General features: G+C 72.3%; 44 protein-coding genes and 1 other RNA gene (1 of these 45 running past the window's edge). 13 read left to right on the plus strand and 32 right to left on the minus strand.

Annotated features, from left to right (window positions below; genetic code table 11):
- Nucleotides 1-409: 409 nt before the first annotated feature.
- The 5 genes from ACGF3I_RS29695 to ACGF3I_RS29715 all read right to left on the minus strand — a co-directional run bounded on the left by ACGF3I_RS29695 (nucleotide 410) and on the right by ACGF3I_RS29715 (nucleotide 4645).
- Entirely contained in the window at nucleotides 410-1246 is an 837-nt protein-coding gene (locus ACGF3I_RS29695) for a carbohydrate ABC transporter permease (RefSeq protein ID WP_393137347.1), read from the minus strand.
- Complete coding sequence (locus ACGF3I_RS29700) at nucleotides 1243-2193, minus strand: carbohydrate ABC transporter permease (RefSeq protein ID WP_393137349.1); 951 nt, start codon at nucleotides 2191-2193, stop codon at nucleotides 1243-1245. The genes ACGF3I_RS29695 and ACGF3I_RS29700 overlap by 4 nt, the downstream gene beginning before the upstream one ends.
- 5 nt (nucleotides 2194-2198) lie before the next feature.
- Nucleotides 2199-3497, minus strand: a complete 1299-nt coding sequence (locus ACGF3I_RS29705; protein ID WP_393137351.1) for an extracellular solute-binding protein — start codon at nucleotides 3495-3497, stop codon at nucleotides 2199-2201.
- A 213-nt stretch (nucleotides 3498-3710) separates the two neighbouring features.
- Complete coding sequence (locus ACGF3I_RS29710) at nucleotides 3711-3998, minus strand: DUF3039 domain-containing protein (protein ID WP_078966510.1); 288 nt, start codon at nucleotides 3996-3998, stop codon at nucleotides 3711-3713.
- Between the two features lie 86 nt (nucleotides 3999-4084).
- Entirely contained in the window at nucleotides 4085-4645 is a 561-nt protein-coding gene (locus ACGF3I_RS29715) for a YqgE/AlgH family protein (protein WP_393137354.1), read from the minus strand.
- 318 nt (nucleotides 4646-4963) lie between these two features.
- On the opposite strand from ACGF3I_RS29715, the gene murA reads away from it, so the two are divergent.
- Nucleotides 4964-6304 carry a UDP-N-acetylglucosamine 1-carboxyvinyltransferase gene (gene murA / locus ACGF3I_RS29720; RefSeq protein ID WP_393137356.1) on the plus strand — a complete coding sequence of 447 codons (1341 nt, stop codon included), beginning with the start codon at nucleotides 4964-4966 and terminating at the stop codon, nucleotides 6302-6304.
- A 649-nt stretch (nucleotides 6305-6953) separates the two neighbouring features.
- On the opposite strand, the gene ACGF3I_RS29725 is transcribed toward murA, so the two are convergent.
- The 13 genes from ACGF3I_RS29725 to ACGF3I_RS29785 all read right to left on the minus strand — a co-directional run bounded on the left by ACGF3I_RS29725 (nucleotide 6954) and on the right by ACGF3I_RS29785 (nucleotide 22887).
- Nucleotides 6954-7235 (minus strand): HU family DNA-binding protein, encoded by a 282-nt coding sequence (locus tag ACGF3I_RS29725; protein WP_003968811.1) that lies wholly within the window; start codon nucleotides 7233-7235, stop codon nucleotides 6954-6956.
- Between the two features lie 376 nt (nucleotides 7236-7611).
- Complete coding sequence (locus ACGF3I_RS29730) at nucleotides 7612-9045, minus strand: NAD-dependent malic enzyme (protein ID WP_393137357.1); 1434 nt, start codon at nucleotides 9043-9045, stop codon at nucleotides 7612-7614.
- Between the two features lie 444 nt (nucleotides 9046-9489).
- On the minus strand, nucleotides 9490-11883 hold the full coding sequence (locus ACGF3I_RS29735; RefSeq protein WP_393137359.1) for a HelD family protein: 2394 nt from the start codon (nucleotides 11881-11883) through the stop codon (nucleotides 9490-9492).
- A 117-nt stretch (nucleotides 11884-12000) separates the two neighbouring features.
- Nucleotides 12001-12762 (minus strand): anti-sigma factor family protein, encoded by a 762-nt coding sequence (locus ACGF3I_RS29740; protein ID WP_393137361.1) that lies wholly within the window; start codon nucleotides 12760-12762, stop codon nucleotides 12001-12003.
- Nucleotides 12759-13346 carry a sigma-70 family RNA polymerase sigma factor gene (locus ACGF3I_RS29745; protein WP_100578615.1) on the minus strand — a complete coding sequence of 196 codons (588 nt, stop codon included), beginning with the start codon at nucleotides 13344-13346 and terminating at the stop codon, nucleotides 12759-12761. The genes ACGF3I_RS29740 and ACGF3I_RS29745 overlap by 4 nt, the downstream gene beginning before the upstream one ends.
- Nucleotides 13347-13446: 100 nt before the next feature.
- Nucleotides 13447-14040, minus strand: a complete 594-nt coding sequence (locus ACGF3I_RS29750) for a CGNR zinc finger domain-containing protein (RefSeq protein WP_393137363.1) — start codon at nucleotides 14038-14040, stop codon at nucleotides 13447-13449.
- Between the two features lie 78 nt (nucleotides 14041-14118).
- Complete coding sequence (locus ACGF3I_RS29755) at nucleotides 14119-14640, minus strand: GNAT family N-acetyltransferase (RefSeq protein WP_393137365.1); 522 nt, start codon at nucleotides 14638-14640, stop codon at nucleotides 14119-14121.
- 29 nt (nucleotides 14641-14669) lie between these two features.
- The gene (locus tag ACGF3I_RS29760; protein ID WP_393137367.1) at nucleotides 14670-15824 is read right to left on the minus strand and encodes a uroporphyrinogen-III synthase; all 1155 of its coding nucleotides are present in this window, start codon (nucleotides 15822-15824) and stop codon (nucleotides 14670-14672) included.
- A gap of 103 nt (nucleotides 15825-15927) precedes the next feature.
- On the minus strand, nucleotides 15928-17265 hold the full coding sequence (locus ACGF3I_RS29765; protein WP_393137369.1) for an MFS transporter: 1338 nt from the start codon (nucleotides 17263-17265) through the stop codon (nucleotides 15928-15930).
- 145 nt (nucleotides 17266-17410) lie between these two features.
- On the minus strand, nucleotides 17411-18568 hold the full coding sequence (locus ACGF3I_RS29770; protein ID WP_393137372.1) for an acyltransferase: 1158 nt from the start codon (nucleotides 18566-18568) through the stop codon (nucleotides 17411-17413).
- A complete protein-coding gene (locus tag ACGF3I_RS29775; protein ID WP_393137454.1) occupies nucleotides 18565-20667 on the minus strand; it encodes a bifunctional polysaccharide deacetylase/glycosyltransferase family 2 protein in 2103 nt (700 codons plus the stop codon). The genes ACGF3I_RS29770 and ACGF3I_RS29775 overlap by 4 nt, the downstream gene beginning before the upstream one ends.
- A gap of 208 nt (nucleotides 20668-20875) precedes the next feature.
- Nucleotides 20876-21724: a hypothetical protein gene (locus ACGF3I_RS29780; RefSeq protein WP_393137375.1), complete on the minus strand. Its 849-nt coding sequence runs from the start codon at nucleotides 21722-21724 to the stop codon at nucleotides 20876-20878.
- A gap of 152 nt (nucleotides 21725-21876) precedes the next feature.
- Entirely contained in the window at nucleotides 21877-22887 is a 1011-nt protein-coding gene (locus ACGF3I_RS29785) for a LysR family transcriptional regulator (RefSeq protein WP_393137377.1), read from the minus strand.
- 102 nt (nucleotides 22888-22989) lie between these two features.
- Here ACGF3I_RS29785 and ACGF3I_RS29790 point away from each other — a divergent pair, with 102 nt between their 5' ends.
- Together ACGF3I_RS29790 and ACGF3I_RS29795 are read left to right on the plus strand one after the other, a co-directional pair.
- Nucleotides 22990-24216, plus strand: coding sequence for an MFS transporter (locus tag ACGF3I_RS29790; protein ID WP_393137379.1), 1227 nt, complete (start codon nucleotides 22990-22992; stop codon nucleotides 24214-24216).
- A gap of 27 nt (nucleotides 24217-24243) precedes the next feature.
- Nucleotides 24244-24693 carry a hypothetical protein gene (locus ACGF3I_RS29795; protein WP_393137381.1) on the plus strand — a complete coding sequence of 150 codons (450 nt, stop codon included), beginning with the start codon at nucleotides 24244-24246 and terminating at the stop codon, nucleotides 24691-24693.
- 134 nt (nucleotides 24694-24827) lie between these two features.
- Here ACGF3I_RS29795 and ssrA read toward each other — a convergent pair.
- From ssrA to ftsE, 5 genes are all read right to left on the minus strand, one after another.
- Nucleotides 24828-25197, minus strand: a transfer-messenger RNA (tmRNA) gene (gene ssrA, locus ACGF3I_RS29800).
- 104 nt (nucleotides 25198-25301) lie between these two features.
- Nucleotides 25302-25814 (minus strand): SsrA-binding protein SmpB, encoded by a 513-nt coding sequence (gene smpB, locus ACGF3I_RS29805; RefSeq protein ID WP_393137384.1) that lies wholly within the window; start codon nucleotides 25812-25814, stop codon nucleotides 25302-25304.
- Nucleotides 25815-25848: 34 nt separating this feature from the next.
- On the minus strand, nucleotides 25849-27048 hold the full coding sequence (locus ACGF3I_RS29810) for a S41 family peptidase (protein ID WP_393137386.1): 1200 nt from the start codon (nucleotides 27046-27048) through the stop codon (nucleotides 25849-25851).
- Between the two features lie 81 nt (nucleotides 27049-27129).
- Nucleotides 27130-28047, minus strand: a complete 918-nt coding sequence (ftsX, locus tag ACGF3I_RS29815) for a permease-like cell division protein FtsX (protein ID WP_393137388.1) — start codon at nucleotides 28045-28047, stop codon at nucleotides 27130-27132.
- A gap of 46 nt (nucleotides 28048-28093) precedes the next feature.
- Complete coding sequence (gene ftsE / locus ACGF3I_RS29820; protein ID WP_393137390.1) at nucleotides 28094-28783, minus strand: cell division ATP-binding protein FtsE; 690 nt, start codon at nucleotides 28781-28783, stop codon at nucleotides 28094-28096.
- Between the two features lie 265 nt (nucleotides 28784-29048).
- Here ftsE and ACGF3I_RS29825 point away from each other — a divergent pair, with 265 nt between their 5' ends.
- On the plus strand, nucleotides 29049-29240 hold the full coding sequence (locus ACGF3I_RS29825; protein ID WP_393137392.1) for a hypothetical protein: 192 nt from the start codon (nucleotides 29049-29051) through the stop codon (nucleotides 29238-29240).
- Between the two features lie 79 nt (nucleotides 29241-29319).
- Here ACGF3I_RS29825 and ACGF3I_RS29830 read toward each other — a convergent pair whose 3' ends face one another.
- From ACGF3I_RS29830 to ACGF3I_RS29845, 4 genes are all read right to left on the minus strand, one after another.
- Complete coding sequence (locus ACGF3I_RS29830) at nucleotides 29320-30228, minus strand: hypothetical protein (protein WP_393137394.1); 909 nt, start codon at nucleotides 30226-30228, stop codon at nucleotides 29320-29322.
- 445 nt (nucleotides 30229-30673) lie between these two features.
- Entirely contained in the window at nucleotides 30674-31780 is a 1107-nt protein-coding gene (gene prfB, locus ACGF3I_RS29835) for a peptide chain release factor 2 (protein ID WP_393137396.1), read from the minus strand.
- A 60-nt stretch (nucleotides 31781-31840) separates the two neighbouring features.
- Entirely contained in the window at nucleotides 31841-33085 is a 1245-nt protein-coding gene (locus tag ACGF3I_RS29840) for a serine/threonine-protein kinase (protein ID WP_393137398.1), read from the minus strand.
- A gap of 152 nt (nucleotides 33086-33237) precedes the next feature.
- A complete protein-coding gene (locus ACGF3I_RS29845; RefSeq protein WP_393137400.1) occupies nucleotides 33238-34938 on the minus strand; it encodes a serine/threonine-protein kinase in 1701 nt (566 codons plus the stop codon).
- Between the two features lie 397 nt (nucleotides 34939-35335).
- Between ACGF3I_RS29845 and ACGF3I_RS29850 the strand changes: the two genes are divergently transcribed.
- The 4 genes from ACGF3I_RS29850 (at nucleotide 35336) to ACGF3I_RS29865 (ending at nucleotide 42333) form a co-directional block, all read left to right on the plus strand.
- A complete protein-coding gene (locus tag ACGF3I_RS29850; protein ID WP_393137402.1) occupies nucleotides 35336-38464 on the plus strand; it encodes an FtsK/SpoIIIE domain-containing protein in 3129 nt (1042 codons plus the stop codon).
- Nucleotides 38465-38697: 233 nt separating this feature from the next.
- A complete protein-coding gene (locus tag ACGF3I_RS29855) occupies nucleotides 38698-40095 on the plus strand; it encodes an ABC transporter substrate-binding protein (protein WP_393137404.1) in 1398 nt (465 codons plus the stop codon).
- A 7-nt stretch (nucleotides 40096-40102) separates the two neighbouring features.
- Nucleotides 40103-41455 (plus strand): carbohydrate ABC transporter permease, encoded by a 1353-nt coding sequence (locus ACGF3I_RS29860; protein ID WP_393137406.1) that lies wholly within the window; start codon nucleotides 40103-40105, stop codon nucleotides 41453-41455.
- On the plus strand, nucleotides 41452-42333 hold the full coding sequence (locus ACGF3I_RS29865) for a carbohydrate ABC transporter permease (RefSeq protein WP_393137408.1): 882 nt from the start codon (nucleotides 41452-41454) through the stop codon (nucleotides 42331-42333). The genes ACGF3I_RS29860 and ACGF3I_RS29865 overlap by 4 nt, the downstream gene beginning before the upstream one ends.
- A gap of 679 nt (nucleotides 42334-43012) precedes the next feature.
- Here ACGF3I_RS29865 and ACGF3I_RS29870 read toward each other — a convergent pair.
- A complete protein-coding gene (locus ACGF3I_RS29870) occupies nucleotides 43013-43741 on the minus strand; it encodes a TetR/AcrR family transcriptional regulator (protein ID WP_393137410.1) in 729 nt (242 codons plus the stop codon).
- A 147-nt stretch (nucleotides 43742-43888) separates the two neighbouring features.
- Between ACGF3I_RS29870 and ACGF3I_RS29875 the strand changes: the two genes are divergently transcribed.
- From ACGF3I_RS29875 to ACGF3I_RS29890, 4 genes are all read left to right on the plus strand, one after another.
- Nucleotides 43889-44851: an ABC transporter permease gene (locus tag ACGF3I_RS29875; RefSeq protein WP_393137412.1), complete on the plus strand. Its 963-nt coding sequence runs from the start codon at nucleotides 43889-43891 to the stop codon at nucleotides 44849-44851.
- Nucleotides 44844-45653, plus strand: a complete 810-nt coding sequence (locus ACGF3I_RS29880) for an ABC transporter ATP-binding protein (protein ID WP_393137413.1) — start codon at nucleotides 44844-44846, stop codon at nucleotides 45651-45653. The genes ACGF3I_RS29875 and ACGF3I_RS29880 overlap by 8 nt, the downstream gene beginning before the upstream one ends.
- 330 nt (nucleotides 45654-45983) lie before the next feature.
- A complete protein-coding gene (locus tag ACGF3I_RS29885) occupies nucleotides 45984-47303 on the plus strand; it encodes a glycosyltransferase 87 family protein (protein WP_393137415.1) in 1320 nt (439 codons plus the stop codon).
- A gap of 110 nt (nucleotides 47304-47413) precedes the next feature.
- Nucleotides 47414-49138, plus strand: coding sequence for a protein kinase (locus ACGF3I_RS29890; RefSeq protein ID WP_393137456.1), 1725 nt, complete (start codon nucleotides 47414-47416; stop codon nucleotides 49136-49138).
- Nucleotides 49139-49250: 112 nt separating this feature from the next.
- On the opposite strand, the gene ACGF3I_RS29895 is transcribed toward ACGF3I_RS29890, so the two are convergent.
- From ACGF3I_RS29895 to ACGF3I_RS29905, 3 genes are all read right to left on the minus strand, one after another.
- Nucleotides 49251-54251: an NAD-glutamate dehydrogenase gene (locus ACGF3I_RS29895; protein WP_393137417.1), complete on the minus strand. Its 5001-nt coding sequence runs from the start codon at nucleotides 54249-54251 to the stop codon at nucleotides 49251-49253.
- A gap of 501 nt (nucleotides 54252-54752) precedes the next feature.
- Nucleotides 54753-55448 (minus strand): HAD family hydrolase, encoded by a 696-nt coding sequence (locus ACGF3I_RS29900; RefSeq protein ID WP_393137420.1) that lies wholly within the window; start codon nucleotides 55446-55448, stop codon nucleotides 54753-54755.
- A gap of 80 nt (nucleotides 55449-55528) precedes the next feature.
- A complete protein-coding gene (locus ACGF3I_RS29905) occupies nucleotides 55529-56035 on the minus strand; it encodes a DUF6912 family protein (RefSeq protein WP_393137422.1) in 507 nt (168 codons plus the stop codon).
- Between the two features lie 278 nt (nucleotides 56036-56313).
- Here ACGF3I_RS29905 and ACGF3I_RS29910 point away from each other — a divergent pair, with 278 nt between their 5' ends.
- A complete protein-coding gene (locus ACGF3I_RS29910) occupies nucleotides 56314-56721 on the plus strand; it encodes an Rv3235 family protein (protein WP_393137424.1) in 408 nt (135 codons plus the stop codon).
- Nucleotides 56722-56834: 113 nt separating this feature from the next.
- On the opposite strand, the gene secA is transcribed toward ACGF3I_RS29910, so the two are convergent.
- Nucleotides 56835-57671 carry the 3' portion of a preprotein translocase subunit SecA gene (gene secA, locus ACGF3I_RS29915; RefSeq protein WP_393137426.1) on the minus strand. It continues 2016 nt past the right edge of the window, so the window shows 837 of its 2853 coding nt (coding positions 2017-2853); its start codon lies beyond the right edge, outside the window; its stop codon occupies nucleotides 56835-56837.

Below are 57671 nucleotides of genomic sequence, written 5' to 3' on the forward strand. Positions count from 1 at the left end.
GCGGAGCCCCCGCCGGGGTTCGAGGGGCGGAGCCCCTCAGGGGGTCTGGGGCGCAGCCCCAGGGCTCAGCCGGTACAACCCGCTGCACGGGCGGGCGGGTGGGCAAACCCGCCGGGGTCAGAGGGGCAGAGCCCCTCAGCGGGTCTGGGGCGCAGCCCCAGGGGCCGGGCCCATCCAACCCCCCGCACGGGCGGGTGGGTGGGCAAACCCCCCGGGGGTGCAGGGGGCGGAGCCCCCGCGGGGGTGCGAGGGGCGAAGCCGCCTCAGGGGGTCTGGGGCGCAGCCCCAGGGGCCGGGCCTGTCCAACCCCCTGAACGGGCGGGCGGGTGGGCAAACCCGCCGGGGTCAGACGGGCGGAGCCCCTCGGCGGGTCTGGGGCGGGGCCCCAGGGGGTTGGGGGTGGGCGGGGTCATTTGACGGCGCCGCCCACCCCGGAGACCAACCTCCGCTGCACCAGCACAAACACCACCAGCACCGGCAGAGTCATCACCGTGGAAGCCGCCATGATCCCGCCCCAGTCGTTCTCGTCCGGCTTGAAGAAGACGAGCAGCGCCATCGGCAGCGTGGACTGCGACGTGTCGCTGATGATGAACGACTTCGCGAACAGGAAGTCGTTCCAGGCGGAGATGAAGGAGAACACGCTCGTCGCCACGAGCCCCGGGAACACCAGCGGAAACAGGATCTGCCACAGGAACCGCGTACGGCTCGCCCCGTCGAGCGCCGCGGCCTCCTCAAGGGCGACCGGCACCCCCTTCACGAACCCCCGCAGCATCCAGATCGCGAACGGCAGCGAGAACGCGAGGTGCGGCAGGATCAGCGCGCCCAGCGTGTTGAGCTGGCCGAGGTCGCGCATCAGGAAGAAGAGCGGGATGGTCAGCGCCTCGACCGGCACCATCTGCGCCACCAGGAACATGATCAGCAGCGTGGTGCGGAACCGGAACCGGAAGCGCGTCACCGCGGTGGCCGCGAGGAAGGCGATCAGCGCCGAGAGCAGCACCACCGACCCGGCCACGACCAGACTGTTGAGGAAGTAGCGCCCGAAGTCGTGCTGGGTGAAGACGCGGCGGAAGGAGTCGAGGGAGGGCGACAGGGTCCACGGCCTCGGGTGCGACGACTGCACCTCCCCCGCCGGCTTGAACGCCGAGAGCACCATCCAGTACAGCGGGAAGGCCACCACCAGGGCCACCAGCAGCGCGGCCACCTCGGCGACGAGCCGCCCGGGCCTGCGGATGCGTACGGAACTCACAGCTCCTCCCCCTGTCGGCTCAGCAGCCTCAGATACACCAGCGTCGCCGCGAGCAGGATCAGCAGCATCACCACGCCGATCGCCGCGCCGAGGCTGTACTGCGAGGAGGCGAACGCCTTCTGGTACGCGTACACGTTGAGCACCAGGTTCTGGCCCGCGATGCCGCCCCCGTTCGTCATGACGTAGATCTGGGTGAACACCTTGAAGTCCCAGATGACGGACTGGATCGTGACCACGGTGAGGATCGGCCGCAGCATCGGCACCATGACGGACCGCCAGATCCGCCACTGCGAGGCCCCGTCGAGCGCCGCGGCCTCCAGGACCTCGCCCGGGATGGCCCGGATCCCGGCGTACACGGTGACCATCACGAACGGGAACGAGCACCACACCACTTCGAGCAGCACCAGCAGGAACGCGCTGTAGCGGCCGTACGTCCACGAGTGGTCGCCGAGCCCCAGGACGCGGTTGACCGGTCCGAAGTCGGGGTCGAACAGGAACATCCACACCGTGGAGCCGGTGATCGCGGGCGTCGCCCACGCGCCGAGCGCGGCCAGCATCAGGGCGAGCCGGGGCAGCGCCCGTACGCGGGTGAGGAGCACCGCGAGTGCGCACCCCACCGCGAGGGTGCCGAGCACACAGGCCGCCGCGAAGACGACGGTGGCGAGCAGCACCGACCAGAACTGGCTGTCCGAGAACAGCGCGGTGTAGTTGCCGAACCCCTGGAAGCTGGTCGGCTCACCGCCGCTGACCTGGGCCTGGGTGTACTCGAGGAAGGAGATCAGGCCCAGCTGGTAGATCGGGTAGACGAGCAGCGCGCCCAGGACGGCGAGGGCGGGCGCCAGATAGAGCCAGGGCGTCCAGCCGGCCCGCCGGGGCGAGCGCGGGCGCGGACGTTTCGCACCGGGTGACGCGAGTGGGGCCCTGGGCGCGGTGCGCTCGGCGGTCACGGGGCTCAACCCGCCGCCCCGAACGCCTCGTTCATCTTCTTCGCCGCGTCCGCCGACGCCTTCGCGACGTCCTTCTTGCCGCTGACGATCTCCTGGAACATCGTGGGCAGCACCAGCGAGGAGTCGATCTGGCCCCAACCGGGCGACGCGGGAACGAACTTGGCGCCGGCGGCGAGGGTGCGCACGAACGGCTCGACGAACGGCTGCTTCTTCGCGACCTCGGCCCGTACGTCGGTGTAGGTGGGCAGGAAGCCCATCGCGTCGAACAGTTCGCGCTGGGTCGCCTTGGAGGCGAGCTGCTCCATCAGGCCGACCGCGAGCGTGCGGTGCGAACTGCTCTTCAGCACACCGACGTTGTTGCCACCGGCGAAGGCCGGGGCGATCGAACCCGGGGTGGGGCCGGGCAGCGGCACCACCGCGTACTTGCCCTTGACGGTGCCGGCCTCGACGGCGGCGTGGTTGAAGTCGCCGCCGATCGCCATCGCCGCCTTGCCGTTCGCGAAGGCGGTCACGGTGGCGTTGCCGCCCATCTGGGCGCACTTGGCCGCCGGGCAGTTGTCGTCGCCAAAGAGCGAGGTGTAGGCGGATATGCCCTTGCGCGCGGCCTCGCCGTCGAGGGCGGAGGTGTACTTTCCGCCGTTCTCGGTGGCCAGTTCGCCACCCTGCGCCCACAGGAAGGGCAGCGCGCCGTAGGTGTAGGCGCCGCCCACCGCGAGGCCGTAGAGGTCCGGCCTGCCCTGGTGGACCTTCTTCGCCGTCGCGATGAGCTCGTCCTGGGACTTGGGCACGGCGAGGCCCAGGTCCTTGAGGACGTCGGTGCGGTAGTAGAGGGCGCGTACGCCCACGAACAGCGGAGCGCCGTAGACCTTGCCGCCCACCGTGACCGACTGCCTGGCGGTCGGGTCGGTGTCCTTCGCCTCGTTCCACGCGGCGAACTCGGCGCTCACATCGGCGAGTCCACCGTCCTTCACGTATCCGGCGGTGTCGGTGTTGCCGTACTCGATGACGTCGGGCGCCGAAGCGGGGTCGTTGAAGGCGGCCTTGATCTTCTGGGCGCGGGTCTCGACGGGGATGTACTCGACCTGGACGTCGGCGCCGCTGTGGGCCTGCTTGAAGGCGGCCACGGCCTTGTCGACGACCTGCTGCTTGGGCCCGTTGTTCACCTCCTGGAAGAGCCAGACCCTCAGGGTGCCGCTCTTGTCGTCGCCCTTCGCGCTGTTGTCGGACGTCTGAGGGGCGCAGGCGGAGAGCCCGGCGAGGGCAAGTGCCGCCAGCGGCAAGGCGGTTCGGGCAGAGAGCTTCACTGCGGAGATCCTCCCCATGGCCGTTGCAACATACGCAACGAGCGTTTCGCATACTGCAGAATACGGAGGAGGTTAAGGCGCGGGCCGAGGCTCCGGCAAGAGGTCTGGACAACCCGGCGCGCTCACTTCAGGACGACCTCGCCCACACAAAACGGCCCCCGGGGTGTGCGTGTCGCACACCCCGGGGGCCGTCGCGCGGGCCCTCGCCGGGCCCTACTTCTTGTCCTTGCCGCCCTTGTCCTTGTCGCCGCCGGCGCCCATGGACTCGTAGATCTCCTTGCACATCGGGCAGACCGGGTACTTCTTCGGGTCGCGCCCCGGCACCCATACCTTGCCGCACAGCGCCACGACGGGCGTGCCGTCGAGCGCGCTCGCCATGATCTTGTCCTTCTGGACGTAGTGGGCGAAGCGCTCGTGGTCGCCGTCGCCGTTCGACACCTGGGGTGTCGGCTCGACGAGGGTCCCCGTACCTGCCCCGCGCTCGGGCTCAAGAGTGCTCATAACCACCAAGGGTACTGAAGGCGACGGGATGGAGTGGAGGGGCCGTCACCCAGACCTTCCCCCGGTACCGGAGCCGCCGCCCACCATCAGTTGAGCGACGGGTCGTCCGGATAGGTGGCCACCATCGCCAGATCGCTGCGCTGACGGCGCAGCACCGCCCGCCACAGGCTCTCCGGGTCCGGGGACGAGACGTCGCCCGGCTCCGACTCCACCACGTACCAGGCCCCGTCGGTGAGCTCGTCCTCCAGCTGGCCGGGGCCCCAGCCCGCGTACCCGGCGAAGATCCGCAGCGAGCCGAGGGCCGCCGCGAGCAGCTCCGGGGGCGTCTCCAGGTCGACCAGGCCGATCGCCCCGTACACCCGCCGCCAGCCCAGCGGGCCCTCGTCACCGGGGATCACCGCGACCCCGAGCGCGGAGTCGAGCGAGACCGGGCCGCCCTGGAAGACCACGCCCGGCTCGCCGGCCAGATCCGCCCAGGACTCCAGGATGTCGCCGACACCGACCGGGGTGGGCCGGTTCAGGACCACGCCGAGCGTGCCCTCCTCGTCGTGGTCGAGGAGCAGCACCACCGCGCGGTCGAAGTTCGGATCCGCGAGCGCGGGGGTCGCCACGAGCAGCCGCCCGGTGAGCGAGGACACCTCGGTCATGCGGACATGATCCCCCAGAACGGGGCGGCGCGGGAGACGGAGCGGCACCCGAAGCGGGTCAAGGAGGGGCGGTGGCCGGATGACGGCGGGCGCACGGCGACCCGCGCGCCCGCCCTGCCGTGCGCCCCCGGCGGCCGTCCCGCCGAGCGCTCCCCCGAGCGGCTCCGGGCCCGTGACGCTGCGCAGAACTTCCTGCGCGGAGCGTGCTGTAGCGAATTCATTACCTTCGTGAACCCTCCTCGCCCTTACGGGGCAGGGGTAAAAGCCCCTTACCCTTTATCCCTGCCCCTTGCCCGACCACTCCGGAACGCGAGATTCATGACCGGCACAGACGATGTACTGCTTGTCCACGGCGGAACCCCGCTCGAGGGCGAGATCCGCGTCCGCGGCGCGAAGAACCTCGTGCCGAAGGCGATGGTCGCCGCCCTCCTCGGCAGCGGCCCGAGCAGACTGCGCAACGTGCCCGACATCCGCGACGTACGCGTCGTACGGGGCCTGCTGCAGCTGCACGGCGTCACCGTCCGTCCCGGCGACGAGCCGGGCGAGCTGATCCTCGACCCCTCGCACGTCGAGTCCGCCAACGTGGCCGACATCGACGCGCACGCGGGGTCCTCGCGGATCCCGATCCTGCTCTGCGGCCCGCTCCTGCACCGGCTGGGCCACGCCTTCATCCCGGGCCTCGGCGGCTGCGACATCGGCGGCCGGCCCATCGACTTCCACTTCGAGGTGCTCCGCCAGTTCGGCGCGACCATCGAGAAGCGGGCGGACGGCCAGTACCTGGAGGCCCCGCAGCGGCTTCGCGGTTGCAAGATCCGGCTGCCCTACCCGTCGGTCGGCGCGACCGAGCAGGTGCTGCTCACCGCCGTCCTGGCGGAGGGCGTGACCGAACTCTCCAACGCGGCGGTGGAGCCGGAGATCGAGGACCTCATCTGCGTTCTGCAGAAGATGGGCGCGATCATCGCCATGGACACCGACCGGACCATCCGGGTCACCGGTGTCGACTCCCTCGGCGGCTACACCCACCGCGCCCTGTCGGACCGCCTGGAGGCCGCCTCCTGGGCGTCCGCGGCGCTGGCGACCGAGGGCAACATCTATGTGCGCGGCGCCCAGCAGCGCTCGATGATGACCTTCCTGAACACCTTCCGCAAGGTCGGCGGCGCCTTCGAGATCGACGACGAGGGCATCCGCTTCTGGCACCCCGGCGGCTCGCTCAAGTCCATCGCCCTGGAGACGGACGTGCACCCCGGCTTCCAGACCGACTGGCAGCAGCCGCTGGTGGTCGCGCTCACCCAGGCCACCGGTCTGTCGATCGTCCACGAGACGGTGTACGAGTCGCGGCTCGGCTTCACCTCGGCGCTCAACCAGATGGGTGCTCACATCCAGCTGTACCGCGAGTGCCTGGGCGGTTCTGACTGCCGCTTCGGGCAGCGCAACTTCCTGCACTCCGCGGTCGTGAGCGGGCCCACGAAGCTCCAGGGCGCCGATCTGGTCATCCCCGACCTGCGGGGTGGGTTCTCGTACCTCATCGCCGCGTTGGCCGCGCAGGGGACGTCCCGGGTGCACGGGATCGATCTGATCAACCGGGGGTACGAGAACTTCATGGAGAAGCTGGAGAGTCTCGGCGCGAAGGTCGAGCTTCCCAACGGATCCCTGGTCTAGCCCCGCCCCCCTCACAAAGCCCCCGCCCCGACCCCCGGGCGGGGGCTCCCCCTTTGGGGCTCCGCCCCAGACCCCTTGAGGGGCTCGCCCCTCGCACCCCGGCAGGGGCTCCGCCCCCTGCACCCCTGCTCAGGGGCTGCGCCCCCGAACCCCCCTTCGCGCCTGAACGGCGCTCGTCCTCAAACGCCGGACGGGCTGAGGTGGCCTGGTGCTGCCCAGCACCGAGCAGTTAAGGGGCGCGGGGAACTGCGCGAGGCAGGCCGGGCCACACGTGCGGCCCGCACCGGTCCCGCCAGGGGCGCGGGGAACTGCGCGAGCAGCGACCACGGTCCGCAGACGACCGCGGGGTTGGGGGCGCGGGGAACTGCGCAAACCCCGGGCCAACACCGGCCCTGCCAGGGGCGCGAGGAACTGCGCGAGAAGCGAGCACGGTCCGCACCCGGCCGAGGAGTTAGGGGCGCGGGGAACTGCGCGTACCCCGGGCGGTCCCAGCACCCCCAGGGGCGCGAGGAACTGCGCAACCGGTCGGCGCGGGGACCGGGGCGGGGGACTGCCCCGGAGGGGGTGGGTGTGCGGAAGGGCGGCCACCCCTGGACAGGGTGGCCGCCCTTCGCGTTGGTGCTAAGCGGCCTTGCGGAGCAAGAGGCGCTTACTTGCCCTTGGCGGCTTCCTTGAGCTTCGAGCCCGCGGAGACCTTCACGCTGTAGCCGGCCGGGATGTTGATCGGGTCGCCGGTCTGCGGGTTGCGAGCGGTACGAGCGGCACGGTGGGTGCGCTCGAAGGTCAGGAAGCCGGGGATGGTGACCTTCTCGTCGCCCTTGGCGACGATCTCGCCGACGGTCTCGGCGAGAGCGGCCAGCACGGCGTCGGCGTCCTTGCGGGTCACCTCGGCGCGGTCGGCCAGCGCGGCCACCAGCTCACTGCGGTTCATGTTGTTACTCCCGTGTTCTTCTTGCCTGTGAGGCGTGCCACGCGGCGGAAGCCGCATGTATGGGTACAGCGAAGCCGATGCTGCCAGGGCCCTCGGACAGTCCCCGGACCCGGGTCCGCTTGCACGACCTCGCGTCCTGGGGGTCCCCCCTGGACGAAGTCCTTGGGGAAGCATCCTGCCCCCACCCACGGCGGGAAAGCCAATCCGGCACCCTCCCGGGTCACACCGCGTCACACGAAAAGCGCCACTGCCTCATCAAGGTGACGCTCCGTCGACATGGTGCGGACTCCCGGACCGGGGCCGGTGCGGGATGCGGGCCATGGTCCGCCACCCTAAGGGGGCGCTCAGGGGCCCGCATCCCGCGACGCGCCGGAGGTCAGGCCGACGTGGGCCCTGTCACAGCCGCCCCGGCGGCCTTGGCGGCGTTGCGGACGGCACCCGCGACGGCTCCGGCGACCTTGTCGTTGAAGACCGACGGGATGATGTAGTTCGCGTTGAGCTCGTCCTCGGCGACGACGTCCGCGAGCGCGCCGGCCGCGGCCAGCATCATGTCGGTGTTGACCGTGCGGGACTGGGCGTCCAGGAGGCCGCGGAAGACGCCGGGGAAGACCAGGACGTTGTTGATCTGGTTGGGGAAGTCCGAGCGGCCGGTGGCCACAACTGCCGCGCTCTGGCGGGCGATTGCGGGGTCCACCTCGGGGTCCGGGTTCGCGAGCGCGAACACGATGGCGCCCTCGGCCATCGCGGCCACGTCGTCGCCGTTCAGGACGTTGGGGGCGGAGACGCCGATGAAGACGTCGGCGCCGACGACGGCCTCCTTGAGGGTGCCGGTGAGGCCCTCGGGGTTGGTGTTGTCGGCGATCCAGCGCAGCGCCGAGTCGGGGCTCGCGTCGACCAGGTCCTCGCGCCCCGCGTGCACCACACCGTGGATGTCGGCGACGACCGCGTTCTTGACGCCGGCCGCCAGGAGCAGCTTGAGGATGGCCGTACCGGCCGCGCCCGCACCGGACATGACGACCCGTACGTCCCCGATGCCCTTGCCCACCACGCGCAGCGCGTTGGTCAGCGAGGCGAGCACCACGATGGCGGTGCCGTGCTGGTCGTCGTGGAAGACCGGGATGTCCAGGGCCTCGCGCAGCCGGGCCTCGATCTCGAAGCAGCGCGGCGCGGAGATGTCCTCCAGGTTGATGCCCGCGAAGCCGGGGGCGATGGCCTTGACGATCTCGACGATGGCGTCGGTGTCCTGGGTGTCCAGGCAGATGGGCCAGGCATCGATGTCGGCGAAGCGCTTGAAGAGGGCCGCCTTGCCCTCCATGACCGGCATGGCGGCCATCGGGCCGATGTTGCCGAGGCCGAGCACCGCCGAGCCGTCCGTCACGACTGCGACGGTGTTGCGCTTGATGGTCAGGCGCCTGGCGTCCTCGGGGTTCTCGGCGATCGCCATGCACACCCGGGCCACGCCGGGGGTGTAGATCATCGAGAGGTCGTCACGGTTGCGGATGGGGTGCTTGGCCTGCATCTCGATCTTGCCGCCGAGGTGCATCAGGAACGTACGGTCGGAGACCTTGCCGAGGACGACGCCCTCGATGCCGCGCAGCTGCTCGACGATCTCGTCGGCGTGTGCGGTGGAGGTGGCCGCGATGGTGACGTCGATCCGCAGCTTCTCGTGGCCGGAGGCGGTCACGTCGAGGCCGGTCACCGATCCGCCCGAGGACTCCACGGCCGTGGTGAGCTGAGAGACCGCCGTGCCGCTGGCGGGCACCTCAAGGCGGACCGTCATCGAGTACGAGACGCTTGGCGCCGTTGCCATGACCGTGTTCCTCTGCTTTCCCTAGCTTCGTTGCAGGCGCCGCCCCGGCTGTGGCGCGGCGGCGCCATCCGATGGTCGCACCTACTGGCTGGTAGCCGATAATGGGCGAGCCTTTTCGGAAAGTTGTTTCCACCATACGAGAAAGCGGTGGTCCGGCGGAAGACCCAAGGGCGCGCGGGACCGCCGACGGCGCCCACGAACAGCCGACGACGCCCGCCCAGCCGACGACCGCGGTCGACACCAACGACAACAGGCCCACGCCATCCGAAGATGACGTGGGCCTGTCGCTCACGCTATGACACCGGCCCGCCATGCTCGCCTCGCGGCAAGTGGTCGCTCTGAGCGACTAAGGTTGGGCCCGGGGGCTTGGATCGAGCCGGTGCCACAACCAGGCTAACAAACCACTCCGCCAAGTGATCCCCGCATCGCGCGTTGACTTTCCCTTCATTCCCGCAACAGGTCCGGCACCCCGTCCGCGTCGGGCTCGTCCCGTTCCCCCGAGACGACCGTGAGCTGCTGTGTCGCCCGCGTCAGGGCCACGTACAGGACCCGCAGTCCGGCGGGTGACTCGTCCGCGATCTCGGCCGGCGACACGACCACCGTGGCGTCGTACTCCAGCCCCTTGGCCTCCAGGCTGCCCAGCGCCACCACGCGGTCCCCCAGGTCCGCCAGCCAGCGCGCGGCCTGTTCGCGGCGCCGCATGGCGACGACCACGCCGACCGTGCCGTCCACCCGGTCGAGCAGCAGCGCCGCCTCCTCGCGCACCGAACGGGCGAGGTCGCCGTCGCGCACCACCGCGAACCGGGGCGCCACGCCCGTCGAGCGCACGGCGGCCGGCGACTTCATGCCGGGCATCGCCAACGCCAGGATCCTGGCGGCCAGTTCGGCGATCTCGGCCGGGTTGCGGTAGTTGACGGTCAGCTCGAAGCGGCGGCGCGGGCGGCTGCCGAGCGCCTCGTCGCGCGCCTCGGCCGCCTCGTCCGGGTCGGACCAGGAGGACTGCGCCGGGTCGCCCACGACCGTCCAGGTGGCGGTCCGTCCGCGCCGGCCCACCATCCGCCACTGCATGGGCGTGAGGTCCTGGGCCTCGTCGACGATGACGTGGGCGTACTCGGTGCGCTCCTGGGCGAGCCGCTCGGCGCGTTCGCGCTGGGTCTCCTCGCGGTGCGGCATCAGCTCTTCGAGACCGGTCAGCGCGTCCAGCGGGTCGTACTCGCGCTTGCGCTTCGGCCGGGCCGGGGCGCCGAGCAGCGTCTCCAGCTCGTCGAGCAGCGCCACGTCGTGCACCGAGAGGGCGCCGTCGGCGGTGCGCGCGAGCGAGCGGGCCAGACGGCGCACCTCGCCCTGGTTGAGGACCCGGCGGGCCCAGCGCGCCAGGCGCTTCTCGTCGGCCATCGCGGCCAGCACCCCGCGCGGGGTCAGCTCGGGCCACCAGGCGTCGAGGAAGGCGATGAAGGAGTCCTCGGAGGCGATGTCGTCGTCGAAGGACGAGCGCAGTTCGGCCGCGAGCTCGGGGTCGGTGTGCCGCCCGCTCGCGCCCGACTTCGCCCACAGCGCGTCCAGGAGCAGTCTGCGGGCCCGCGGGCGCAGCAGGTTGACCGGCGCGGTGCCGCCGAGCACGGTCTGGCGGATGCGCCGCAGCTCCTCGCCCTCCAGCTCGATCCGGGCGCCGAACGCGACCACGCGCAGCCGCTGCGCGGGATGCGGCGCGGGCGCCTGCTCGCCGAGGGCGAGCTGCTCGCCGCCCCGGCCCCTGGACCGCCGGCCCCGCTCCCCCGGCCCCTCCAGGGCGCCCCTGGCGGCCTTGCGCAGGACGTGGAGCATGCGCGAGGAGCCCTTGATGCGGGCGACCGCGGGATCGTCGTACGCGGTGGCCTCGGCGCCGTCCACCAGGTTGCCGACCGCGCGGATCGCGACCTGCCCCTCCTCGCCGAGCGAGGGCAGCACGCCCTCGGTGTACGCGACCAGCAGCGGGGTCGGCGAGACGATCAGGATGCCGCCCGCGTAGCGGCGCCGGTCCTGGTAGAGGAGGTAGGCGGCGCGGTGCAGGGCGACCGCGGTCTTGCCGGTGCCGGGCCCGCCCTCCACGTACGTCACCGAGGCGGCGGGCGCCCGGATCACCAGGTCCTGCTCGGCCTGGATCGAGGCGACGATGTCCCGCATCGTGTGGCTGCGGGCCTGGCCGAGCGCGGCCATCAGGGCGCCGTCGCCGATCACGGGCAGCTCGGCGCCGTCCAGGGCGGCCTTCAGCTCGGGGCGCATCAGGTCGTCCTCGACGCCCAGCACCTTGCGGCCCTTGGAGCGGATCACCCGGCGGCGCACCACGCGGCCGGGGTCGACCGGGGTCGAGCGGTAGAAGGGCGCCGCGGCCGGCGCCCGCCAGTCGATGACCAGCGGCGCGTAGTCGGAGTCCAGGACGCCGATGCGGCCGATGTGCAGCGTTTCGGCGATGTCCGCCGTGCCGTCGGGCCGCACCGCGTCCTCGGCGGGCTCCACCGAGGTGTAGGCGCCGTCCGGGCCCTTCTTGCCGTCCACGCCCTGGAGCAGGTCGATCCGGCCGAAGAGGAAGTCCTCGAACTCGTTGTTGAGCCGGTTCAGATGGACCCCCGCCCGGAAGACCTGGGCGTCGCGTTCGGCGAGGGCGCCGGGCGTACCGACCTGACCGCGCTGGGCGGCGTCGTTCATCAGGAACTCCGCCTCGTGGATCTTCTCCTCCAGGCGGCGGTACACCTGGTCGAGGTGGAGCTGTTCACCGGCGATTTCGCGTTCCCGGACCGAATCCACAGCGGATTCGGAGGTACCGGCAGCGGAATCGACAGCGGCATCCTGCGCGGCCACCGAGGCCCCCTTCTGACGTGCATTGGGCAGCCGTCAACCGTACGCGAAGGGGGACCCGATGTCAGGCCACGATTCGGCAGCGAACCGCATGTCGGGCCGCATGTGCGGCCGTGCGGCTCAGGCCGGGACGTCCACCAGCGCCCTCCCGTCGAACGTACGGACCTCGAAGTGGTCGATCTGGTCGTGGTTCATCGCGGTGCCGCCGTGCACGTACAGCGGGTAGCGGGCCGACTCGTGCGGGCTGTCCTTGATGCCGTACCCCCAGCCGGGCACCGCCCACGACGTGACCGTCTCCCGCTCGCCGTTCTTGCCGACCGCGATCAGGCTGCACTTGAGCGGGCCCTTGACGTTCTTCAGCTCCAGGACGGTGTGGGTGCCCCAGGCCTTCGGCTCGGTGCCGACCGTCGCGGTGACCTGTGAGGCGGGGTCGGTGGCGGAGACCTTCTGGGTCATGTGGTTGAAGAAGGCGTCCTCGGCCGGGCTGGTGGGGTGCGCCTCGGCGCTCTGATGGGTGCCGGTGCCCGAAGAGGTCGCCACCACGGCGACGGCCGGGCCGCCCACGATCAGCGCCGCCGCGGCCGCGACCAGGTACGTGGTGCGCCGCCTGCGCCGGGCGCGCTGGGCCGCCACCTCGTTGATCAGGGACGTGGACAGATCGGGCGGGGGCGGGCGCAGCGGCTGGGCGGCGGGTCCCGGGAACTCCCTGAGAGCCGCCAGCACCGGCTCCATGCCGGCCAGGGAGTCGAGTTCGGCGGCGCATGCCGCGCAGCCCGCGAGGTGCTCCTCGAAGGCGGTGGCCTCGGCGTCGTCCAGGACGCCCAGCGCGTACGCGCCGACGGCCTCGTGCGGCGAGCCCGGTGCGTGGTCCCCGTGCGTCATGTCGTCACCCCCCGTTCCTCCAGTGCGAGTTTCATGGAGCGCAGGGCGTAGAAGACCCGCGACCGCACGGTCCCGCTGGGCACGCCGAGCACCTGGGCCGCCTCATTGACGGTACGTCCCTTGAAGTACGTCTCGACGAGGGCCTCCCGGTGCGCCGGGGTGAGGTCGTCGAGCGCATCGGAGAGGGTCATCAGCCACAACGCCTTGTCGATCTCGTCCTCCGCGGGCATGACCTCCAGCGGCGACGGATCGACCTCCTGCGGCCGGGCCTGCCGGCTGCGGTGGCCGTCGATGACGATGCGGCGCGCGACCGTCACCAGCCAGGGGCGGACCGAACCGGTGGCCCGGTTGAGCTGACCGGCGTTCTTCCAGGCGCGGATGAGCGTCTCCTGCACGACGTCCTCGGCCCGCTGGCGGTCGCCGGCCACCAGGCGCATGACGTACCCGAGCAGCGGCCCCGCGTGTTCGCGGTACAGCGCGCGCATCAGCTCCTCGTCGGGCACGGAGCGGTGCTTGGCCCCTCGCGGACGGTCATCGGCCACGGCGGCATCCTTGCGCAACCGGCACCTCCAGGTCGAGACCATCCCGGGCGCGGGCGCGCACCGGTCGTCCCTCCATACGGGTGCTTGACGCGATCCATTCAAAAGCGCGGCGACTTTTCTCGGCGGACGGCCGCGGAACGCCTCAGGGCGCGGCGACGCGGCGCCGGTGGCGGGCCACCCGCTCGCGGTTCCCGCACACCTCGCTGGAGCACCAGCGCCGCCGCCGTCCGCGCGAGGTGTCGAGGTAGAGCAGCCGGCAGCTGTCGCCCTCGCACTGGCGCAGCCGGGCCCGGGCCTCGGGGTCGGTGAGCAGGTCGACCGCGTCCCGGGCCACGGCGGCGAGCAGCGCGTCGCACTCGGGGGCCCGGCTCAGGGTGCGCACGAGCCCGCCGTCGGCGCCACGGATCGCGCGGACGCCCGGGGGCGCGGCGGCGGCGAGCGCGTTGATCCGGTCGAGGGCGGCCGGGGCGCCGTCGGCGGGGCCGCCGAGTTCGGCGTACACCAACTGGGCCACACAGGACCGCAGTTCGACGAACCGGGCGGGCCAGTCGCACCAGTCCGCACCGGCCGGACCGGCGCCGGGAGGTTCGGCGCCGAGCGGCTCGGGGCCGCGCGGCAGAAGCCCGGCTCCGCGCAGCCAGCGCACCAACTCCGCGACGCTGCCCAGCTGTTCGTGGCCCTGCGCCCCGGTCGCCACCAGATCCAGACAGATCCGCCCGGAGTCGAACCGCACCATGCGCCTGTCACCGCCTAGGGGTTACCGGTGAGTGCCTCCCCCCAGAGTGCCCGTCCGGGGCCGCCCCCGATAGCCCTCCTACCGGCCGGGCACCCCCGGGGGCGGACCGTCGTGCAGGATCCGCTGGAAGAGCCGGTGGTCGCGCCACGCGCCGTCGATGTGCAGGAAGCGCGGCGCGACGCCGAACTCCTCGAACCCGGCCTTGGTGAGCACCCGTTGGGAGGCGTGGTTGTGCAGCACGGTGCCCGCCTCGATCCGGTGCAGCCCGAGCTCGTCGAGCCCGGTGCGGCAGATCTCCTCGACGCTGCGGGTGGCGAGCCCGCGCCCGGTGTACTCCGCGTCGACCCAGTACCCGAGGTTCGCGCTGCACAGCGGCCCGAGCACGATGCCGGTCAGGACGAACTGCCCGACCACCCGCCCCTCGTCGCAGCACAGCCAGCGCCGGGCGTCCGGGTCCGCGAGCCGCTCCTCCTGACCCGCGACGGTGTAGAAGGACTCGGGCCGCCAGGGCTCCCAGGGCCGCATGTGCTCCCGGTTGCGCACCAGGGCGGCGGCCAGGGCGGGGGCGTCGGACAGCTCGGCGGGGCGCAGGGTCGTCATGGACGTACGGTAGCGATGGGGCGGGCGGCTCAGTCGTCCGCGTACTTCGCGTCCACGGCCGGGTCGAGGGCGAGGCGGTAGCCGCGTTTGACCACGGTCTGGATGACGCGGGGTTCGCCGACGGCCGTGCGCAGCCGGGCCATCGCGGTCTCCACGGCGTGTTCGTCGCTGCCCGAGCCCGGGAGCGCGCGCAGCAGTTCGGCGCGGGGCACCACCCAGCCGGGCTGGCGGGCCAGTGCGCGCAGGAGGGCCATGCCCGCGGGGGGTACGGACTTCAGCTCGCCGTCCACGAGGACGGCCTGGCCGCGGATCTCCACCTGGCGCCCGGCGAGCGGCAACACCCGCGCGCGGGACGGGAGTTCGGTGCACAGGAGCTGCACGAGCGGGCCGAGCCGGAAGCGTTCGGGCGTGAGGGTGGGCACCCCGCGCGCCTGGAGCGGCAGCGCGGTGACCGGCCCGACGCAGACCGCCGGCACGTCGTCGCGCAGGGCGGTGAGCAGCTCGGCGAGCATCCCGCGCTCCTCGGCGCGCCCGAGCAGGGAGGCCGCGGCGGGGGCGCTGGTGAAGGTCAGCGCGTCCACGCCGTGCGCGACGGTCGCGTCCAGGAGCCGGTCGAGCGGCGCGAGGTCCTGCGGCGGCAGCCAGCGGTAGACCGGCACCCCGACCACCTCGGCCCCGCCGGCCCGCAGGGATTCCACGAAGCCGGGCAGGGGTTCGCCGTGCAGTTGGACCGCGATGCGCCGGCCTTCGACGCCCTCGGCGAGCAGCCGCTCCAGGACCTCGGCCAGGGACTCGGAGGACGGCGACCACCGCTCGGTGAGCCCGGCGGCCCGTACCGCGCCCTTGACCTTGGGCCCGCGGGCGAGGAGTTCGACGCCCTTGAGGGTGGTCAGGAGGGCGTCCCCCATTCCCCAGCCGTCGGCCGCCTCGATCCAGCCGCGGAACCCGATGGCGGTGGTGGCGACCACCGTGTCGGGCGCCCGGTCGATCAACTCCCCGGTGGCGGCGAGGAGTTCGCTGTCGTCGGCGAGCGGGACGATCCGCAGCGCGGGCGCGTGCAGGACGGCGGCCCCGCGGCGGGTGAGCAGCGTCGCGAGCTCGTCGGCCCGGCGGGCGGCGGTGATCCCGACGGTGAACCCGGCGAGCGGCCCGTGCGGCGGGGCCACTTCTGGTTCTGCGGACATGACTCTCCAGGTGGTGCGGGGACGTCCGAGACTGCCAAGGCGGCATGACACCCGGGGTTCACCGTGGTTTCCCCGGTGTTACGCCGTGCCGCCCCGGCAAGGATCACACCTTCGCGCAGGCGGGCGCGGGTGCGGCGGCGCCCGGGGCCGGGGCGGGGGTGCGGACGTATACCGCCCAGGTGACCGTGAAGCACACCGCGTAACCGGCGAGGAAGGCGAGGAAGGCGGTGGTGCCGGTACCGGTGGTCTGGAAGGACTGCCGGAAGGCGAGGTTGATGGCGAGCCCGCCGAGACCGCCGACCGCCCCGACCAGGCCCATGGCCGCCCCCGACAGGCGCCGCCCGTAGGCCGCCGCCGCCTCCCCCGTCAGGCCCCGGGCCAGCGCCTTGGCCTGGAAGATGGCGGGGATCATCTTGTACGTGGAGCCGTTGCCGAGGCCGCTGAGCACGAACAGGGCGATGAAGCCGGTGAGGAAGACCGCCAGCGAGCGCTGGTGCGAGGCGTACAGGACGATGCCGGTCGCGGCGGCCATCGCGGCGAAGTTCCACCAGGTGATGCGGGCGCCGCCGAAGCGGTCGGCGAGACGGCCGCCGACCGGCCGGATCAGCGAGCCGAGCAGCGGGCCGATGAAGGTGAGCGAGGCGGCCTGCAGCGGGGTCCGTCCGAACTGCGTCTGCAGGACCAGGCCGAAGGCGAAGCTGTAGCCGATGAACGAGCCGAACGTGCCGACGTAGAGCAGCGCCATGATCCAGGTGTGCGCCTCGCGCACCGCCTCCCGTGCCCCACCGGTGTCGTCGCGCACCGGCGCCAGGTTGTCCATGCCGAGCGCGGCCCCGAGCCCGGCGAGGACCACCAGGGGCAGGTAGACGGCGAGCACGAGGCGCGGGTGGGCGGCGCCCGCGGTCGCGATGACGAGGAGCCCGACCAACTGCACGACCGGCACCCCGATGTTGCCGCCGCCCGCGTTGAGACCGAGCGCCCAGCCCTTCTCGCGGAGCGGGAAGAAGGCGTTGATGTTGGTCATCGAGGAGGCGAAGTTGCCGCCGCCCACCCCGGCGACCGCGGCGACCACGAGGAAGGTGGTGTACGAGGTGCCGGGCTGCATCGCGAACCAGGCGGCGCCCGCGGGCACGAGGAGCAGCAGCGCGCTGAACACGCTCCAGTTGCGTCCGCCGAAGCGGGCGACGGCGAAGCTGTACGGGATGCGGACCAGCGCGCCGACGAAGGTGGCCACCGAGATGAGGACGAACTTGCCCGCGGCGTCGACCCCGTAGCCGGGGCCCATGAAGAGCACCATCACCGACCACAGGCTCCATATGGAGAAGCCGACGTGTTCGCAGAACACGGACAGGAAGAGGTTGCGCCGGGCGACGCGCCGGCCGGTCTCCCGCCAGAAGACCTCGTCCTCCGGGTCCCACCGCTCGATCCACTTGCCGGCCATCGTGCCTCCACGGTCGCGTCGCCACTGGTGGACGTGATCGTAGAGAAGGCGGGTTTCGGCCGCGTGCCGCCGGATGACCGAGGTGCAACCTTGTCTTCACGCGGCGTCGGTGGCGGCGGTGAGACCGCCGCCACCGGCGCCGCCGTCAGGAGGGCCAGAGCCGCGGCCGGCGCTTGGCCGCCACGTCCTCGACCCAGCCGAAGCACAGCACGCACAGCCCGATGAGGAGCCAGGTCACCAGGAGGACCGGCCAGGAGCTGTCGAGGAACCTGCCCGCGCCGGCCAGCGCGTCGATGCTCCACAGGTCGTCCCAGACCGTGGCGGCCACCAGGATGCACAGGTTGTGCCAGAGGTAGATCGTGACGGCCCGCGAGTTGAGCAGGGTGATCAGCCGGTCCCAGCGGCGCAGCGGGGCCGGCCAGGTGGCCCAGGACGGGCTGATGTGCAGCAGCAGGAACACCGCGCCGAGCGACCACAGGGTCTGGGCGAGCGGGATCGCGTCGAGCTCGGTGTCGCCGAACAGGGAGAACCCGCCGTGCACCGCCCACCAGAAGCCCGCGGCCATGACGATCGGGGCGAGCGAGGGCACCAGGTAGCCGGGCAACTTCCGCAGCAGGCCCGCCTGGTGGGCCATGCCGAGGATCCAGCAGGCGCCGAAGGTGGCGAAGTCGGTGAGCGCGGAGTCGATCCGCTCGGGCAGCCCGAGGTCGGCGAACTCCAGCAGCGCCGAGAGCGCGACCGGCGCGAAGACCGTCGGCCAAGGCAGCCGCCGCAGCAGCGCCTTGAAGAGCGGCGAAAGCAGCACGAACCACAGATAGGCGCGCAGGTACCAGAGCGGTTCGGCGAGGTTGGCGCCCCAGTTGTCGCCCAGGACGTGGTGGATGCCGGGCAGGTCGGCCGCGTACGGCGGATCGCTGAGCGGGACCACCCAGAACAGCAGGTGCCCCCACCACCAGGCCGGGTGCCCGTCGGCGTCGGGGCCCCAGCCCTGGGCCAGCATGCCGGTGACGCCGACCGCGCCCAGCAGCCACATCGGCGGCAGCAGACGGCGCAGCCGGCCCCGCACGACCTGGACGGCGGGCCGCTTGAGGGAGCGGGCCATCAGATTGCCGGCCAGCGCGAACATCACGCCCATGGAGGGGAAGGCGAGCGGCAGCCAGGCCCAGCCCATCAGGTGGTAGAGCACCACCCGGAACAGGGCGAGGCCGCGCAGGAAGTCGAAGTACCGGTCGCGCGCGGGCGGCCGGGGTGCCGGGGCGGGGGGCGTGGCCGCCGCCTCGGGCACCTCCACGTACGAGGTCATGCGGCGGCCTTCCGTTCGGCCGGGTTGCCGGGGGCCTCGACGGCGCCGGTGCGGCGCAGCTTCTGCCAGCGCAGCCGGCCGCCGGTGACGGCCGTGATCCAGGACTGGAGCAGCACGACGTACATCAACTGCCGGTACAGCACCTGTTGCAGGGGCAGGGACAGCAGATGGGTCAGCCGTTCCTTGTCGAGCCGGAAGGCATAGGCCGCGCACACCGCCTGGATGGCGAGGACCACGAGCCAGGCCACGATGGTCTGCTCGGTCTTGCCGAACACGATCCCGTAGAGCAGGAAGATGTCGATGAGCGGGGCGAGCAGCGGGGCCACCACCATGAACAGGGCGACGAGCGGCAGGCCGAGCCGGCCGAAGCGGCCCGAGGCGCCGCGGTCCGTGACGGCGCCGCGGTGCTTCCAGATCGCCTGCATGGTGCCGTACGACCAGCGGTAACGCTGCGACCAGAGCTGCTGGACGGACTCGGGGGCCTCGGTCCAGGCGCGCGCGTTCTCGGCGTAGACCACGCGCCAGCCGTCGCGGTGGATGGCCATGGTGATGTCGGTGTCCTCGGCGAGGGTGTCCTCGCTCATGCCGCCGACCCGCTCCAGGGCCTGGCGGCGGAAGGCGCCGACCGCGCCGGGGATGGTGGGCATGATGCCCATCAGGTCGTACATGCGGCGGTCGAGGTTGAAGCCCATCACGTACTCGATGTGCTGCCAGGCGCCGATGAGGGAGTCCCGGTTGCCGACCTTGGCGTTGCCTGCCACGGCGCCGACGCGGGTGCTGCCGAAGGGCTGCACGAGTTCGCGGACGGTGCCGGGCTCGAAGACGGTGTCGCCGTCCATCATCACGACGAGCTCGTAACGGGCGTGTGCGATGCCGTTGTTGAGGGCGGCGGGCTTGCCCGCGTTCTCCTGGCGCACCACGCGGACGTTGGGGTGGCCGAGCGCCTCGACGATGTCGGCGGTGCCGTCGCTCGAACCGTCGTCGATGACGATCACTTCGATGGGGTGGTCGCTCGCCATGAGCGAGCGGATGGTGTTGGCGATGCATTCGCGTTCGTTGTACGCGGGCACGAGCACCGAGACCGGTTCGGTGACCGGCGGCCCCCACTGGAAGTCCTTCCCGCGCACCTTGCGGGCGTGCACGAAGGAGAGCACCAGCATCAGGCCGAAGCGGGCGAAGACGAGCACGCCGATGGCGGCGAGCCCGACGACCAGGAAGTCGGTGGTGTGCTCGGCGACCTGGACGGCACCGACGAACGCCTGACCCTTCCACAGGTCCATGCCGCTGACCGGGGTCAGCGCGCTGGGCGCGCCGAGTGCGGTGGTGAGGTTGACGAAGGTGTAGCCCGACTCCTGCATGTCCGGCAGGAACTTGTCGAGCGCGGCCACGGTCTGCGAGCGGTCGCCGCCGAAGTCGTGCATCAGCACGATGGCGCCCTTGTCGTCCTCCGGCGTCGCGTTGTGGATGATCTTCTTGACGCCCGGGCGCTGCCAGTCCTCGCTGTCCGTGGAGTCGAGCGCCACGACGTAGCCCTTGCTGCCGACGTACTGGACGATCGGCCAGGTGTCGTTGTCCATGGCGTCGGCGAAGGAGGAGTACGGCGGCCGGAACAGGGAGCTGTGCACCCCGGCCGCGCCCGCGAGCGCGAGCTGGTTCTCCGAGAGCTCGCGGTCGATGCGCGACTTCGACTGGTAGGAGAGATCGGGGTGGTTGAAGGTGTGCAGGCCCACCTCGTGGCCCTCGGCGACCATCCGCTTGATCAGGTCCGGGTAGCGCGAGGCGTTGGTGCCGGTGACGAAGAAGACGGCGTGCGCGTGGTACTTCTTCAGCTCGTCCAGGACCTTGGGGGTCCAGGTGGGGTCCGGGCCGTCGTCGAAGGTGATGACGATCTTGTGGTCCGGGATCTTGAGGCTGACCGGCTTGCCGGGGGTGCGCGCGTCGATGACCGGGCCGCCGTCGATGATCTTCTCGGGGACCCGGTCGGTGGGCGCGGGGTCGCGGACGCGGTGGTCCGCGGAGATCTCGCTGTGCACATAGCCGCGCAGCATCAGCATCGCGACGAGCGCGACCAGCAGGAGCAGCGGCAGCAGGTACCGCATGGGCAGCCGCTTGCGCCGCGTCGGCCGCGGCGTGGCCTTGGTGGTTCTCATGGCAGGTGTCGTTACGCCTTCGGGCCGGTACGCCGGGGAGGCCGTACGGGGTTGGTGCTCAGGGGCCGCTGACCGGGCCACTGCGGGCGGACCGGGATCAGGGGTGGTCGTGGGGCCGCCCGGGCCGCGGTGCGGTGGCCGGGCCGGCGGGCGGTGGTCAGGCGCCGGTCTTGCCGCCGGAGGGGCTGACCGTGCCGGCGGCCGGCTTCTTCGAGGTGCCGGGGCGCGGGGAGACCTTGGTGTTCGCGGGGCTGTGCCCGGAGACGGGAGTGGCGCTGCGGCTGGTCTTGGCGGCGGACTTCGAGGTCTTGGGCGAAGGCGCCCTGGACCCGCTGTGCGTGGGGGCGACGGCCTTCTTGGGGGACGCCTTGGGCCGCGGGGCCTGGGGAACCTGCGGGGCGGTCGCCTGCGGCGGGGCGGTCACGGCGTCGGCCTTGCTGCCGTCGGGGAGGTTCAGGCCGGGGGCCCGGGAGTTCCCGCCGAGCAGCGAGCCGACGAGTGCCACGGCGAAGCCGGTGGCGGCGAGCCCGCAGAGCCAGCCGAGCCGGCGCAGGTTCTTGCCGCGCCGGCCGCTCGCGTCCACGAACACGGGCCGGTCGTGGCCCTGCTGGGACGGGATGGCCGGCAGCGGGTTGAAGACCGGGACCTCCTGGGTGGCGGTCCACTCCACGGGCTCGGGCCGCGCGGCGGCGGACCGCGGGTCCGGCGCGGAGCCGGCGGCCACCGGCTGCTCCAGCCGCTCGGGCCGGTTGAGCCGGGTCTTGTCGAGCGAGGGCCTGGTGCGCGAGGTCTTGTCGAGCGGGGGCCTGTTGAGCGGGGCGGTGTCGAGCGGGGTCCGGTCCGCGGGCTCGGGCTTGACGGCCACGGGCCGCTCGGCCGGCGCGGCTTCAAGTAGATCCGGCGTGAGGACGCTGAGTTGCATCGTCACGTCGTGCGAGGGCCGGCGATCCGCCGACTGGCCGGAACGGGGCTGTCCGCCCGGTCCGCTGGTTATCCGACTGTCCATGTTCGTACGCACTCCCTGAGGTGATTCGCGGGTTGCGCGCACGACTCCCGGGCACCACATCCGGAACGGGGAAATCCCACCCGTTCCGAGCGCCCCCACTATCCCGCCGCACCCGGGCGATGAATGTAGCGCACCCAGCTGTGGACATGTGTTCACGTATCACGTGATGTTGTCTTCACACGGGCCACATGTGGGGCATCGACCAACATCAGGGACATGTCGGGCTCGGGCAACCAGCTCCCGGGAGGCTTTTCCAGCCATCCGCCCGCCGCTCCCGCCGCGCTCGCGACCGTACGCAGGACCCGTACGCCGGGATGCGCGAGCCCCTTGCGCCACACCAGGGACACCGGCGCCAGCGGTACCGGCCCGGTCAGCGGGCGCACCACCATGCCGGGCACGTCCATGAACTCGGTGCTGGCCAGGACCGACCAGCCCCGCCCCCGCACCACCCGGACGAACTCCTCCTCGCCCGCGATCTCCGGGAACGGCGCCGCCGTCCGGATACCGCGCCCGGCGAAGAGCCGCTCGGCCAGGTCGGTCCACTCGGCGGTGGCCGGATTTCCCGCCGCTGCGTAGAGCGTCTCGCCGGCCAGCGCGTCGAGCGGCACCTCGGCCAGGCCCGCGAGCCGGTGGCCCGCGTCCAGGAGCACCGCCATCCGCTCGAAGCGCACCGGCTGGTGGGCGAGGCCCGCGAGCACCGCGGGGTCGAGCCCGGCCACCCGGCCGAACGACACGTCGAGCCGCCCGGCCAGGATCTCGGCGGCGGCCCCGGTGAGTCCGCTGATGAACCGGGCCACGAACTCGACGCCGGGCGCCTGGGCGCGGGCCCGGGCCAGCACCCGTGCCCCGGTGCCGACGGGCGCCGAGATGTCGACGAGCAGCGGGCGCCCGCCGTCCCCGCCCGCACGTGCGGCCTGCCATTCGTCGTGCGCGGCGAGCACCGCGCGGGCGTGCGGCAGCAGCCTGGCCCCCTCCGCGGTGAGCGTCACGGCGCGGGTGGTCCGCACGAACAGCTCCGTGCCCAACTCCCGCTCCAGGCGCCGGATGTCGCGGCTGAGGGCCTGCTGGGCGACGTAGAGCCGGGCGGCCGCGCGGGTGAAGTGGAGCTCCTGCGCGACCGCGGCGAAGGCGCGCAGCAGCCGGGGGTCGGTGTCATGGGGCACGAGCGGCAGTCAACAACAGCACGGGCGTTCACAACAAGAGGGGGTGAATGGGCGCTGATCAGGTGTTGGACCCCGCCGTGCGGCCCCCTGAAGGATCGGCCCATGCCGCAGACGACCGCGCTCGCCCGGCGAGCGAATCCGTACATACGCCTCTTCCGCGCGCCCGGCGCCCGCGCCTTCACGCTGGGCAACCTCGTCGCGCGACTGCCCATGGGCATGTTCGGTGTCAGCGCCGTGCTCATGATCTCCGGCGCGCGCGGCTCGTACGCCCTCGCGGGCGCGGTCACCGCCACCGGGCTCGCCGCGACCGCGCTCGTCGCGCCGTGGACCGCCCGCCTCGTCGACCGGTACGGCCAGGCCAGGATCGCCGTGCCCGCGACAGCCGTCGCGGTGCTCGGCTCGCTCTCGCTGCTCCTGTGCGTCCACCGCGGCGCCCCGGACTGGACCCTGTTCGCCTCCTACGCGGCGACCGCCACCACCCCCAACACGGGCGGGATGTCCCGCGCCCGCTGGGCCCACCTCCACCGTCGTGATCCGGCGGCCCTGCACACCGCGAACGCCTTCGAGCAGGCCGCCGACGAACTCTGCTTCATGCTCGGCCCGGTGGCCGCCGCGTTCCTGTGCTCGTCCCTCTTCCCCGAGGCCGGCACGCTGACGGGCGCGGTCCTGCTGATGGGCGGGGTCCTGCTCTTCGCGGCCCAGCGCGCGACCGAACCGCCCGTCGCACCCCGTACGGCGACAGCCAAGTCCCCTGTGCGGGAACGGGGGTTCGCACCCTTGCTCGCCGTGTTCCTGGCGACCGGCGCGGTGTTCGGCTCCCTGGAGGTCGTGACCATCGCGTACGCGGACGGGCTCGGCCACCGCCCGGCGGCCGGCGCGCTCCTGGCGCTCCAGGCCGCCGGCTCCTGTGCGTCCGGGCTCGTGTACGGATCGGTGCGCCCGGCCTCCCGGGTCTCCCGGCGCCTGGTGGGCTGTGTCGCCGCGATGGCCGTCCTGATGGGGCTTCCGCTGCTCGCGGCGCGGGCGACGGACTCGCTCGCCGCGCTCGCCGTGGCCCTGCTCCTCGCGGGCGCCGCGACCGCGCCCACCATGGTCACCGGCATGACGCTGGTCCAGCACCGCACGCCCCGGGGCCAGTTGAACGAGGGCATGACCCTCGCGGTGACCGCGATCCTCGGCGGGATCGCGGCCGGCTCGGCGCTCGGCGGCCAGGTCATCGAGCAAGTGGGCGCGGAGATGGGCTACTTGGTACCGGTCTGCTCGGCGGCCGTGGCCCTGGTGGTGAGCGCCGCCGTGCACGGGCGGTACGCTGCACCGCCCCGCCGATAAGCGGGACGTCCCCCTCCGCTTTTGCGCATGACCGCGTTCCAGGAAAGGCCCATCCCCATGGCCATGAAGAAGTCGACGATTCAGCAGCAGGTCGCCGAGGCGATCGCCCAGGCCAATCCGCAGGACCGGCCGCTCGTGACGATCCAGGCGATAGCCGGCCCGAGCGTCTGGCTGATGAGCATGTTCGGTGTCATAGGCCAGGCCTTCCTGACGTACTACTTCATCACCGTGACCCAGCAGGCCGTGCTGCTGCACCGGGCCAGCCGGCTGAGCAACCGGCCGCAGGAGCTCGTCGTCGCGATCCCGCCGCACGAGGCGATGCAGATGATCAGCGACGTCCGCCGCAACACCCTGTGGAGCTCGTTCCGCTGCCAGCTGCCCGGGCAGCCCAAGCCGACCCGCATGAACGTGCACCGCATCTGGCGCAACGAGATGGACCAGCTCCTCGGCATGCTGACCGGCCAGCCGGTCGCCTGACCCCCACGGACCGGCGGACCGGCACCGGGCACCCCGGTCCGGCGCCCGGGTACGACAAAGGCCCGGCCGCTCGAAAGCGACCGGGCCCGTGCCCACATGGGGTTGAGTCGATCCGGAGGTCCGGATCTCCTCGACGGTGGAGATGGCGGGAATCGAACCCGCGTCCAACGGTGCAAAAACAGGGCTTCTCCGTGTGCAGTTCGCTGCGATTTTCTCGGCCCCGGCAATCACGCGAACAAGTCGCCGACGGGCCCAGTCACTGTTTGATTTCCTTCCAGGTCCCGTGACCGGGCCTAGAAGTTTAGTTCCCTAGCTGATGCCAGGATCCGGGTCGGGAACAGCCCCGGGCTGACACTTCGCAAGTCGCTACTTAGGCAGCGAGGGCGAAGGAATCGCGCTTGGTGTTGGCGATTATTGTTTGCGACATATGGTTTACGAGATCATTGCCGCTTCCTCGACACGCTTCCCCTGCTTCGACATCCGCTGTCGAAACCGATCATCCCCATGTTGTTTTTTCAAGGTGGTGCCGCACCTTCGCTGAGGTGCAGTGCCATCGTACGTGACCAACGCCCGAGGGTGCCAGCCCATTCCGCGCGGGCCGGAGCCGTCTAGCGCAGGCTCGCCCGCTCCTTGCGCTTGACCGCGGAGATCGCCCGGTCCGTCTCGCGGCGGTCCTGCTTCTCGCGCAGCGTCTGGCGCTTGTCGTACTCCTTCTTGCCCTTGGCGAGCGCGATCTCGATCTTCGCCCGGCCGTCCTTGAAGTACAGCGCGAGGGGCACGATCGTGTGACCCGACTCGTTGGACTTCGACTCCAGCTTGTCGATCTCGACCCGGTGCAGCAACAGCTTGCGCTTGCGCCGCGCGCTGTGGTTGGTCCACGTGCCCTGCGCGTACTCCGGCACGTGCACGTTGTGCAGCCAGGCCTCGCCGCCGTCGATCTGGACGAACCCGTCGACCAGCGAGGCGCGCCCCTGGCGCAGCGACTTCACCTCGGTACCGGTGAGCACGAGACCGCACTCGTAGGTGTCGATGATGAGGTAGTCGTGCCGTGCCTTCTTGTTCTGCGCGACCAGCTTGCGCTTGCTGTCCTTCTCTTTGTCCTTGCCCGTGTTCTTAGCCATAGTGCGGCCATTTTCGCACCCCGGCGCAACAGGTTTACGACGTGCCGCCAAGACCGCTCAGCACCGTCTCGGCGTGTTCCAGGGGGCGGTCGGTGACCGGCAGGTCCGGGGTGATCCCGGTGCCGTCCAGGCCGTGGCCCGAAGGAGTGCGGTAGTGGCCGACGGTGAGCTCCGCGACCGCGCCGCCCGCGAGGCCGGTGGGCATCTGGACCGAGCCCTTGCCGAAGGTGCGCGAGCCGACGGTGACGGCGCGGCCCCGGTCCTGGAGCGCGCCGGTGAGCAGCTCGGCCGCGCTCATGGTGCCGCCGTCGACCACCACGACCAGGGGGCGCGTGCCGTCGCCGCCGCCCTTCGCGTAGAGCGCCTGCTGCTTGCCGTGCACGTCGTACGTGGCCACCAGGCCGCCCGGCAGGAACGCGGAGGCGGCGGTGACGGCCTCGCCGACCAGGCCGCCGCTGTTGCCCCGCAGGTCCAGCAGGATCCCGGCACCCCTGGGGGCCCGGCGGACCGCGCTGCGCACCTGCTCGCCCGTCCCCTTGGTGAAGGCCGCCACCTTGATCATCACGACCCGGTCGGAGAGGGCGCGCACGGAGACGCTCTCGGTGTCGAGGACCGCCCGGTCGAGCGTCCGGGTCCAGGTGCGCGGGCCGCGGCCGAGCCCGAGGACCACCGCGCTCCCCGCCGCGTCGCCGCGCAGCCGGGCCACCACGTCGGTGACGGGCCGGCCCTCGGTGGACCAGCCGTCGATGCTGCGCAGGACGTCCCCCGGCGCGATGCCCGCCCGGGCGGCCGGGCCGCCGGCCTGGACCCGGGCCACCTGGGTACGGCCGTCGGCGGTGCGGGCGACCCACAGGCCGACGCCGGTGTAGCGGCCGTCGAGGGCGTCCGCGTACTGCTCGTACTGCGTCTTGTCGTACACCGCGCCCCAGCGGTCCCCGCTGCGGCCCACGGCCTCCTCGGCGGCCCGGCTGCCGGACTTGCCGTCCGCCTCGGCCTCGGCCGCCGCGCGCCGCACGTCGTCGGCGGTGCGGTCGCCGCCCCGGGTCGTGTGGCCCTCGCGCGGGTCGAGCGCGGCGGAGGCGACCGGGCCGGCCCCCGGGGAGGCGGGCGGCTGCGCGGCGCGCGGCAGGCAGTCGGTGGCGGCGGCGGTGAGAAGAACGCTCGCGAAGACCAAGCTCAGAGCGGCCCCGCGGCGCACGGCGCGGGGCCCGGGACAGAGGTCTGGGCCGGACATGGCGCCGAGTCTAGGACACGGCAAAGGCGCCGCAGGGGCTGTTGATCCTACGGCGCCCGGGGCGTGCGTCACACGCGGGGGTCAGACCTTGAGGTACTTGCGCAGCGCGAAGAACGCCGCGAGCGAGGGCATCAGAACGCTGGCCGCGAGCACCAGCGGCAGCTTCGCCAGGACCGCGTCCCAGCCGATGAAGTTGATCAGGTTGAGCTTGTGCGCCAGATCGAGCCCGTGGTCGATCATGAAGTAGCGGCCGACGACCAGGAAGCCCGCGGCGGCCACCCCGCCGAGCAGCCCCGCGAAGGCGGCCTCCATGATGAACGGCGCCTGGATGTAGAAGCTCGAGGCACCGACCAGGCGCATGATCCCGGTCTCGCGCCGCCTGCTGAACGCGGAGACGCGCACCGTGTTGACGATCAGCATCAGCGCCACGATCAGCATCACGAGCATGACCAGGATCGCCGCCATGTTCATGCCGTTGAGCAGCCCGAACAGGTTCTCCAGGATGCCCTTCTGGTCCTGGACGGACTGGACGCCGTCCCGGCCCGCGAAGGCGGTCGCGACCACCGCGAACTTCTCGGGGTCCTTGAGCTTGACCCGGAAGGACTCCTGCATCTGGTCCGGCGTGATGGAGCCGGCCATCGGGGAGCTGCCGAACTGCTCCTTGTAGTGCTTGAACGCCTCGTCGGCCGACTCGTACGACACCGTCTGCACGACGTCCAGCTTCTTGAGGTCGGCCTCGATGTCCTTCTTCTGCTGGGCCGTCACCGCGCCCTTGGAGCACTTGGCGACGCTCTCGGCGTCCGCCTTGTTGCAGAGGAAGATGGAGACGTTGACCTTGTCGTACCAGTAGCCCTTCATGTTGTTGACCTGGTCGCGCATCAACAGCGAACCGCCGAACAGGGCGAGCGAGAGGGCGACGGAGACCACGACGGCGATCGTCATGGTCAGGTTGCGACGGAGACCGACCCCGATCTCCGAGAGTACGAACTGGGCGCGCATGGCGACGATTTCAGCCTTTCAGTGCTCGACGAGTGCTCTGCGGCGCTCAGTGCTGGTAGCCGTAGACGCCGCGCGCCTGGTCCCGTACGAGACGGCCGGACTCCAGCTCGATGACGCGCTTGCGCATCTGGTCGACGATGTTCTGGTCATGGGTCGCCATGACGACGGTGGTGCCCGTCCGGTTGATCCGGTCGAGCAGCTTCATGATGCCGACCGAGGTCTGCGGGTCGAGGTTGCCGGTCGGCTCGTCCGCGATCAGCAGCATGGGCCGGTTGACGAAGGCGCGGGCGATGGCCACGCGCTGCTGCTCACCACCGGAGAGCTCACCGGGCCTGCGGTCCTCCTTGCCACCGAGCCCGACGAGGTCGAGCACCTGGGGCACCGCCTTGCGGATCTCCCCGCGCGGTTTGCCGATGACCTCCTGGGCGAACGCCACGTTCTCCGCGACGGTCTTGTTGGGCAGCAGCCTGAAGTCCTGGAAGACCGTGCCCAGTTGACGCCGCATGTGCGGCACCTTCCAGTTGGAGAGCCGGGCGAGGTCCTTGCCCAGGACGTGCACCTGGCCCTGGCTGGCGCGCTCTTCACGCAGGATCAGCCGCAGAAAGGTCGACTTCCCGGAACCGGACGAGCCGACGAGGAAGACGAACTCACCCTTCTCGATGTCGAGGGAGACTTCCCGCAGGGCTGGGCGGTTCTGCTTGGGATAGGTCTTGGAGACATTGTCGAATCGGATCACGGGTGCACCACGGGTCGGCCGGGAGTATAGGTGTGCGTGACCTTACGCGAACGGGACGAGCCCGCGCAGGCCACGTCCTGGGATGCCCCTTATGTCCCTTGGGTTGCGCGGTCGGGACCGGGATGAATCAGACGGGGCGCGCCGAAACGCGCGGGAGCTGGCACAGTGGGAGGGGGAACGGTTGCGTTTCCCTGTGCGTTGAGCGGAGAGAGAGCGGTTTGACTGCTGTATGCGCCGGCTCCGCCGCGCGGGAGGAGGAGAGCGCATGACCTATGACAGATTGGTGTGCGCCAACTGCGCGGCGCCCGTGAGTGAGGGCCGCTGCCGCGTCTGCCGAGCGAACCGGGAGCGCCTGCAGCAGGAGAACCAGTGGGGGGCGCTCAGCCCCGTCGCCCTGATCACCTTGCTGATCGTGCTGGTGGGCGCCCTGGCGCTGCTGGCTCACCAGACCGTCTGAGCGGCGGTCCGCACGCTGTACGACACAGGGCCCCGGGTGCATGAGCGCACCCGGGGCCCTGTGGTGTTCCGGTCGCCGATTACGCGACGTTACGCCCGTTGACCAGACGCGGCATGAGGCGGAAGCCCACGCCACCCGCGATCATGGTCGCGGCGCCGATCAGCAGGAAGGTGGTCCCGCCCGCACCGGTGGCGGCGAGCTCCTCCTTCTGCTGACCCTGCTCGACCGGCTGCGACCCGACGGTGTCGGGGTTGGTGCCGGTGTTGCCGGAGGTGCCGGTGGTGCCCGTGGTCCCGGTCGAGCCCGTGGAACCGGTGCTGCCGGTGGAGCCCGTGCTGCCCGTGCTGCCGGTCGACCCGGTGGAGCCCGTCGAGCCGGTGGAGCCCGTGGTGCCCGAGGTGGTCGAGCCGGTGGTGCCCGAGGTGGTCGAGCCCGTCGTGCCCGCGGTGGTCGAACCGGTCGTGCCGGCCGTGGTCGAACCGGTGGTGCCCGAAGTGGTCGAGCCCGTGGTGCCGGCCGTCGTCGAGCCCGTCGTGCCCGCGGTGGTGGAACCCGTGGTGCCGGCCGTGGTCGAGCCCGTGGTGCCCGCGGTGGTGGAACCCGTGGTGCCCGCGGTGGTCGAACCGGTCGTGCCGGCCGTGGTCGAGCCGGTGGTGCCGTCGGTGGTGGAACCCGTCGTACCGTCCGTGGTCGAACCCGTGGTGCCCGAGGTGGTCGAGCCCGTCGTGCCGGCCGTGGTCGAACCGGTGGTGCCGTCGGTGGTGGAACCCGTCGTACCGTCCGTGGTCGAACCCGTCGTCTGGCCACCCGTGGTGTCGCACAGCGGCGTACCCGGGATGCAGGGGTCGTCGAGGACCGTGTTGGTCTTGCTCTCGTTGGAGTCGAAACCGACGGCCTGGGCCGCCCCCGCGGCGGTCAGGGACGCGCCGGCGGCGATCACCGCTCCGGCCGCTATCCGCGCGACGCGAACCCGCGTGTTCTTGGTCATGTGCCTGCTACCCCCAGTAGCTGAGTCGTCATGGAGCAGCGTCAGGGGCGGCAACGCGGGGGCGAAAGGGCCCCCTCCCTCGTCACACGCGCCCCAGTGAATACGCCTGCCGCGCGTTAGCTTTGCCAGTTTTAAAGATGACGTCAAGGTCGTTGCGTACGCAATGCCCGATATCGCCGCACTTGCCTGGCGTACGGGAATACGACTGTGACGAAGGAGTCGAACTCACGCCATGCGCACGGGAGTTCCCGTGTCGACAAAGCGCCGAGTCGCTCCATTGCGGCTTGCGCCAGCGAATTCGGCCACCGTCCGGAAAGGGACGGCGCCCTCGCCACCGAACCCCCACCGGCACGACACACCACCCGCACAACACGACGACGCCGGACCCCTGGAGCGGGGTCCGGCGTCGTGAAACGGCCTAAGTGGCCCTGTGGCACGGCCGGTTCTACTTCTCCTGCTGCTTGCGCCAGCGGATGCCGGCCTCCAGGAAGCCGTCGATCTCGCCGTCGAGCACGGCCTGCGGGTTGCCGACCTCGAACTCGGTGCGCAGGTCCTTGACCATCTGGTACGGGTGCAGGACGTACGAACGCATCTGGTTGCCCCAGGAGTTGCCGCCGTCGCCCTTGAGCGAGTCCATCAGCGCCTGCTCCTCCTGGCGGCGGCGCTCGAGGAGCTTGGCCTGGAGGACGTTCATGGCGCTCGCCTTGTTCTGGATCTGGGAGCGCTCGTTCTGGCAGGACACCACGATGCCGGTCGGCACGTGCGTGATGCGGACCGCGGAGTCGGTGGTGTTGACGCCCTGACCGCCGGGGCCCGAGGCGCGGTACACGTCGACGCGCAGCTCGGTCTCGTCGATGTCGACGTGGTCGGACTGCTCGACGACCGGCAGCACCTCGACGCCCGCGAAGGACGTCTGGCGGCGGCCCTGGTTGTCGAAGGGCGAGATGCGCACCAGGCGGTGGGTGCCCTGCTCCACGGAGAGCGTGCCGTAGGCGTAGGGCGCGCTGACCACGAAGGTGGTCGACTTGATGCCCGCCTCTTCCGCGTACGAGGTCTCGTACACCTCGGTCTTGTAGCCGTGGCGCTCGGCCCAGCGCAGGTACATCCGCTGGAGGCGCTCCGCGAAGTCGGAGGCGTCGACGCCGCCGGCCTCGGCGCGGATGTTGACCAGCGCCTCGCGGGAGTCGTACTCGCCGGACAGGAGGGTACGGACCTCCATCTCGTCCAGCGCCTTGCGGACGGACTCCAGCTCGGCCTCGGCCTCGGTGCGGGTGTCCGGGTCGTCCATTTCCTCGGCGAGCTCGAAGAGCACCGCGAGGTCGTCGATCCGGCCGCGCAGGGCCTCGGTCTTGCGCAGCTCCGCCTGGAGGTGCGACAGCTTGCTGGTGATCTTCTGCGCCGCCTCCGGGTCGTCCCAGAGGGACGGGGCGGCCGCCTGCTCTTCGAGCGCAGCAATATCTGCCCTCATCGTGTCGAGGTCCAGGACGGCCTCGATCGACCCCATGGTCGAGGAGAGGGACTTCAGCTCTTCGGATACATCGACGACTGCCACGGGTCCAGCGTAACGGCTGCGCGCCGCGGCGTTCCCCGGGCCGCCCGATCGCGGACCCGCCTAGGGAAGGACGGGCGCCGAGTTCTTGGTGTCCTGGGGCGGCTGCTGCCGGCCGGAGTCGTCGCTCAGGGCCAGCCAGCCGCCGACGCCGACGGCCGCGGCGAGGGCGACCGCCGCCGTGGTCAGGACGAGCCGCCGCTTGCGGACCTGGTCGGCGCGGTGGCGGGCCGAGCCGGGCCGGGGGGCGCCCGCCGGGCGGGGCGCGCGGGCGGTGCCGAGCGGGCCGCCGGCCAGTTCGTCGGGTCCCGGCACGCGCATGCTGGTGTGGGTGTCGCGGTTCGCGGAGTCGTGCGGCGCCCCGGGCACCAGCGGGACGGCGCCGCGCCGGGGGGTGCTGGGCGAGGTCGGGTACGGGTCGTCCGACGCGGCCTCGTCCTCGGCGTCCTCGGCGTCGGGCTCGTCCACGTCGAGCGGGGGCATCCCCGCGACCAGGGGCAGCAGCTCGCGCAGCCGGACCGAGAGCTCGGAGGCGCGCAGCCGGGACGCCGGGGCCTTGGCCAGGCACTGGACGATCAGCTGCCACAGCTCGTCGGGGATGCCGGGCAGCGGGACCACGGTCTCGGTCACATGGCGGCGCAGCACCGCGCCGGGGTGGCCGCCGCCGAACGGCGTGAAACCCGCGAGCAGTTCGTACAGGACCGTCGCGAGCGCGTAGATGTCGACGGCGGCGCGCGGCGGCAGGCCCTCGACGATCTCGGGGGCCAGATAGTCGGGGGTGCCGATGATCCGGGTCGCCTTGGTGCGGCGCGGGGTGTCGATGAGCTTGGCCACCCCGAAGTCGGTGAGCAGCGCGGGGTGGGAGCCGCCCGGGCCGAGCGGGCCCTGCATGTCCAGAAGGATGTTCTCGGGCTTGACGTCGCGGTGGACCACCCCGGCCGCGTGGGCGGCGGCGAGGCCGTCGGCTACATCGGCCGCGATGGCGACGGCCGCCTCGGGGGCGAGCCGGCGCTCGCGGTCCAGCCGGGTGCGCACATCGGTGCCCCGGATCAGGTCCATGACCAGGGCGAGGTCGTTGCCGTCGACCACCAGGTCGCGCACGCCCACCACGTGCGGGTGGTCGAGGCCGAGCAGGGCGGTGCGCTCCTGGACGAAGCGGCCGACCAGCTCCTGGTCGGCGGCCAGGTCCTCGCGCAGCAGCTTGATGGCGACGGGGCCCTCGGGCCCTTCGCCGAGCCACACCGTGCCGGCGCTGCCGCGGCCCAGGATCTGGTGGGCGGTGTACCGGCTGCCGATATTCCGTGCCAAGACTGCTCCCTCAGCGGCTGGCTGTGCACGCTGAGGCTACGCGGCCGGGACGCCAACCTTCACTTCCGGCGCCGAAATCACCCTCTGGAAGTCGACAAATCCATGAACTCGCGTCCCGGACCGGCGGGCCGGAGCCCGCCGCCCGCCGCCTTTTACTGCTTTCCGGAGTTGCCGATGCTCTTTATCCAGCCGGATACCGTCGAAATCCCGTCACCGATCGCCTGCCAGTAACTCTTGCCCTGGGCGACCCAGTCCTGGAGCGGGGTCAGCTCCCAGATCAGCCAGCCCGCGACGAAGAGCAGCACGAAGGTGAAGAGACAGCCCTTCAGACAGCCGAGACCCGGGATCCGCATCCGGTTCGGGCTGCGCCTGCGCGGCTCGCGGGGCTCCCGCGGCTCGCGCGCCGGTGCCTGCGGTTGCTGCGGCTGCTGCGGCTGCTGGGGCGGCGCGTACTGCTGCCGCTGCGGGGCGTACTGCTGGGGCTGCTGCGGCTGCTGGTGGTAGGGCTGCGGCTGCGCTGCGTACGGCCGGCCCTGCGGTGGACGCTGCGCGCCCTGCGGCGGGCGCTGCTGTCCGTACCCCTGCGGGGGCTGCCCGCCCTGGCCGTAGCCCTGCTGCCCCTGGCCGCCGTACCCCTGCGGGGGCTGCTGCCGGCGCTGCGGGCGGCGGCGCAGCGGGTCCTGCTCCGGGTCCAGGTAACCGAGCTGGGTCTGCTCGTTGCGGTCGCGCGCGGCCTGGAGCTGGGACTGCCAGGGGTGCGGCTCCTGCGGCTGCGGCGGGCCCTGCGGGACCGGCGGCAGGACGGCCGTCGGATCGGCGTTCGGGGCCTGGCCGGTCTGCGGCAGGACCGAGGTGCGCGCGGCCGGGTCGTAGGAACCGGCGTTGCTCGGCAGCACCTGCGTGGGGTCGGCGGCGCCCGGCGCGTCCGGGACCGGCGCGGGCGCCGGGTCGGGGGCGAGCAGCGCCCCGACCCCGTCGGCCGCCTCGACCTGGGCCGGGGTGGAGTGCACCCCGATGCCGGAGGCCACGACGCGCAGACCGCGGGCCAGGTTCTCGGCGCTGGGGCGGCGCTCGGGGTCCTTGCTGAGGCAGCGCTCGATGACCGTCCACAGCGGGGCCGGGACAGTGGTGGGCCGGCGCGGCTCCTCGCTGAGGTGGCGGTGCAGCACTTCGAGCGCGGTGCCGCCGGCGAACGGCGGGCGTCCCGTGACCAGCTCGTACAGCAGGATCCCGGCGCCGTAGATGTCGACGGCCGAGGTCTGCGGACGGCCCTCGGCCGACTCCGGGGCGACATAGGCGGGGGTGCCCACGAACTCGTGGGTACGGGTCAGGCCCGGGGAGTCGGCGAGGCGGGCGATGCCGAAGTCGGTGAGCATCGGGTGCATCGCGCCGTCGCGCTCGTCGAGCAGGACGTTGGCGGGCTTCAGGTCGCGGTGCACGACGCCGTCGGCGTGGCTGGCGGCGAGCGCGTCGGCGATCTGCGCGGTGAGCAGGGCCGCGGCGACCGGCGTGAGCGGGCCGTTCTCGCGGATGTAGCGGTGCAGGTCCGGGCCGTCGATCAGGTCCATGACCAGGGCGAGGAGATCACCCTCGACCACCAGGTCGCGGGTGCGCACGATGTTGTCGTGGCGCAGCCGCAGGAGGACGGAGCGTTCGCGCAGGAAGCGCATCACCACGTCCGCGTCGTTGGCGAGCTCCTCCTTGAGGACCTTGATCGCCACGGCCTCGCCCGGCCGGCCCGCCACGGACGCCTCGGAGCCGGCGGTCTCTCGCTGGCGGGCTCGCCAGACGGTGCCCGTGGCGCCGCGTCCGAGCGGCTCCTCGAGCAGGTACTTGCTGCCTACCGGCCGCACGTCATGCGCTCCCTGCTGCTCACGTCGTCTGCTGTGTGGGTTTCCGGCCCACTCTAGTGCCGCTCCCGGGTGTCCCGAGGGGTCGCGGGGTCGGCGCCACCAGGTTGTTCAGCGACTTCTCATGGTTCCCCGGAAAGACGCGCCCTTCGCACGGAAGGTTGCCGAACGGCCGTGCCCGGCATCCCAGCGAAATGCCCCAGTCGGTCACAACCAGCCACTTTTCCGTCCGCTTTTGCGCGCCGGGACGACCAATCAAGATCAATTCGAGGTGGGCGACGGGCGTGTTGTCAGTGGCAGGTGCGAGGATGCCCCCAGCACGAATTGTGTGCCGGGTGGGGGGAATCACAGGGCTGCTCCCCTTCTTCGGCACCCCCGCGCAGAAGGGACCGCCGAGGCGATGCAGATCCGGCTGACCGTCCTCGCGCCGCGCAGCGGCCACGCTGCGGCGCGCGCCTGCGACGTGCTCGTCACCGCCCCGGCGGGGACGGCACTCGCGGCCGTCGCCTCCGGCCTGGCCTCGGCCGCCTCCGGCGCGGAGGTCTCGGGCGCGTCCGTGGTGCTCTACGCGGGCCCCGAGCGGCTCGACGCACAGCGCCGCGTCCTCGGCGAGCCGCCCCTGGTGGACGGCGCGGTGCTCTCCCTCGCCGCCCCCGCCGACGCGGAACCGGCCCACGACGGCCCGGCCGCGGCCCGGCTGCACGTGGTGGCGGGGCCGGACGCGGGAGGCGTCCACCTGCTGCACGGCGGCCGCATCGGCATCGGCCGCGCCACCGAGTCCGACGTGCCGCTCGACGACCCGGACGTCTCGCGCCAGCACTGCGAGGTGACCGTCGAGGCGGACGGCCGGGTCCGCGTCGCGGATCTGAACTCGACGAACGGCACCCGGCTCGACGGCCGCGAGATCGGCGCCCAGCCCGTCCGGTTCGCCCCCGGCGCGCTGCTGAGGATCGGCGAGTCCGCCCTGCGCCTGGCCCCCGGCGCCGAGCCCGCCCTGCCGACCGCGCCGGACGGCGAGGGCCATCTCCGCATCACGCCCCGGCCGGCCACCTCGGCCGCCCAGCCCCCTCAACACGGCGCCGCGGCACAGCAGTTGGGCCACGCCCCGGACGAGTCGGCGCGCACCCCCGCAGCCGCCCCGCCCGGCCGGCCCGCCCCCGCCTTCGGCTCCGACGCCGCACCCGCGGGCCCCGGGCCGGACGGCCGCCACGGCGGCTTCGACGCACTCGGCGCGCCGTCCGGACCCGGGCACGACGACCGGCACGACCCGCGCGAACCGGCCCCGTCCAGCAGGCGCCAGGGCACCCCCCTGCGCGGCACCCGGCTGCCCGGGGCCGGCCCGGAAGAGGCCGAGCACGCTCCGGGCGACCAGGCCGCCCGGGCCGATCAGACGGACGGCGGACGCCGCCGCGGGATAGGCGCCTGGGCACGGCGGCTGACCGGTGCCCGCGGCGAGGCCCCGCCCGAGCAGGCCCCCGCCGAGCCCCGGCTCCTTCCGGTCGAGCCCGCCCCCGAGAGCTGGCCCGATCCCGCCGCGCTGCTCCTGACCGCGCTCGGCCCGGGCCCCCGGCTGTGGGAGCGCGAGGCGGGGCACCCCGAGGCCCTCGCGGTGCGGGTCGGCACGGCCGACCGGGGCGAGCTCGCCGCCGTGCCGGTCACGGTGGGCCTGCGCGAGGCGGGCTCGCTCGGTCTCGCGGGCCCCCGCGAGCGGCTCGCCGGTTTCGCCCGCTCGGTGATCGCCCAGCTCGCGGCGCTGCACGCGCCGACCACCCTGGAGATCGTCCTCATCAGTACGGACCGGGCGCGCGGCCTCCAGGCCCGCACCGCGGAGTGGGACTGGCTGGGCTGGCTCCCCCAGGTCCGCCCGGCGCACGGCCAGGACTGCCGGCTGCTCCTCGCCTACGACCGCGACCAGGCCACGGCCCGCACGGCCGAGCTGGCCCGCCGGCTCGACGCGGGCCCGCTCGGCCCCGGCTGGGCCTCGGCGGACCGGGCCGCGGTGGCCGAGGCGGCAGCCCGATACGAGGGCCCGTTCACGGTGGTCGTCGTGGACGGCGATCCGGGCTCGGCGCCGCTGCGCGAGAGCACCGCACGCCTGGCGGCGGTGGGCGCCGCGGCCGGCATCCATCTGCTCTGCCTGGCCGAGACCCCGCCCGCCTCGGCCGCCTCGCCGGTCGCGGCGACGTACGAGACGGCCTGTGCGGCCTCGCTCCCCTTCCGTGAGTGCGGCGCGGTCGCGCTGCTCAGCGGGGATGTGGCCACCGCCCTGCGGCTGCTGCGCATCGCGGGCGGCCGCCCGGCGGGGCACGGCACGGTGGCGGCGGTGGACGGGGTGTCCCGGCCCTGGGCCGAGCGGTTCGCCCGGGCGCTGGCCCCCCTGCGGGCCGGCGACGGCAGCGCGGCCACCACCGGCCGGCTGGCCTCCTCGCTGCCCCGCACCTCGCGCCTGCTGGACGAGCTCGGCCTGGCCCGGGCCACCCCGGCGTCCCTGATGGCCCGCTGGGAGTCGGCGCCGGACGGCGCGGTGGTGCTCGGCACCGGCCCGCACGGCCCGGTCGGCGTGGACCTGGTGACCGACGGGCCGCACCTCGTCGTCGAGGGTCCGCCCGGCAGCGGGCGCACCGAGCTGCTGCGGGCGGTCGCCGCGTCGCTGGCCGCGGGCGCCCGGCCCGACCGGCTCGGCCTGATCCTGGTGGACGGGGCGGGCGGCGAGCGCGGCGAAGGCCTGCGCCCCTGCACCGAACTGCCGCACGTGTCCACGCACTTGATCGCCTCGGACCCGGTGCGCATGCGCGCGTTCGCGCAGGCACTCGGCGCCGAGCTCAAGCGCCGGGCCGAAGTGCTCGGCGGGACCGGCTTCACCGAGTGGCAGAGCCGACGCGAGGTCGCGGGCCGGCTCGTGAACCAGCGTCAGGCGCCGGCCGCGGAGAGCCGCGGCGATCTCGATCCCCCTGGCAGCAGCACGCTGCGGCTGCGCCCGGTCGCGCGCAGCCGTACGGATGAGGGGCCCGCGCTGCCCCGCCTGGTGGTCCTGGTCGACGATCTGGACGCGCTGGTCGCGCCCGCGCTCGGCAGCCCCGGCCGGCCCGCGGCGGGGTCGGTCGTGCGGGCCCTGGAGGCGGTGGCCCGGGACGGCGAGCGGCTCGGGGTGCATCTGGTGGCGGCCTCGGCCCGTCCGGAGCGCACCGCCGACACCGAGCTCGCGCGCGGCGCCCGGCACCGGGTGGTCCTCGATCCGCCGCCCGCCGCGCCATCGCCCGACGAGCCTTCGCCGGGCCGCGGCCGGCTGCACCAGGCGGACGGGGCGTCGGTGCCGTTCCAGGGCGGCCGGGTCACCGGGCGCATACCGCGCACCGCCACCCAGCGGCCCACGGTGGTGGTCCTGGAGTGGGAGCGGATGGGCGACCCCCCGGCCCGCCGCCCGGTGCGCGAACTCGGCAACGGCCCCACCGACCTCGCCCTCCTGGCCAGCGCCCTCGACCGCGCCGCGTCCTTGGTCAACGCCCCGCCGGTGCCGCCGCTGCCCTGAGGGCGCGGCGGCCCGATACCGCCCGCCGGTGATCAACCCCGTTGCAATGGGAGGCAGTTGGGACATCCCGCAGCACCCAACGTCACAAGCGGATCACGATCGACGGGTGGACGGCGAAGACGGTATTGCGGCGCCCCCGCACCGGGCGTAGGACTGTCGCACGGGACGAGAGCTGCGGCGTCCGCGTCGCCGGGCGCTGCGGTTCGTCAGCGCACGGGAGAGACGGGGCACGCATGCGCAGCACTCGTACGGGCCGCACCACCACAGCCACCAGGACACCAGGCCGCACCCTCATATCCGCGCTGGCCATCGGCACGCTCGCGCTCGGCGCGGCCGCGTGCGGCGGCGGCGGCGACACCAAGAGCGCCCCTTCCTCCGGCACGTCGGGCACGGCGTCCCAGGGCGGAGGGGTCCAACTCCCCCAGCTGAAGGGGGAGAAGATCGAGGTGGCCGCCGTGTGGACGGGGGCCGAGCAGGCCAACTTCGTCAAGGTGCTCAAGGAGTTCGAGTCGCGCACCGGCGCCACCGTCACCTTCGTGCCCGCGCAGGATCCGATCGTCAACTTCCTCGGGACGAAGATCGCCGGTGGCAGTCCGCCCGATGTGGCGCTGCTCCCGCAGGTCGGCGCGATCCAGCAGGCCGTGGCGAAGAAGTGGGCCAAGCCCGCGGGGCCGGAGGCCAAGGCGCAGCTCGCCGCCAACTACTCCAAGGTGTGGCAGGAGTTGGGCGCGGTCGACGGAACCCAGTACGGGGTCTACTTCAAGGCCGCCAACAAGTCCCTGGTCTGGTACAACACCAAGGTCTTCGAGAACGCGGGCGTCAGCGCCCCCGCCACCTGGAAGGACTTCCTCGCCGCCGCCGACACCGTCTCGGCCTCGGGCGTGACCCCGGTGTCGGTCGGCGGGGCGGACGGCTGGACGCTCACCGACTGGTTCGAGAACGTCTACCTCTCGCAGGCCGGGCCCGAGAAGTACGACCAGCTGGCCAAGCACGCGATCAAATGGACCGACCCCTCGGTCAAGGACGCGCTGACCACCCTGGCCCAGCTCTTCGGCAAGCCGAACCTGATCGCGGGCGGCACCAACGGGGCGCTGCAGACCGAGTTCCCCGCCTCCGTGACGCAGACGTTCACCGGGGGCGACCAGCCCAAGGCGGGCATGGTCTTCGAGGGCGACTTCGCGGCGGTCAACATCGCGGAGACCTCCGCCAAGCTCGGCACCGACGCCAAGTCGTTCCCGTTCCCCGCGGTCGGCGACAAGGCCCCGGTCGTCACCGGCGGCGACGCGGCCGTGGCCCTGAAGGACACCAAGGGCGCCCAGGCGCTGCTCACGTGGCTGGCGTCGACCGACGCGGCCAGGATCGCGGCGGGCTCGGGCGGCTTCATCTCGCCGAACAAGGCGCTGGACTTCGGCGCGTACCCCAACGACGTGCAGCGCGGTATCGCCAAGTCGGTGATCGCGGCCGGTGACAACGTCCGCTTCGACATGTCGGACCAGGCACCGCAGTCCTTCGGCGGCACCCCCGGCAAGGGCGAGTGGAAGGACCTCCAGGACTTCCTCAAGAACCCGTCCGACATCGCCGGCACCCAGTCCAGGCTCGAGGCCGACGCGGCCGCGGCGTTCAAGAACTGATCCGGCGATGACGACCGCCACGGCGGGAGGCGCCCCGCCTCCCGCCCCGTCCCCCGCGCCCAAACCCGCCCGGAGCGTCACCGGCACCCGCAAGTGGATCGCGGTGGTGTTCCTGCTGCCCGCGCTCGTACTGCTCGGCGCGCTCGTGGTCTATCCGATCGGCTTCTCGGTCTACCGCTCGTTCTTCGACCAGTCCGGCAACTCGTTCGCCGGCATCGACAACTACCGGACGCTGTTCACCGACCACACCATCCGGACCGCGGTGAAGAACAACGCGATCTGGGTGGTGTGCGCCCCGACGATCGCCACCGCGCTCGGTCTGATCTTCGCCGTCCTGACCGAACGGGTGCGCTGGGGCACGGCGTTCAAGCTCATCGTGTTCATGCCGATGGCGATCTCCATGCTCGCCGCGGGCATCATCTTCCGGCTGGTGTACGAGCAGGATCCGGCGCGCGGGGTCGCCAACGCCGTGGTGGTGGGCGTGCACGACACGTTCACCGAATCGGCCGGCTACCCCAAGGCGCATCCGCTGCCCAGCGCGCCGCTGAAGGACGGGGGCGGCGGGACGTTCATCACCCGGGCGGTGGTGCACGCGGGGCAGCCCGTGCTGCTGCCCCTGGTCGGGGTGGCCGCCGACACCATGCCGTCGTCGGCCGCGCCCGCCAGGGCCGCCGCGGGCGAGCCGGGCAAGGTCACCGGAACGGTGTGGCTCGACTTCACCAAGGGCGGCGGCGGCCGGCCGAACGTCATCGACGGCAAGGAGGCCGGCCTCAAGGGCATCGAGGTCGAGGCCGTGAAGGACGGCAAGGTCCTCGCCTCGGCGACCGCCGCCGCGGACGGCACCTTCACGCTGCCCTCCTCCGCCGACGGGGCCCAACTGCGGTTGCCGGAAAGCAACTTCCACGCCCCCTACAACGGCATCGAGTGGCTCGGCCCGACGCTGGTCACCCCGGCCATCATCGGCTCGTACATCTGGATGTGGGCCGGGTTCGCGATGGTGCTGATCGCCGCCGGGCTCGCCGGGCTGCCGCGCGAACTCCTCGAAGCGGCGCGGGTGGACGGCGCCAACGAGTGGCAGGTCTTCCGCCGGGTGACCGTGCCGCTGCTCGCGCCGGTCCTCGCGGTCGTCCTGGTCACGCTGATGATCAACGTCCTGAAGATCTTCGACCTGGTCTTCATCATCGCGCCGGGCTCCAGCCAGGCCGACGCGAACGTCCTCGCCCTCCAGCTCTACCGCTCCTCCTTCGGCACCGAGGCGGACCTGGGCATCGGCAGCGCGATCGCGGTCCTGCTGCTCCTGCTGGTGATCCCGGTGATGCTGTTCAATATCCGCCGCATGCGCAGGGAGGTCAGGCGATGACGGCCGTCGAGGGGATCGTCAAGGCGCGGCAGTCGCTGCCCGCGCGCATCGCGTCGCGGGCCGGCGGCGGTGTGCTGCGCGTGTTCCTGATCCTGGTGGGCCTGTTCTGGCTGATGCCGACCGTGGGGCTGCTGCTGTCCTCCCTGCGCGGCCCCGCCGACATCGCCTCCACCGGCTGGTGGAAGACGTTCACCGATCCGTCCCGGCTCACCTTCCACAACTACGCGCACCTCCTGGACAACAGCACGATCACCAACTCGCTGCTGTCCACGGTCGCCATCACCGTGCCGGCCACCGTCCTGGTCGTCGTCATCGGCTCGCTCGCCGGTTACGCCTTCGCCTGGATGGACTTCCCCGGGCGCGACTGGTGGTTCATGGTCGTGGTGAGCCTGCTGGTCGTGCCCGTGCAGGTGGCCCTCGTGCCGGTCGCCAAGCTGTTCGGGCAGATCGGGATCTTCGAGACGACGATCGGCGTGATCATCTTCCATGTCGCGTTCGGCCTGCCGTTCGCGATCTTCCTGCTGCGCAACTTCTTCGCCGAGATCCCGAGGGAGCTCCTGGAGGCGGCCCGGCTCGACGGGGCGGGCGAGATCCGCCTGTTCACCCGGGTCGTGATGCCGCTCGGCGGCCCGGCCATCGCCTCCCTCGGCATCTTCCAGTTCCTGTGGGTCTGGAACGACATGCTGGTGGCGCTGATCTTCGCCGACTCCAAGCATCCGCCGATCACGGTGGCCCTCCAGCAGCAGGTCCGCCAGTTCGGCAACAACATCGACGTGCTGGCGCCGGGGGCCTTCGTCTCGATGGTGATTCCGCTTGCCGTGTTCTTCGCCTTCCAGAGGCAGTTCGTGTCGGGGGTGATGGCGGGCGCGGTGAAGTAGCCCCCGGCCCGTGGCCCCGGGCGCCCCCCAAACCCCCCTTCCATCCGCAGACCGTGCCGGGCCACTCGCGCAGTTCCCCGCGCCCCTGGGCAACCTGTGCCCCCCGCGCCGCCATGTTGGGCCGCCCCCCAACCCCTCGCTCGCCTGCGAACCGTGCTGGGCCGCTCGCGCAGTTCCCCGCGCCCCTGGGCAGCCTGGGCCGCCATATTGGGCCGCCCCCAACCCCTCGCTCGCCTGCGAACCGTGCTGGGCCGCTCGCGCAGTTCCCCGCGCCCCTAGGCAGCCTGGGGCGAGGCCCGCCCCCATCCGCAACCCCGGCAGGGGCGCGACAACCCGCGGATGACAGGGGGTTAGGGGCGCGAGGAACTGCGCGACCAGCCACACACGGCCCGCAGGCGAAAGGGGGTTTCAGGGGCGCGAGGAACTGCGCGAGCAACCGCCAACGGCCCGCAGGCGAAAGGGGGTTGAGGGGCGCGGGGAACTGCGCGACCAGCCACACACGGCCCGCAGACGACAGCGGGTTTCAGGGGCGCGAGGAACTGCGCGACCAGCCACGCACGGCCCGCAGACGACAGCGGGGTTAAGGGGCGCGGGGAACTGCGCAACCAGCCACGCACGGCCCGCAGACGACAGCGGGGTTAAGGGGCGCGGGGAACTGCGCAAAAGGAGGGCGGTCGGGCTACGCGGTCAGGGCGGCCACTGCGGCGCGGGCCAGGTCGTCGAGGTAGCCCGCAGGGAGCGGCCCCTTGACGACGACGAGCCGCCAGTACAGCGGCCCCACGATGAGATCGAGCGCCCGATCAGGATCCGCCCCCACCGGCAACTCCCCCCGCTCCACCGCCTCCCGCACCACAACGGCCGCCACCCCCTGCTGCCCGTCGAGCAGCGCCGACTTGATCGCCTCGGCGATCTCCGGATGGCGTACGGACTCCACCAGCAGGTCGGGAATCACCTGCGAGGCGATGGGATGCCGCAGCGCGAGGGACGCGACGGCGAGCAGCGCCCGGATGTCCCCGTACAAGGACCCCGTGTGCGGCACCGGCAACCCCTGCTCGGCGAAGGCCGACACCAGGTCGAGGACCAGGCTGAGCTTGGACTTCCAGCGCCGGTAGACCGCCGTCTTGCCGACCCCCGCCCGCCGCGCGATGCCCTCGATGGACATCCGCGCGAAGCCGACCGCGGCCAGCTCCTCGAAGACGGCCGCCCGGATCGCGTGCGTCACGTCCTCGCGCAGCACGGCCGCACCGGCGGGCGCGCGCCGCGCCGCCGAACGCTTCGCGGCACCCGCAGCACTCGCCGCCGCCGGAGCCGGGGCCGGGCCCGCAGGGCCGGCCGAAGCCGACGCCATCGGAGCCGGGCCCGCCGAAGCCGGGGGCGATGCGGGGGTCTCCGGGTCCTTCTTGGTCATGCCTTGAGCATAGCGTTGCGACGAGACGGTTGCGTTGCGACGTCGAGTCGTCCTACTCTCCCCGTAGCGACGATACGGGTCCGTTCCGTCGCGAGTGATCCCCCGCCCCGGGAAGCCTCCCGGGATCCCCCGGCGAAAGCGATCGCAGTGAGTCAGACCACAGCCGCGCGCACGACCGCGGCTCCCCAGGCCGCGCCGGCCGCCGTCCCGGCCCAGTCCGCCCGACCCGCCGGCAACGGCGACCAGGCGCTCGGCCCGGCCGAGCTGGCCGCCAAGTACGGCCTGAGGGTGAGCGGCGCACGCCCTTCGCTCCCCGAGTACGTCCGCCAGCTGTGGGCCCGGCGGCACTTCATCACCGCGTTCGCCACCGCCAAGCTGACCGCGCAGTACAGCGAGGCCAAGCTGGGCCAGATCTGGCAGCTGATGACGCCGCTCCTGAACGCGGCGGTGTACTACTTCATCTTCGGCGTCCTGATGGGCAACAAGGGCAGCACGCCCGACTACATCCCGTGGCTGGTCACGGGCGTGTTCATCTGGACGTTCACGGCCAACTCGATCATGGCGGGCACCCGCGCGATCACCGGCAACATCGGCCTGGTGCGGGCCCTGCACTTCCCGCGCGCCTCGCTGCCGGTCTCGCTGGCGCTCCAGCAGCTCCAGCAGCTGCTCTTCTCGCTGGCCGCGCTCGCGATCATCATCATGTGCTTCGGCCAACTGCCCGGCGTCTCGTGGCTGCTGCTCGTACCGGCGCTGCTGCTCCAGTCGATGTTCAACACGGGCCTGTCCCTGGTGATGGCCCGGGTCACCGCGAAGACCCCGGACATCGCCCAGGTGATGCCGTTCGTGCTGCGCACCTGGATGTACATGTCCGGCGTGATGTGGAACCTGGGCCCGCAGCTGAAGAAGCTGTCGCCCGTCGTGGGCCAGGTGCTCGGACTCAACCCGGCGGCCGTCTACATCGACCTGGTCCGGTTCTCGATGATCAGGAGCTTCCACGCCAAGCAGCTGCCCCCGCACGTGTGGGCGGTGGCCGGCGGCTGGGCCGTCGTCACCCTCGTCCTCGGTTTCACGTACTTCTGGAAGGCAGAGGAGCAGTACGGACGTGGCTGACACCCTCACCCGCGACGCGGGAACCGCACCGGCCGCGCTCGGCGAGCCGACCGTCATCGCCGACGACGTCCACGTCGTCTACAAGGTCAACGGCACCGGATCCAAGGGCAGGGGCGGGGCGACGGCCGCGCTCAACCGGCTCGTCTCGCGCCGGGAGAGCCCCGGCATGCGCGAGGTGCACGCCGTCAAGGGCGTCAGCTTCGTGGCCCACCGGGGCGAGGCCATCGGCCTCATCGGCTCCAACGGATCGGGCAAGTCGACCCTGCTGAAGGCGGTCGCGGGCCTGCTCCCCACCGCGCGCGGCAAGATCTACACCCAGGGCCAGCCCTCGCTGCTGGGCGTCAACGCGGCCCTGATGAACGACCTCACGGGCGAGCGCAACGTCACTCTCGGCGGGCTGGCCATGGGCATGACCCGCGACGAGGTGCGCGAGCGCTACGACGAGATCGTCGACTTCTCCGGCATCAACGAGAAGGACGATTTCATCTCGCTGCCGATGCGCACGTACTCCTCCGGCATGAGCGCCCGGCTGCGCTTCTCCATCGCGGCCGCCAAGAACCACGACGTGCTGCTCATCGACGAGGCCCTGGCCACCGGTGACGCCCGCTTCCAGCGCCGCAGCCAGGAACGCATCACCGAGCTGCGCAAGGAGGCCGGCACGGTGTTCCTGGTCAGCCACAGCAACGCCTCGATCAGGGAGACCTGCGAGCGCACGCTCTGGCTGGAGTCGGGCACCCTGCGGCTGGACGGCCCGACGGCCGAGGTACTGACGGAGTACGAGCGCTTCACGAAGAAGCGGTAGACCCGCCGCGCGCCGGAGCGGGCCAAGGCACCGACACCGCCCCACCCACAGCGGCACAGGCGAACCGACACCACCCCACCCACAGCGGCGCAGGCGAACCGACACCGCCCCACCCACAGCGGCGCAGGCGAACCGACACCGGCTCACCTACAGGGGCGCGGGGAACTGCGCGACCGGCCCACGACGGCCCGCACCGCACCACACGGCGCGGAAGCGTGACCTCGCCGGGGCGGGCCCCACCCACCAGCGCGGCCCCTGCCCCAAGCCCCCATACGAACCCCATCGCCGCGCCGCCCCGAATCCGGACAAAGCGCGCATAAACTTCGCGCGATGACGCCCTCTCAGATGCCCCCGCCGCCCGCCCGGGTCCGCATCCCGGCCCCCGCGACCGCGCCCGATCCGGGTGCGTTCGACCGCCGTGCCCGCGCCGCCGCGCTCGTCGCGATCTGGCTCGCCACCCGCGCGGTGATGCTCCACCTCCTGGTCACCGACCGGCTCGGCGTTCGCGGGGTGACCGGCGAGGTGTCCGTCCTGTACCGCCGCTGGCACGAGCAGCTCAGCACCGGCAGCTTCCCCTTCGGGGACCCCACCTGGCAGTACCCGCCCGGCGCGGGCGCGCTGCTGCTCCTGCCCTCGCTCCTCCCCTTCCTCACCTTCTTCCAGGCCTTCACCGCGCTCACCGCCTTGTGCGACGCGCTGATCGCCCGGGCCCTGCTGCGGGCCGGCGCGCGTCCCGGCGGGAGCGGGGCCGGAGCCTGGCTGTGGGTGTGCGGCCTGCCGCTGCTCCTGCACCTGCCGTACGCCCGCTACGACGTGCAGGTGACCGCGCTCGCCGTCGGCGCCCTGCTCACCCTGCGGCGCAGACCGGGGCTCGGCGGGGTGCTCGCCGGGCTCGGGGCGCTGGTCAAGGTGTGGCCGCTGCTCACCCTGCTCGGCGCGCCGCCCGGCCGCAGCGCCCGCCGCGCGCTGCTCGGCGCGCTCGGCTCGGCCGCCGCACTGCTCGCCGTCCTCGCCCTCGCCTTCGACCACACCCTGGACTTCGCGCGCCAGCAGGGCAGCCGGGGCCTGCAGATCGAGTCCCTCGGCGGCACCGCGTACCAGCTCGCCCACCTCCTCGACGGCCGGCCGGGGCGGGTCGTCCACCGGTACGGGGCCATGGAGTTCAGCGGCCCGTACGCCTCCGCGCTGGCCGTGCTCAGCCTTGCGCTGAGCGGGCTCGCCCTGTGCTGGCTGGTGTTCTGGCGGCTGCGCGCCCGGCGCTGGACGGTGGCGGTGCCACTGGACGCGGCCCTGTGCGCGGTGCTGCTCTTCACCGTGACCAGCCGGGTGATCAGCCCCCAGTACCTGATCTGGCTGCTCGGGCTGGCCGCGCTCTGCCTCACCTCGCGCCGGACCAGCCAGCGCGCCGTGGCCCAACTCCTCGTCCCCGCGCTCGTGTTGACCTCTCTCGTCTTCCCCTGCCTGTACACCCAGGTCATGGCGGGGACCGTCCTCGGCACCGTACTGCTGGCCGCCCGCAACGCACTGCTGCTCACCGCGGCGCTGCTCTCCTGCCGCCGGCTGTGGACGTCCACGGTGACCGCGCACACGACGACGAGCGCCGGAACTGCCGAGCCGGGCCAGCGCAGTTGGGGATCTCCGCACCGATAGGCTCTGCGGGTTTTCGCATCCCAACGGGGGAGGAACCCATCACTGCATCCGTCGGCGACACGCTCAGTCCGCTCGGGCCGGAGGACCCGCGCGAGACCGCCGGCTACCAGCTGCTCGCCCGCATCGGCGAAGGCGGCATGGGGACGGTCTACCTGTCGCACACCCGCGGCGGCCAGCCGGTCGCGCTCAAGGTGATCCGCCGCGAATACGGCCAGGACACCGACTTCAGGCGCCGTTTCGAGCAGGAGGTACAGGCGGCCCGCCGCGTACAGGGCTACCACGTCGTGCCGGTCGTGGACCATGACACGAGCGGCGAACGCCCGTGGCTGGCCACGCAGTTCGTGCCCGGGCTCGCCCTGCACGACGCCCTGAACGGGTTCGGCCCGCTGCCGCTGCCCGCCGTCTTCCAGCTCATCGGCTGCGCCGCCCAGGCGCTCACCGCCATTCACGCGGCCGGGGTGATCCACCGCGATCTGAAGCCCAGCAACATCCTGCTCGGCTCCGGCGGTCCGTACGTCATCGACTTCGGCATCGCGCGGGCGGCCGACGCCACTCAGCTCACCGCGAGCGGCGGCATGATCGGCACCCCGCAGTACATGTCGCCGGAACACGCTCTCGGCGAGCAACTCCCGCCCGCCACCGACGTGTTCTCGCTCGGTCTGATCGCCGCCGTGGCGGCCACCGGCCGCCACCCCTACGGCGCGGGTGGCGCTCTGACCGTGGCCACGCAGATCGCCAACTCCGCGCACCGGCCGCCCGATCTGAGCGGCTACCCGGACGAGCTGCGTCCGCTCCTGGAGCGGATGCTGGCCGCCGATCCGGCGCGGCGCACCACGCCGGCCGAACTCGTCCCGCTGTGCGAGGGGGCCGCGGGCCGTCCGCTGCGCGACTTCGCGGGGTGGCTGCCGCCCGCGGTGAGCGCCGCCATCGCCCGCAGCGAGCAGGCCGCCGCCGCTCCCCCGCCCCGGGCCGCCCCGGCCGCGCCGCAGCACGCGCCGACGGTGGGGTCCGCGACGGCGCAGAGCACGCCGGCCGGGCCGCCGCCCGGCTACGTCCCGACGTACCGGGCGCCGCAGGGGCCGCCTCCGCCGGGGTCCGCCGGCGCGTACGGAGCGCCGCAGCACGGAGCGCCGCCGCACGCGGCTCGGGCGACCGGGCCCGGCACTCCCCCGCCGGCGGGCCGGGGCCGCGGGCGGGCCGTCCTGATCGCGGTGGCCCTGGTGGTCGCACTCGGCGCGGGCGCGGGCGCCGCGGTGTGGCTCACCGGCGGCAAGGACGACGGCACGAAGGCCGGCGCCCAGGACGACAAGGTCTCCCCCTCGCCGAAGCCGACGCCGAAACCCGCCTCGGGCGGCACGTCCGGTTCCGGGGACACCTCGGGCGCCGCCACGGGCGGCTCGTCGGCGTCGCCCGGCACCTCGTACACCGTGGTGTTCCAGGACAAGCCGCTCACCGTGCGCACCCCGGCCGGGCTCGACTACACCTCGGTCGACCTGGACACCCCGACCGTCGACCCGACCGGCCACCTGCGCACCTCCGACGAGGAGCTGGAGGTGCGCGACGACCGGGTGGACTTCACCCGGCCCATGGGCAAGGCCGCCGGCACCACGCCCGAAGAGTGCCGGGCGGGGGCGCGGCAGAACCCGCTGCCCTCCTCGGAGAAGGGCCGGGCGATGGCCCAGGACGCGGTCATCGCCGTGGGCGACGCGATGTGCACCGTCACCTCCAAGGGCAATGTCGCCCTGTGGAAGATCACCAGGATCACCCCGGACGCCGATCCCGATCACGTCCCGACCTACGAGGGCACGCTCACCCTCTGGAAGCCCGGCCAGTAGGCCGTCCGTAGGCCCGGTCCGCAGGCCGGTCCTAGGCGGCCCGGCCTCCGCACGCGAAGGGGCGCCCACCGTCGCAACGGTGGGCGCCCCCGCGTTCAGCGGTGTACGGCCGCTAGCTGTGCGTGCGCAGCAGCGTCCGCATGGTCCGCATCGCGACCGAGAGGTTCGCGAGGTCGAACGCGTCGGAGGACTGGATCTCCTCCAGGGTGGTGCGGGCGCGGCCCAGGATCGCCGCGTTCTTCTCCTCCCACGCCTTGAAGCGCTGCTCGGGGGAGGTGGTGCCGTTGCCGACCGACAGCACGTCCTGGGTCAGGCCCGCGTGCGCCGCGAACAGGTCCTCGCGGATCGCGGCACGCGCCATCGACTGCCAGCGGTCGGCCCGCGGCAGCTCGATGATGCGGTCGAGCAGCTGGGTGATGCGCAGCCGGTCGGCGAGGTCGTAGTAGACCTCGGCGACCTGGAGCGGCTCCTTGCCGGTGCGGGCCGCGATGGCCACGATGTCGAGCGCCGGGAAGGCCGAGGAGAACCCGGCGACGCGCCGCGCCAGGTCCTCGGGCACGCCCGCCCCGGTCAGCTCGTCCAGGATGTTCTGGTGCCACTCGACGTCGGCGCCGCGCAGCAGGCCGGTCAGCGCGTCCCACACCTGGGTCACGCCCGCCGAGAAGTCCTCGATGGTCTCGGCGATCTGGAGCGGCTGCGGGCGGTTGTTGAGCAGCCAGCGGGTGCCGCGCTCCACCAGGCGGCGCGAGTGCAGCCGGATGCGGGTCTGCACATCGGCGTCGACCTTGTTGTCGAGCGCCTCGACCGCGTCCCACACCTCGTTCACGCGGAAGATGGCGCGGGCCGCGGCGTGCGCCCGCACGATCTCCTCCAGCGAGGCGCCGGTCTCCTCGCGCAGCCGGTGCAGGAAGGTCGAACCGCCCAGATTGACGGTGTCGTTGACCAGGACCGTGGTGATGATCTCGCGGCGCAGCGCGTGCCCGTCGACCGCCTCGGCGAACTTCTCGCTCAGCTGCCGCGGGAAGTAGGCGTGCAGCAGCCCCGCCAGGTACGGGTCGTCGGGCAGGTCGGTGTGGATCAGCTCGTCGGCCACCGTGATCTTGGTGTACGCGAGGAGCACCGCGAGCTCGGGCTGGCTGAGCCCCTTGCCGCCGTTGAGCAGTTCGCGGATCTGGCGGTCGTTGGGCAGGAACTCCAGCGCCCGGTCCAGGTGGCCGTCGCGGCCCAGGCGGCGCATGAAGCGCTGGTGGGCGTGGAGCAGCGAGGGCGACTGGGCGACCGCGTTGGCGAGCGCCACGTTCTGCGCGTAGTTGTTGCGCAGCACCAGGTCGCCGACCTCGTCGGTCATCGCGGCGAGGATCTTGTTGCGCTGCTTGACGGTCATGTCGCCGTCGGTGACGAGACCGTTGAGCAGGATCTTGATGTTCACCTCGTGGTCGGAGGTGTCGACGCCCGCGCTGTTGTCGATGGCGTCGGTGTTGACCTTGCCGCCGTCGCCGTCGGGGCCGCCCTTGCGGTCGAACTCGATGCGGCCGAGCTGGGTCAGACCCAGGTTGCCGCCCTCGCCGACGACCTTGACCCGCAGGTCCTCGCCGTTGACGCGGATCGCGTCGTTGGCCTTGTCGCCGACGTCCGTGTTGGACTCGGCGGAGGACTTCACGTACGTGCCGATGCCGCCGTTCCACAGCAGGTCGACCGGCGCCTTGAGGATGGCCTGCATCAGATCGGCCGGGGTCAGCTTGGTGATGCCGGGGGCGATGCCGAGGGCCTCGCGGACGTGGGCGTTCACCGGGATCGACTTCGCGGTGCGGGGGTGGATGCCGCCGCCCGCGGAGAGCAGGTCCTTGTCGTAGTCGGCCCAGCTGGAGCGCGGCAGGTCGAACAGGCGGCGGCGCTCGGCGTAGGAGGTGGCCGCGTCCGGGTTCGGGTCGAGGAAGATGTGGCGGTGGTCGAAGGCGGCCACCAGGCGGATGTGCTCGGACAGCAGCATGCCGTTGCCGAACACGTCGCCCGACATGTCGCCGACGCCGACGACCGTGAAGTCCTCGCTCTGGCTGTCGTGGCCCAGCTCGCGGAAGTGCCGCTTCACGGACTCCCAGGCGCCGCGGGCGGTGATGCCCATGCCCTTGTGGTCGTATCCGGCGGAGCCGCCGGAGGCGAACGCGTCGCCGAGCCAGAAGTTGTAGCTGATCGCCACGTCGTTGGCGATGTCCGAGAACGTCGCGGTGCCCTTGTCGGCGGCGACCACCAGATAGGTGTCGTCCTCGTCGTGGCGCACCACGTCGGCCGGCGGGACGACCTCGCCCGCGACCAGGTTGTCCGTGATGTCGAGCAGCGCCGAGATGAACGTCTTGTAGCTGGCGATGCCCTCGGCGAGCCAGGCGTCGCGGTCCACCGACGGGTCGGGCAGCTGCTTGGCGACGAAGCCGCCCTTGGCGCCGACCGGCACGATCACCGTGTTCTTCACCATCTGCGCCTTGACCAGGCCGAGGATCTCGGTGCGGAAGTCCTCACGCCGGTCGGACCAGCGCAGACCACCGCGGGCGACCTTGCCGAAGCGCAGGTGGACGCCCTCGACGCGCGGCGAGTACACCCAGATCTCGAACGCCGGGCGGGGCGCCGGGAGTTCGGGGATCGCCTGCGGGTCGAACTTCATCGAGACGTAGGCGTGCGGGGTGCCCTCCGCCGTCTTCTGGAAGAAGTTGGTGCGCAGCGTCGCCTTGATGACGGTGAGGAAGGAACGCAGGATGCGGTCCTCGTCCAGGCTGGCCACCTGGTCGAGCGCGCCGTCCAGCTCTTCGAGCAGGCCGTCGATCAGCTCGGTGCCGGCGCGCTGGCGCTCCGGCGCGAGCCGCGCCTCGAAGAGCGAGACCAGCAGCCGGGTGGTGTGGACGTTGTCGCGGAGGGTGTCCTCCATGTAGTCCTGGCTGAAGGTGGAGCCCGCCTGGCGCAGGTACTTGGCGTAGGCGCGGAGCACCATCGCCTGGCGCCAGCTGAGACCGGCGCCCAGCACCAGGGAGTTGAAGCCGTCGTTCTCGGCCGCGCCCGTCCAGGTGGCGGCGAAGGCCTCCTGGAAGCGCTCGCGGGCGTCGTCGGCCAGGTAGTCCCCGGAGCCGTTGAGCTTCTTCGGCATGCGCAGGCCGAAGTCGTAGATCCAGGCGTGCGTACGGTCCGCGCAGCGCAGCTCGTAGGGGCGCTCGTCGGTGACCTCGACGCCCAGGCGCTGGAGCACCGGGAGCACCGCGGAGAGCGAGACCTGCTCGCCGATCCGGTAGATCTTGAAGCGGCGCTCGCCGGGGGCCGCGCCGACCGGCTCGTACAGGGAGAGCGCGAAGTCCCGCCGCCCGTGCGTGAGTTGCTCCAGGTGCACGAGGTCGGCGACGGCCGCGCGCGGGGAGTGGTCGGCCTTGTAGCCCTCGGGGAAGGCGTGGCCGTAGCGGCGCAGCAGCTCGGCGGCGCGCTCCTCGCCGCACTCGGCGTTCAGCGCGTCGGAGAAGCCGTCGGCCCAGGAACGGGCGGCGTCGACGAGGCGGGCCTCGATGCGCTCGGAGTCGGCGTCGGTGAGCTCGGTGAGCACGGTGCCGGCCGGGACGCGCACGACGAAGTGCAGCCGCGACAGGATCGACTCGGTGTTCCAGGCGGTGAAGTCGACGCTGGTGCCGCCGAGCTCCTCCTTGAGGATGTCGATGAGCCGCAGGCGCACGCCCGTGGTGTAGCGGTCGCGCGGCAGGTAGACCAGCGCCGAGTAGTAGCGGCCGTACTCGTCCTGGCGCAGGTACAGGCGCAGCCGGCGCCGCTCCTGGAGGTACAGGACCGAGGTGACGATGGAGCGCAACTGGTCGGCCGGGGTCTGGAACAGCTCGTCGCGCGGGTAGGTCTCCAGGATCTGGAGCAGGTCGCGGCCGTCGTGGCTGTTGGGCGAGAAGCCGGCGCCCCGCAGGACCTCCTCGACCTTGCGGCGCACGACCGGCACCCGGCGCACCGACTCGGTGTACGCGGCGGAGGAGAACAGGCCGAGGAAGCGGCGCTCGCCGACCACGTTGCCCTGCTCGTCGAACTTCTTCACGCCGACGTAGTCCAGGTAGGACGGCCGGTGCACGGTGGAGCGGCTGTTGGCCTTGGTCATCACGAGCAGCTTGTGCTCGCGGGCCTTGGCCCGGGCGTCGGCGGGCAGCCGGCTGAAGGACGGCGAGACGGGGTGGACCTCTCCCTCGCCGTCCACGTCGTGCTGTGGGTCGGAGCGCAGGATGCCGAGGCCGGTGCCGGGGACGGCGGCCAGCGAGTCGTCGTCGGTGAGCTGGTACTCGCGGTAGCCGAGGAAGGTGAAGTGGTCGCTGGAGAGCCAGCGCAGCAGCTCGCGGGTCTCGTCGACGTCCTGGTCGGGCAGGTCGCCGGCCTTGGGCTCCTTGGGCAGCTCGTCGGCGATGCGCAGCGCGGCGTCGCGCATCTTCTCCCAGTCCTCGACGGCCTCGCGGACGTCGGACAGGATCCGCAGCAGATCGGCGGTGATCTGCTTGAGGTCGGCGCGGTCGGTCTCGCGGTCGATCTCGACGTGGATCCAGGACTCGGTGAGCGCGTCGTGCGGCAGCTCGGCGGTCTGGCCGCCGGTGTCGAGCACCTCGATGAGCTTGCCGGTCAGGTCACGGCGCACGACGATCTGCGGGTGGATCACCACATGGATGCCGCGGTTCTGCCGGGACAGCTCGTTGGTGACCGAGTCGACCAGGAAGGGCATGTCGTCGGTGACGACCTCGACGACGGAGTGGCTGCAGGTCCAGCCGTTCTCCTCGACGGTCGGGGTGTGCACCCGGACGTTGGCGGTGCCCTGCGGCCGGTTCTCCGCCAGGCGGTAGTGGGAGAGCGCTGCGCCGAAGACGTCGACCGGGTCGCGGTCGGCCAGGTCCTCGGGAGCGGTGTGCAGGTAGTAGCGCTGGAGGTACCCGAGGAGGACGCCCTGGTCGGGACCTTCCTCGCTCGTGGCCCCGGTCGTGGCCGCCCGGTCGCTCCGGGGGGTGTCCCCCAGGCGTCCGGGCCCCCCGGCCGGGCTGTTCTCAGCTACCCGGGCCGCCCGTGCGAGCAGCTCGGCCTTGGCTTCGTCCAGCTTGGTCTGCATGTCCTCTGGCTCCTGTCGCGCGCCGTTGCGTGACGTAGGGGAAAGAAGCGGCGCAACGCCACGACGCGGGGTGTCCGGTCGGGGTCGACGCTATGCCGCGATGAGAGATACCCGGGCGCTTACCGGCCAATTTTGTGGCGTCGGGCCTTGATTCCGGGTGGAAGGAATCAGCGACTGCCCGGGCGCCGAGGCGCTCCGGGCGCAGGGCAGGGGCAGCAGTGCCCCCGCGGCATATCGCGCTGATCACGGGACAAGGCTATCGCCCCTTCCCCCCGAACCGTCATGAGCCTTATGTGTACAAAAGCTGGGTCCGAAGTTTGACACTCTGGACAGCGACGCGGCGACGGAAATCGGCCCCGGGCCCGCCGGGCCCCCGACCTGGCGACTTGACGCCGGGGCCGGCCTCCTCCCGGCCGTCCCGTGCGGCTCCCGCGGCCCGGCCCCCGTCCGCCCCGTCCGGCCGGCCCGCCCGGTCCGTCTGGCCGGTTCCGGTCGGTCCGTTCAGGCCATCAGGTTCTCGGCCACCGCGACGGCCTCCGCCAGGGTGTCGACCACCGGGACGCCCGCCGCGGCCAGGCTGGCCCGGCTGTGCGAGCCGCCGGTGTAGAGCACCGCCTTCGCACCGACGGCCGCGGCGGCCACGGCGTCGTCCACCGCGTCCCCGATCACCACGAGGCGCTCGCCGGATATCTCGGGGTGCGTCACCCGCAGCGCGGTCAGATGGCGCACCATGTGCTCGGCCTTGCTGCCGTGCGAGGGGCCGGTGCGCCCGTCCACCCGCAGGAAGTGCTCGGTGATGCCGTGCCGGCGCACGATCGGCACCAGGTGCTCGTGCGGCGCCATGGACAGCAGCGACTGGCCGAGACCGGCCGCCCGGCGCGCGGCGAGCAGCTCGGCCGCGCCCTCGGTGAGGCCGCAGGACTCGGCGCGCGTCCAGTACTGCCGGTGGAAGGCGGCGTCCATCACCAGCCACTCGTCGTCGGTGGGCAGCCGGCCGAGGAGGCGCTGGTAGAAGCGGGGGATCGGGACGCAGTACAGATCGCGGTAGCGCTCCAGCGTGATGGGCTCGAGGCCGAGCTCCGCGAAGGCGGCGTTGGTCGCCTCGATGACCGCGACGTTGTCGTCGAGCAGTGTGCCGTTCCAGTCCCACACCAGATGTGTCGGACCCTTCCCCGTGCCCCGCGTGCCGTTCCCCATGCCGAAACGGTACCCACCCCCACTGACAGTCGACCGCGCAGGTGGTCGCGGCGCAGCTCGCGGTGGGCCGTTCCCGCAGGTCAGGCGATGAGGTGCGGGATCTCCTGCACGCCGAACCACAGCAGCTCGTGGTCCTCGGCGCCGTCCACGGTGAACTGCGCGTCGTCGTCGCCGTGGTCGGCGGCGCCCAGCGCCTCGGCCGCGGCCGTCACATCGGCCACCGCGTCCTCGGCGTCGACGTGCACGGCGGCGGCCTTGGCCAGCGCCACCGGGGAGGCGATGCGGACCTCGCCCACCGAGCTCGCGTGCAGCGCGCCGTCCGGGTCGGCGGTGACGGCAGTGTCCGGCACGTCGACGGCGACGACGACACGGCGCCTGGCCGTGCCCGGTTCCCCGGCGAGCAGCCGCAGCGAGGCGGCTGCGGCCCGGCTGAGCGCCGCGTACTCCAGCTCCTCGATGTCGTCCGAGACGTACCACTCGCGCAGGCCGGGCGTGACGCCGTAGGCGGTGAGCGGCCCGGGGCCGAGCTCTCCGGCGCCGTGGGCCGCCGCGAGACCGGAGATGGTCAGGGGTACGTAGACGCGCATGTCGGACCGCTCTCTTCTCGTCGTCCCAGCCGCTTGCGAGACGGCTTCAGGATACGCGCGGGAGTCCCCCTTCGAGCTGCCGGTGCCGGCGTACGGCCACCTCCCAGCAGAGCCCGGTGGACCGTCCCCACCTGCGAAGACGTTCGGGCCGCTCATCCGGATAGGTGAACACCCGCGTTCGCGCCGCACCCCGGTCCGCTCCTTGCGGGCCCTCCCGCCGTCCCCGTACAAGATCCCCAACAAGAAGTTACCCACTGGTATCGAAGGAGGCGGCAGCCATGAGCGGGACCACGACAGGACCGGCGGGACGCGGTGACCAGCGCAGGCCCGGCGGCACCGGCACCCGGCGACCACAGCGCCTGGCCCCGCACGAGCTGTTCGCCCAGCGGCTGCTCGCGGTGCTCAGCGGCGAGCGCCCGGTGCACTGGATGCTCGGTCTCACCGTCGGGGAGGCCTACGAGCAGCTGGTCCGCCTCGCCCCGCGCACGCCGTTCCGCACCCGCGGCGCCCGCCCGGTCGTACGGTCCCTGCGCGCGGCCCCGCCGGCCCACGGCATCGTCGAGGTGGCCGCCTGCATCGCCGCGGGCGAGCAGGTGCGCGCCATGGCCTTCCGTCTGGAGCGCGGCGCCGATCTGCGCTGGCGGTGCGCCGCCGTCGAGCTCGGCGGCGAACGCGTCCCGGCATAGCCGAGGGGCCCGCCACCTTCCCGGTGCCGGGCCCCTCGGTCTTCGCGCTGGACCCGTCGCGAGGCGTCCGTCTCGCGACGGTCACGTCTCGCGGCGGTCACACCCCGCGGCGGTCACTTCTTGCGGCGACGGCCGCCCGTCGTCTTCTGGGCCTTGCGGCGCTCGGCGCGGGTCATGCCGTCCGCCTCCGAGCGGGCCGAGTCGTCGCCGTTGGAGAAGTCGCCCTCGACGACCCCGCCCTCGCCGTCCACCGTCGGCGCCGAGAAGTGCAGCCGGTCGGGGCGCTGCGGAGCGTCCAGGCCCTTGGCACGGATCTCGGGGCGCGCCGCCGGGATGGTGTCCTCCTTGGTGAGCGAGGGTGCGTCGGCGAGCACGGAGTCCGCCACGGGGACCTCCTCGACCTGCTGCTCGACCTGGACCTCCAGGTTGAACAGATAGCCGACGGACTCCTCCTTGATGCCCTCCATCATGGCGTTGAACATGTCGAAGCCCTCGCGCTGGTACTCGACCAGCGGGTCCTTCTGCGCCATGGCCCGCAGGCCGATGCCCTCCTGGAGGTAGTCCATCTCGTAGAGGTGCTCGCGCCACTTGCGGTCCAGGACCGACAGGACCACGCGGCGCTCCAGCTCGCGCATGATGTCCGAGCCGAGCTGCTCCTCGCGGGAGGCGTACTGCTCGTAGATGTCGTCCTTGACGGACTCGGCGATGAACTCGGCGGTGATGCCGGCCCGGTCGCCCGCGGCCTCCTCCAGCTCCTCCACCGTGACCTTCACCGGGTAGAGCTGCTTGAAGGCGCCCCACAGCCGGTCCAGGTCCCACTCCTCGGCGAAGCCCTCGACCGTCTCGGCCTGGATGTAGGCGTCGATCGTGTCGTCCATGAAGTGCCGGATCTGCTCGTGCAGGTCCTCGCCCTCCAGGACGCGGCGGCGCTCGCCGTAGATGACCTCGCG

Source organism: Streptomyces sp. NPDC048111 (assembly GCF_043202815.1).
Lineage (GTDB): Bacteria > Actinomycetota > Actinomycetes > Streptomycetales > Streptomycetaceae > Streptomyces.

Coding starts and splice junctions, on each gene's coding strand:
- ACGF3I_RS29825 (WP_393137392.1), top strand. CDS start 29,049: ATGACCTATGACAGATTGGTGTGCGCCAACTGCGCGGCGCCCGTGAGT.
- ACGF3I_RS29765 (WP_393137369.1), bottom strand. CDS start 17,265: ATGGCCGGCAAGTGGATCGAGCGGTGGGACCCGGAGGACGAGGTCTTC.
- smpB (WP_393137384.1), bottom strand. CDS start 25,814: ATGGCTAAGAACACGGGCAAGGACAAAGAGAAGGACAGCAAGCGCAAG.
- ACGF3I_RS29760 (WP_393137367.1), bottom strand. CDS start 15,824: ATGTCCGCAGAACCAGAAGTGGCCCCGCCGCACGGGCCGCTCGCCGGG.
- ACGF3I_RS29780 (WP_393137375.1), bottom strand. CDS start 21,724: ATGGACAGTCGGATAACCAGCGGACCGGGCGGACAGCCCCGTTCCGGC.
- ACGF3I_RS29750 (WP_393137363.1), bottom strand. CDS start 14,040: ATGGTGCGGTTCGACTCCGGGCGGATCTGTCTGGATCTGGTGGCGACC.
- ACGF3I_RS29830 (WP_393137394.1), bottom strand. CDS start 30,228: ATGACCAAGAACACGCGGGTTCGCGTCGCGCGGATAGCGGCCGGAGCG.
- ACGF3I_RS29810 (WP_393137386.1), bottom strand. CDS start 27,048: ATGTCCGGCCCAGACCTCTGTCCCGGGCCCCGCGCCGTGCGCCGCGGG.
- ACGF3I_RS29745 (WP_100578615.1), bottom strand. CDS start 13,346: ATGGTCTCGACCTGGAGGTGCCGGTTGCGCAAGGATGCCGCCGTGGCC.
- ACGF3I_RS29740 (WP_393137361.1), bottom strand. CDS start 12,762: ATGACGCACGGGGACCACGCACCGGGCTCGCCGCACGAGGCCGTCGGC.
- ACGF3I_RS29770 (WP_393137372.1), bottom strand. CDS start 18,568: ATGACCTCGTACGTGGAGGTGCCCGAGGCGGCGGCCACGCCCCCCGCC.
- ACGF3I_RS29855 (WP_393137404.1), top strand. CDS start 38,698: ATGCGCAGCACTCGTACGGGCCGCACCACCACAGCCACCAGGACACCA.
- ACGF3I_RS29910 (WP_393137424.1), top strand. CDS start 56,314: ATGAGCGGGACCACGACAGGACCGGCGGGACGCGGTGACCAGCGCAGG.
- ACGF3I_RS29710 (WP_078966510.1), bottom strand. CDS start 3,998: ATGAGCACTCTTGAGCCCGAGCGCGGGGCAGGTACGGGGACCCTCGTC.
- ACGF3I_RS29905 (WP_393137422.1), bottom strand. CDS start 56,035: ATGCGCGTCTACGTACCCCTGACCATCTCCGGTCTCGCGGCGGCCCAC.
- ACGF3I_RS29790 (WP_393137379.1), top strand. CDS start 22,990: ATGCCGCAGACGACCGCGCTCGCCCGGCGAGCGAATCCGTACATACGC.
- ACGF3I_RS29895 (WP_393137417.1), bottom strand. CDS start 54,251: ATGCAGACCAAGCTGGACGAAGCCAAGGCCGAGCTGCTCGCACGGGCG.
- ACGF3I_RS29850 (WP_393137402.1), top strand. CDS start 35,336: ATGCAGATCCGGCTGACCGTCCTCGCGCCGCGCAGCGGCCACGCTGCG.
- ftsX (WP_393137388.1), bottom strand. CDS start 28,047: ATGCGCGCCCAGTTCGTACTCTCGGAGATCGGGGTCGGTCTCCGTCGC.
- ACGF3I_RS29900 (WP_393137420.1), bottom strand. CDS start 55,448: ATGGGGAACGGCACGCGGGGCACGGGGAAGGGTCCGACACATCTGGTG.
- ACGF3I_RS29885 (WP_393137415.1), top strand. CDS start 45,984: ATGACGCCCTCTCAGATGCCCCCGCCGCCCGCCCGGGTCCGCATCCCG.
- ACGF3I_RS29715 (WP_393137354.1), bottom strand. CDS start 4,645: ATGACCGAGGTGTCCTCGCTCACCGGGCGGCTGCTCGTGGCGACCCCC.
- ACGF3I_RS29870 (WP_393137410.1), bottom strand. CDS start 43,741: ATGACCAAGAAGGACCCGGAGACCCCCGCATCGCCCCCGGCTTCGGCG.
- murA (WP_393137356.1), top strand. CDS start 4,964: ATGACCGGCACAGACGATGTACTGCTTGTCCACGGCGGAACCCCGCTC.
- ACGF3I_RS29775 (WP_393137454.1), bottom strand. CDS start 20,667: ATGCGGTACCTGCTGCCGCTGCTCCTGCTGGTCGCGCTCGTCGCGATG.
- ACGF3I_RS29730 (WP_393137357.1), bottom strand. CDS start 9,045: ATGGCAACGGCGCCAAGCGTCTCGTACTCGATGACGGTCCGCCTTGAG.
- ACGF3I_RS29865 (WP_393137408.1), top strand. CDS start 41,452: ATGACGGCCGTCGAGGGGATCGTCAAGGCGCGGCAGTCGCTGCCCGCG.
- ACGF3I_RS29725 (WP_003968811.1), bottom strand. CDS start 7,235: ATGAACCGCAGTGAGCTGGTGGCCGCGCTGGCCGACCGCGCCGAGGTG.
- ACGF3I_RS29795 (WP_393137381.1), top strand. CDS start 24,244: ATGACCGCGTTCCAGGAAAGGCCCATCCCCATGGCCATGAAGAAGTCG.
- ACGF3I_RS29860 (WP_393137406.1), top strand. CDS start 40,103: ATGACGACCGCCACGGCGGGAGGCGCCCCGCCTCCCGCCCCGTCCCCC.
- ACGF3I_RS29755 (WP_393137365.1), bottom strand. CDS start 14,640: ATGACGACCCTGCGCCCCGCCGAGCTGTCCGACGCCCCCGCCCTGGCC.